57 protein-coding genes and 2 pseudogenes are annotated in these 57,040 nt (G+C 40.8%); 29 read left to right on the top strand and 30 right to left on the bottom strand.

Features of this window, described 5'->3' with window-relative positions:
* The first annotated feature begins 27 nt into the window (after nucleotides 1-27).
* The 4 genes from V7K32_RS06795 to V7K32_RS06780 all read left to right on the top strand — a co-directional run bounded on the left by V7K32_RS06795 (nucleotide 28) and on the right by V7K32_RS06780 (nucleotide 3,027).
* Nucleotides 28-285, top strand: coding sequence for a cytotoxic translational repressor of toxin-antitoxin stability system (locus tag V7K32_RS06795; protein WP_334991470.1), 258 nt, complete (start codon nucleotides 28-30; stop codon nucleotides 283-285).
* Nucleotides 286-537: 252 nt separating this feature from the next.
* Nucleotides 538-2,124 (top strand): glucose-6-phosphate isomerase, encoded by a 1,587-nt coding sequence (locus V7K32_RS06790; protein WP_334991468.1) that lies wholly within the window; start codon nucleotides 538-540, stop codon nucleotides 2,122-2,124.
* Nucleotides 2,125-2,350: 226 nt separating this feature from the next.
* Nucleotides 2,351-2,668: a hypothetical protein gene (locus V7K32_RS06785; RefSeq protein ID WP_334991466.1), complete on the top strand. Its 318-nt coding sequence runs from the start codon at nucleotides 2,351-2,353 to the stop codon at nucleotides 2,666-2,668.
* On the top strand, nucleotides 2,665-3,027 hold the full coding sequence (locus V7K32_RS06780; RefSeq protein WP_334991464.1) for an aspartyl protease: 363 nt from the start codon (nucleotides 2,665-2,667) through the stop codon (nucleotides 3,025-3,027). Before V7K32_RS06785 ends, V7K32_RS06780 begins: the two co-directional genes overlap by 4 nt.
* Before the next feature lie 106 nt (nucleotides 3,028-3,133).
* Here V7K32_RS06780 and V7K32_RS06775 read toward each other — a convergent pair whose 3' ends face one another.
* The 3 genes from V7K32_RS06775 to V7K32_RS06765 are packed head-to-tail and all read right to left on the bottom strand — an operon-like array spanning nucleotide 3,134 to nucleotide 7,303.
* Entirely contained in the window at nucleotides 3,134-4,588 is a 1,455-nt protein-coding gene (locus tag V7K32_RS06775; RefSeq protein ID WP_334991462.1) for a DUF1802 family protein, read from the bottom strand.
* 2 nt (nucleotides 4,589-4,590) lie between these two features.
* On the bottom strand, nucleotides 4,591-6,579 hold the full coding sequence (locus tag V7K32_RS06770; protein WP_334991460.1) for a P-loop NTPase fold protein: 1,989 nt from the start codon (nucleotides 6,577-6,579) through the stop codon (nucleotides 4,591-4,593).
* A gap of 46 nt (nucleotides 6,580-6,625) precedes the next feature.
* Nucleotides 6,626-7,303: a hypothetical protein gene (locus V7K32_RS06765; RefSeq protein WP_334991458.1), complete on the bottom strand. Its 678-nt coding sequence runs from the start codon at nucleotides 7,301-7,303 to the stop codon at nucleotides 6,626-6,628.
* 338 nt (nucleotides 7,304-7,641) lie between these two features.
* On the opposite strand from V7K32_RS06765, the gene V7K32_RS06760 reads away from it, so the two are divergent.
* The gene (locus V7K32_RS06760; protein WP_334991456.1) at nucleotides 7,642-8,136 is read left to right on the top strand and encodes a hypothetical protein; all 495 of its coding nucleotides are present in this window, start codon (nucleotides 7,642-7,644) and stop codon (nucleotides 8,134-8,136) included.
* Between the two features lie 94 nt (nucleotides 8,137-8,230).
* Nucleotides 8,231-8,500 carry a translation initiation factor gene (locus tag V7K32_RS06755; protein ID WP_334991454.1) on the top strand — a complete coding sequence of 90 codons (270 nt, stop codon included), beginning with the start codon at nucleotides 8,231-8,233 and terminating at the stop codon, nucleotides 8,498-8,500.
* Nucleotides 8,501-9,467: 967 nt separating this feature from the next.
* Here V7K32_RS06755 and V7K32_RS06750 read toward each other — a convergent pair.
* The 4 genes from V7K32_RS06750 to V7K32_RS06735 all read right to left on the bottom strand — a co-directional run bounded on the left by V7K32_RS06750 (nucleotide 9,468) and on the right by V7K32_RS06735 (nucleotide 12,075).
* Complete coding sequence (locus V7K32_RS06750; RefSeq protein WP_334991452.1) at nucleotides 9,468-9,683, bottom strand: NAD(P)H-quinone oxidoreductase subunit O; 216 nt, start codon at nucleotides 9,681-9,683, stop codon at nucleotides 9,468-9,470.
* Between the two features lie 130 nt (nucleotides 9,684-9,813).
* Complete coding sequence (locus V7K32_RS06745; protein WP_334991450.1) at nucleotides 9,814-10,701, bottom strand: DNA-formamidopyrimidine glycosylase; 888 nt, start codon at nucleotides 10,699-10,701, stop codon at nucleotides 9,814-9,816.
* Between the two features lie 251 nt (nucleotides 10,702-10,952).
* Complete coding sequence (locus tag V7K32_RS06740; protein ID WP_334991448.1) at nucleotides 10,953-11,168, bottom strand: photosystem I reaction center subunit IV; 216 nt, start codon at nucleotides 11,166-11,168, stop codon at nucleotides 10,953-10,955.
* Between the two features lie 322 nt (nucleotides 11,169-11,490).
* On the bottom strand, nucleotides 11,491-12,075 hold the full coding sequence (locus tag V7K32_RS06735; protein ID WP_334991446.1) for a PAP/fibrillin family protein: 585 nt from the start codon (nucleotides 12,073-12,075) through the stop codon (nucleotides 11,491-11,493).
* A gap of 242 nt (nucleotides 12,076-12,317) precedes the next feature.
* On the opposite strand from V7K32_RS06735, the gene V7K32_RS06730 reads away from it, so the two are divergent.
* Nucleotides 12,318-12,554, top strand: coding sequence for a DUF3134 domain-containing protein (locus tag V7K32_RS06730; RefSeq protein WP_334991444.1), 237 nt, complete (start codon nucleotides 12,318-12,320; stop codon nucleotides 12,552-12,554).
* Between the two features lie 80 nt (nucleotides 12,555-12,634).
* Nucleotides 12,635-13,726, top strand: a complete 1,092-nt coding sequence (gene mraY, locus V7K32_RS06725; protein ID WP_334991442.1) for a phospho-N-acetylmuramoyl-pentapeptide-transferase — start codon at nucleotides 12,635-12,637, stop codon at nucleotides 13,724-13,726.
* 275 nt (nucleotides 13,727-14,001) lie between these two features.
* Here mraY and V7K32_RS06720 read toward each other — a convergent pair whose 3' ends face one another.
* From V7K32_RS06720 to dtd, 4 genes and pseudogenes are all read right to left on the bottom strand, one after another.
* Nucleotides 14,002-15,753, bottom strand: a complete 1,752-nt coding sequence (locus V7K32_RS06720; protein ID WP_334991440.1) for a diguanylate cyclase — start codon at nucleotides 15,751-15,753, stop codon at nucleotides 14,002-14,004.
* 125 nt (nucleotides 15,754-15,878) lie between these two features.
* Nucleotides 15,879-16,385 carry a MogA/MoaB family molybdenum cofactor biosynthesis protein gene (locus V7K32_RS06715; protein ID WP_442938700.1) on the bottom strand — a complete coding sequence of 169 codons (507 nt, stop codon included), beginning with the start codon at nucleotides 16,383-16,385 and terminating at the stop codon, nucleotides 15,879-15,881.
* A gap of 117 nt (nucleotides 16,386-16,502) precedes the next feature.
* Entirely contained in the window at nucleotides 16,503-16,844 is a 342-nt protein-coding gene (gene psb28 / locus V7K32_RS06710; protein WP_334884893.1) for a photosystem II reaction center protein Psb28, read from the bottom strand.
* 104 nt (nucleotides 16,845-16,948) lie between these two features.
* A pseudogene (dtd, locus tag V7K32_RS06705) lies at nucleotides 16,949-17,294 on the bottom strand (D-aminoacyl-tRNA deacylase); the annotation flags it as partial.
* A gap of 20 nt (nucleotides 17,295-17,314) precedes the next feature.
* Here dtd and V7K32_RS06700 point away from each other — a divergent pair.
* Both V7K32_RS06700 and V7K32_RS06695 read left to right on the top strand, forming a co-directional pair.
* Nucleotides 17,315-17,527, top strand: coding sequence for a hypothetical protein (locus tag V7K32_RS06700; RefSeq protein WP_334991438.1), 213 nt, complete (start codon nucleotides 17,315-17,317; stop codon nucleotides 17,525-17,527).
* Nucleotides 17,528-17,641: 114 nt separating this feature from the next.
* The gene (locus V7K32_RS06695; protein WP_334991436.1) at nucleotides 17,642-17,836 is read left to right on the top strand and encodes a hypothetical protein; all 195 of its coding nucleotides are present in this window, start codon (nucleotides 17,642-17,644) and stop codon (nucleotides 17,834-17,836) included.
* A 172-nt stretch (nucleotides 17,837-18,008) separates the two neighbouring features.
* On the opposite strand, the gene V7K32_RS06690 is transcribed toward V7K32_RS06695, so the two are convergent.
* Nucleotides 18,009-19,124 carry a CobW family GTP-binding protein gene (locus tag V7K32_RS06690; RefSeq protein WP_334991434.1) on the bottom strand — a complete coding sequence of 372 codons (1,116 nt, stop codon included), beginning with the start codon at nucleotides 19,122-19,124 and terminating at the stop codon, nucleotides 18,009-18,011.
* Between the two features lie 248 nt (nucleotides 19,125-19,372).
* Between V7K32_RS06690 and cysS the strand changes: the two genes are divergently transcribed.
* The 4 genes from cysS to V7K32_RS06670 all read left to right on the top strand — a co-directional run bounded on the left by cysS (nucleotide 19,373) and on the right by V7K32_RS06670 (nucleotide 24,915).
* Nucleotides 19,373-20,818 carry a cysteine--tRNA ligase gene (gene cysS / locus V7K32_RS06685; RefSeq protein ID WP_334991432.1) on the top strand — a complete coding sequence of 482 codons (1,446 nt, stop codon included), beginning with the start codon at nucleotides 19,373-19,375 and terminating at the stop codon, nucleotides 20,816-20,818.
* A 181-nt stretch (nucleotides 20,819-20,999) separates the two neighbouring features.
* Complete coding sequence (locus tag V7K32_RS06680; protein ID WP_334991496.1) at nucleotides 21,000-22,439, top strand: TldD/PmbA family protein; 1,440 nt, start codon at nucleotides 21,000-21,002, stop codon at nucleotides 22,437-22,439.
* A gap of 309 nt (nucleotides 22,440-22,748) precedes the next feature.
* Nucleotides 22,749-24,095 (top strand): TldD/PmbA family protein, encoded by a 1,347-nt coding sequence (locus tag V7K32_RS06675; protein WP_334991430.1) that lies wholly within the window; start codon nucleotides 22,749-22,751, stop codon nucleotides 24,093-24,095.
* Between the two features lie 628 nt (nucleotides 24,096-24,723).
* Entirely contained in the window at nucleotides 24,724-24,915 is a 192-nt protein-coding gene (locus V7K32_RS06670) for a DUF6887 family protein (RefSeq protein ID WP_334991429.1), read from the top strand.
* Between the two features lie 104 nt (nucleotides 24,916-25,019).
* Here V7K32_RS06670 and V7K32_RS06665 read toward each other — a convergent pair whose 3' ends face one another.
* The 3 genes from V7K32_RS06665 to coaD all read right to left on the bottom strand — a co-directional run bounded on the left by V7K32_RS06665 (nucleotide 25,020) and on the right by coaD (nucleotide 26,626).
* Nucleotides 25,020-25,346 carry a Ycf66 family protein gene (locus V7K32_RS06665; RefSeq protein ID WP_334991427.1) on the bottom strand — a complete coding sequence of 109 codons (327 nt, stop codon included), beginning with the start codon at nucleotides 25,344-25,346 and terminating at the stop codon, nucleotides 25,020-25,022.
* A 150-nt stretch (nucleotides 25,347-25,496) separates the two neighbouring features.
* A complete protein-coding gene (locus tag V7K32_RS06660) occupies nucleotides 25,497-26,165 on the bottom strand; it encodes a DivIVA domain-containing protein (protein WP_334991425.1) in 669 nt (222 codons plus the stop codon).
* Nucleotides 26,075-26,626: a pantetheine-phosphate adenylyltransferase gene (gene coaD / locus V7K32_RS06655; protein ID WP_334991423.1), complete on the bottom strand. Its 552-nt coding sequence runs from the start codon at nucleotides 26,624-26,626 to the stop codon at nucleotides 26,075-26,077. Before coaD ends, V7K32_RS06660 begins: the two co-directional genes overlap by 91 nt.
* A gap of 402 nt (nucleotides 26,627-27,028) precedes the next feature.
* Here coaD and lgt point away from each other — a divergent pair, with 402 nt between their 5' ends.
* The 8 genes from lgt to V7K32_RS06615 all read left to right on the top strand — a co-directional run bounded on the left by lgt (nucleotide 27,029) and on the right by V7K32_RS06615 (nucleotide 34,373).
* The gene (lgt, locus tag V7K32_RS06650; RefSeq protein WP_334991421.1) at nucleotides 27,029-27,904 is read left to right on the top strand and encodes a prolipoprotein diacylglyceryl transferase; all 876 of its coding nucleotides are present in this window, start codon (nucleotides 27,029-27,031) and stop codon (nucleotides 27,902-27,904) included.
* Between the two features lie 190 nt (nucleotides 27,905-28,094).
* Entirely contained in the window at nucleotides 28,095-28,913 is an 819-nt protein-coding gene (cobM, locus tag V7K32_RS06645; RefSeq protein WP_334991419.1) for a precorrin-4 C(11)-methyltransferase, read from the top strand.
* Between the two features lie 22 nt (nucleotides 28,914-28,935).
* Nucleotides 28,936-29,376 (top strand): hypothetical protein, encoded by a 441-nt coding sequence (locus tag V7K32_RS06640; RefSeq protein WP_334991417.1) that lies wholly within the window; start codon nucleotides 28,936-28,938, stop codon nucleotides 29,374-29,376.
* 238 nt (nucleotides 29,377-29,614) lie between these two features.
* Complete coding sequence (locus V7K32_RS06635) at nucleotides 29,615-29,968, top strand: phenylpyruvate tautomerase MIF-related protein (protein ID WP_334991416.1); 354 nt, start codon at nucleotides 29,615-29,617, stop codon at nucleotides 29,966-29,968.
* Nucleotides 29,969-30,375: 407 nt separating this feature from the next.
* Nucleotides 30,376-30,927: a heme NO-binding domain-containing protein gene (locus tag V7K32_RS06630; protein ID WP_334991414.1), complete on the top strand. Its 552-nt coding sequence runs from the start codon at nucleotides 30,376-30,378 to the stop codon at nucleotides 30,925-30,927.
* A 7-nt stretch (nucleotides 30,928-30,934) separates the two neighbouring features.
* Nucleotides 30,935-32,359 (top strand): ATP-binding protein, encoded by a 1,425-nt coding sequence (locus V7K32_RS06625; protein WP_334991412.1) that lies wholly within the window; start codon nucleotides 30,935-30,937, stop codon nucleotides 32,357-32,359.
* A 291-nt stretch (nucleotides 32,360-32,650) separates the two neighbouring features.
* Nucleotides 32,651-33,745 (top strand): 23S rRNA (adenine(2503)-C(2))-methyltransferase RlmN, encoded by a 1,095-nt coding sequence (gene rlmN / locus V7K32_RS06620; protein WP_334991410.1) that lies wholly within the window; start codon nucleotides 32,651-32,653, stop codon nucleotides 33,743-33,745.
* A gap of 157 nt (nucleotides 33,746-33,902) precedes the next feature.
* A complete protein-coding gene (locus tag V7K32_RS06615) occupies nucleotides 33,903-34,373 on the top strand; it encodes a hypothetical protein (protein ID WP_334991408.1) in 471 nt (156 codons plus the stop codon).
* 77 nt (nucleotides 34,374-34,450) lie between these two features.
* Here V7K32_RS06615 and V7K32_RS06610 read toward each other — a convergent pair whose 3' ends face one another.
* The 5 genes from V7K32_RS06610 to V7K32_RS06590 form a co-directional block, all read right to left on the bottom strand.
* A complete protein-coding gene (locus tag V7K32_RS06610) occupies nucleotides 34,451-34,630 on the bottom strand; it encodes a replication restart DNA helicase PriA (protein WP_334991406.1) in 180 nt (59 codons plus the stop codon).
* A gap of 707 nt (nucleotides 34,631-35,337) precedes the next feature.
* Complete coding sequence (locus tag V7K32_RS06605) at nucleotides 35,338-35,781, bottom strand: hypothetical protein (RefSeq protein WP_334991404.1); 444 nt, start codon at nucleotides 35,779-35,781, stop codon at nucleotides 35,338-35,340.
* 60 nt (nucleotides 35,782-35,841) lie between these two features.
* On the bottom strand, nucleotides 35,842-36,222 hold the full coding sequence (locus V7K32_RS06600; RefSeq protein WP_334991402.1) for a hypothetical protein: 381 nt from the start codon (nucleotides 36,220-36,222) through the stop codon (nucleotides 35,842-35,844).
* A 129-nt stretch (nucleotides 36,223-36,351) separates the two neighbouring features.
* Nucleotides 36,352-36,732: a hypothetical protein gene (locus V7K32_RS06595; RefSeq protein WP_334991400.1), complete on the bottom strand. Its 381-nt coding sequence runs from the start codon at nucleotides 36,730-36,732 to the stop codon at nucleotides 36,352-36,354.
* Between the two features lie 20 nt (nucleotides 36,733-36,752).
* The gene (locus V7K32_RS06590; RefSeq protein WP_334991398.1) at nucleotides 36,753-37,370 is read right to left on the bottom strand and encodes a hypothetical protein; all 618 of its coding nucleotides are present in this window, start codon (nucleotides 37,368-37,370) and stop codon (nucleotides 36,753-36,755) included.
* A 1,084-nt stretch (nucleotides 37,371-38,454) separates the two neighbouring features.
* Between V7K32_RS06590 and V7K32_RS06585 the strand changes: the two genes are divergently transcribed.
* Nucleotides 38,455-38,853 carry a hypothetical protein gene (locus V7K32_RS06585; RefSeq protein ID WP_334991396.1) on the top strand — a complete coding sequence of 133 codons (399 nt, stop codon included), beginning with the start codon at nucleotides 38,455-38,457 and terminating at the stop codon, nucleotides 38,851-38,853.
* A 74-nt stretch (nucleotides 38,854-38,927) separates the two neighbouring features.
* Here the strand turns inward: V7K32_RS06585 and uvrC are convergent, their stop codons facing one another.
* On the bottom strand, nucleotides 38,928-40,829 hold the full coding sequence (gene uvrC / locus V7K32_RS06580) for an excinuclease ABC subunit UvrC (RefSeq protein WP_334991394.1): 1,902 nt from the start codon (nucleotides 40,827-40,829) through the stop codon (nucleotides 38,928-38,930).
* An 832-nt stretch (nucleotides 40,830-41,661) separates the two neighbouring features.
* On the opposite strand from uvrC, the gene V7K32_RS06575 reads away from it, so the two are divergent.
* Nucleotides 41,662-41,841 carry a hypothetical protein gene (locus V7K32_RS06575; protein WP_334991392.1) on the top strand — a complete coding sequence of 60 codons (180 nt, stop codon included), beginning with the start codon at nucleotides 41,662-41,664 and terminating at the stop codon, nucleotides 41,839-41,841.
* A 21-nt stretch (nucleotides 41,842-41,862) separates the two neighbouring features.
* Here the strand turns inward: V7K32_RS06575 and V7K32_RS06570 are convergent, their stop codons facing one another.
* From V7K32_RS06570 to V7K32_RS06540, 7 genes are all read right to left on the bottom strand, one after another.
* Nucleotides 41,863-42,285, bottom strand: a complete 423-nt coding sequence (locus tag V7K32_RS06570; protein ID WP_334991390.1) for a response regulator — start codon at nucleotides 42,283-42,285, stop codon at nucleotides 41,863-41,865.
* Between the two features lie 403 nt (nucleotides 42,286-42,688).
* A complete protein-coding gene (locus V7K32_RS06565) occupies nucleotides 42,689-43,579 on the bottom strand; it encodes an NF038130 family PEP-CTERM protein (protein ID WP_334991389.1) in 891 nt (296 codons plus the stop codon).
* 409 nt (nucleotides 43,580-43,988) lie between these two features.
* Nucleotides 43,989-45,248 (bottom strand): LL-diaminopimelate aminotransferase, encoded by a 1,260-nt coding sequence (locus V7K32_RS06560; RefSeq protein WP_334991387.1) that lies wholly within the window; start codon nucleotides 45,246-45,248, stop codon nucleotides 43,989-43,991.
* A gap of 144 nt (nucleotides 45,249-45,392) precedes the next feature.
* On the bottom strand, nucleotides 45,393-45,728 hold the full coding sequence (locus tag V7K32_RS06555; RefSeq protein ID WP_334991494.1) for a thioredoxin family protein: 336 nt from the start codon (nucleotides 45,726-45,728) through the stop codon (nucleotides 45,393-45,395).
* A 174-nt stretch (nucleotides 45,729-45,902) separates the two neighbouring features.
* Complete coding sequence (locus tag V7K32_RS06550; RefSeq protein WP_334991385.1) at nucleotides 45,903-46,685, bottom strand: PspA/IM30 family protein; 783 nt, start codon at nucleotides 46,683-46,685, stop codon at nucleotides 45,903-45,905.
* 162 nt (nucleotides 46,686-46,847) lie between these two features.
* Nucleotides 46,848-47,594 (bottom strand): PspA/IM30 family protein, encoded by a 747-nt coding sequence (locus V7K32_RS06545; protein WP_334991383.1) that lies wholly within the window; start codon nucleotides 47,592-47,594, stop codon nucleotides 46,848-46,850.
* A 303-nt stretch (nucleotides 47,595-47,897) separates the two neighbouring features.
* Nucleotides 47,898-49,172, bottom strand: a complete 1,275-nt coding sequence (locus tag V7K32_RS06540; RefSeq protein ID WP_334991381.1) for a hypothetical protein — start codon at nucleotides 49,170-49,172, stop codon at nucleotides 47,898-47,900.
* Between the two features lie 170 nt (nucleotides 49,173-49,342).
* On the opposite strand from V7K32_RS06540, the gene V7K32_RS06535 reads away from it, so the two are divergent.
* Both V7K32_RS06535 and V7K32_RS06530 read left to right on the top strand, forming a co-directional pair.
* Nucleotides 49,343-49,888 (top strand): DUF721 domain-containing protein, encoded by a 546-nt coding sequence (locus V7K32_RS06535; RefSeq protein ID WP_334991492.1) that lies wholly within the window; start codon nucleotides 49,343-49,345, stop codon nucleotides 49,886-49,888.
* Between the two features lie 470 nt (nucleotides 49,889-50,358).
* Nucleotides 50,359-50,670, top strand: coding sequence for a hypothetical protein (locus tag V7K32_RS06530; protein WP_334991379.1), 312 nt, complete (start codon nucleotides 50,359-50,361; stop codon nucleotides 50,668-50,670).
* Nucleotides 50,671-50,800: 130 nt separating this feature from the next.
* On the opposite strand, the gene menB is transcribed toward V7K32_RS06530, so the two are convergent.
* On the bottom strand, nucleotides 50,801-51,634 hold the full coding sequence (menB, locus tag V7K32_RS06525; RefSeq protein WP_334991377.1) for a 1,4-dihydroxy-2-naphthoyl-CoA synthase: 834 nt from the start codon (nucleotides 51,632-51,634) through the stop codon (nucleotides 50,801-50,803).
* A gap of 281 nt (nucleotides 51,635-51,915) precedes the next feature.
* On the opposite strand from menB, the pseudogene V7K32_RS06520 reads away from it, so the two are divergent.
* A pseudogene (locus tag V7K32_RS06520) lies at nucleotides 51,916-52,107 on the top strand (DUF2887 domain-containing protein); the annotation flags it as partial.
* A 326-nt stretch (nucleotides 52,108-52,433) separates the two neighbouring features.
* Here V7K32_RS06520 and menD read toward each other — a convergent pair.
* The gene (gene menD, locus V7K32_RS06515) at nucleotides 52,434-54,179 is read right to left on the bottom strand and encodes a 2-succinyl-5-enolpyruvyl-6-hydroxy-3-cyclohexene-1-carboxylic-acid synthase (protein ID WP_334991375.1); all 1,746 of its coding nucleotides are present in this window, start codon (nucleotides 54,177-54,179) and stop codon (nucleotides 52,434-52,436) included.
* A 176-nt stretch (nucleotides 54,180-54,355) separates the two neighbouring features.
* Between menD and folB the strand changes: the two genes are divergently transcribed.
* Nucleotides 54,356-54,724 (top strand): dihydroneopterin aldolase, encoded by a 369-nt coding sequence (gene folB / locus V7K32_RS06510; RefSeq protein ID WP_334991373.1) that lies wholly within the window; start codon nucleotides 54,356-54,358, stop codon nucleotides 54,722-54,724.
* A gap of 619 nt (nucleotides 54,725-55,343) precedes the next feature.
* Nucleotides 55,344-56,627, top strand: coding sequence for a GGDEF domain-containing response regulator (locus V7K32_RS06505; protein WP_334991372.1), 1,284 nt, complete (start codon nucleotides 55,344-55,346; stop codon nucleotides 56,625-56,627).
* Nucleotides 56,628-57,040 lie beyond the last annotated feature (413 nt).

Here is a 57,040-nt window from a genome sequence, read left to right as displayed (position 1 = left end):
CTCAAGTTTTGGTTAAGGTAACGCCTAGTGAGTCTGGAAATGCGCTATGCAAGGTCTTTTTTACTAGACCTGAAGAATTTAGAACCTGCCGCCTACGAGCGGGTGCATGATTTTGTGTTTATTGAGTTAGCCCAAAAGTGGCAGTTAAGCGATTTAAAAGACCTACGACAGCTTGATAGTGAAGGCATTTTTCACCGCTTTACCCTCGATAATTACTTGATTGGTATAGAAATCAGGGGTGAAATTGTGAAATTTCTACGTGTCATCCCTATGCCAGATGTTTAAAGTGAAAAGTCAATCAATTTGGGATTTTGGATTTGTTCCACCCACATTCCCTTGATCAGCACGTTGGCAGTAGCGTCTGGTAGAGAAGTGCGAGGCATAAACCGAAATAATTTTTAATTCTTTAATTCTTTAATCTAAAATTGGCACGGTCAAGGGAACACTTAAAACTGTAAACTGTATAAGGCTAGGCAGGGATCGCTATAACCTTACATTAAACTGGTTTTTGAAAAACACTTTATTTGAGATTTCCCTATGGATGCTAGGGCCCTTTGGCAACGATACCAAAACTGGTTATATTTCCACGAGGGATTGGGACTGTACTTAGACATAAGTCGAATCCGGTTCGATGATGCCTTTGTGGATTCGTTGCGGCCGAAGTTTGACAAGGCGTTTGCGGATATGGCTCAACTGGAAAAGGGTGCGATCGCTAATCCTGACGAGAATCGCATGGTTGGACACTACTGGCTGCGAAATCCTGATTTAGCGCCAACTCCAGAACTTACACAAGAAATTGTCCAAACCCTAGAACAAATCGAAGCCTTTGCGGAAAAAGTCCAAACAGGTGCTATTCATCCTCCCAGAGCAAGCCGCTTTACGGATATTATCTCCATTGGCATTGGTGGTTCGGCCCTCGGTCCCCAATTCGTCACAGAAGCCCTTGCTCCTGATTTCCCGCCCCTGAAAATTCACTTTATCGACAACAACGATCCAGCAGGTATCGATCGCGTTCTCAATCATCTACGAAATAGCCTCGCCAGCACTTTGGTTTTGGTGATCTCCAAATCTGGGGGAACACCGGAACCTCGTAACGGCATGATTGAAGTTAAAAAAGCCTACGCCGGACACAATTTGGAGTTTGCTCAATATGCGGTAGCAATTACCAGCGTTGATAGCAACCTCGATAAACTGGCCAAAGACGAAGGTTGGCTGGCGAGATTTCCCATGTATGACTGGGTAGGAGGACGCACCTCAGAAATGTCTGCTGTGGGGCTAGTACCAGCCGCATTACAGGGCATTGATGTTCGCGCCATGCTAGATGGCGCAAAAGAAATGGATGACGCTACCCGCGTCGCAGATGTGAAAAATAACCCAGCAGCCTTACTTGCTTTGTCTTGGTACTTTGCTGGTAACGGAAAGGGCGAAAAAGATATGGTTGTCCTACCTTACAAGGACAGCTTATTTTTATTCAGTCGCTATTTGCAACAGCTAGTGATGGAGTCCTTGGGCAAGGAAAAAGACTTAGACGGCAATGTTGTCCATCAAGGCATCGCCGTTTATGGCAACAAAGGCTCAACAGATCAACACGCTTACGTCCAGCAGTTGCGTGAGGGTGTAGCGAATTTCTTTGCTACCTTCATCGAAGTATTGGAAGATCGTCATGGTCCATCCACTGAAATAGATCCAGGAGTTACATCAGGCGATTATCTTTCCGGTTTTCTCCAAGGAACCCGACAAGCGCTTTATGAAAATCACCGCGATTCGATTACAGTCACGATTCCCCAAGTTAACCCCCGAATTGTAGGGGCGTTAATTGCTTTGTATGAGCGTGCTGTTGGTTTATACGCTAGCTTAGTCAACGTCAACGCCTACCATCAACCAGGCGTAGAAGCTGGCAAAAAAGCAGCCGCCTCTATTCTCGATTTGCAAACACGAGTGGTAGCAGTGCTGCAAAAAGAAAAAACTCCCATTTCTCTTGACGAACTCGCAAAAAAGGCAGGCGCATCAGAGCAAGTTGAGGCAATTTACAAGATTTTGCGTCATATCCATGCCAATCAACGAGGTGTGGTTTTGCAAGGTGATCTTCAGAAACCCGGTAGTTTAACTGTTTCTGCTAGCTAATAGCTCTAGTCTAAATTTCACCTTTTGTCTTTAATTGTTGTATTAGCAACAATTTTTTATTGTGAAGCATCCTAGATAGAAGTTTATCTTCCGTCTAGGATGCTTCACTGTATAATTCGTAATTCGTAATTAATTAAAACATATACCTGGGGTGGGTTGTGCGATCGCTCGTTATTACTTCCCATAAAATAAAGTTAAGCCAGCATCAATAAGTAGGATTAATACTATGACTGAATCAACCGCAAAACAACCTGCACGTCGAGGTAGAATCTTCCCAGAACGCACTTTACCACCAGAAGAACTTGCTAGACGCAAAGCTGAAGATGAAGTATTTTATCGGCGTTGTCGGGCAATTTTTGAGCGCGTGCGTCCCGATTTAATTAAGGAACACTATGGCTGGTATATTGCAGTGGAGCCAGATAGTGCTGATTACTTAATTGATGCGGATAAAATGCAAGCTCATAAAAAATCCCTTGAAAAATACCCAAATAGTAGACATTGTGTATTCTGTCTAAATGAAACGGGAACAACTGGCACAATATGATTCAGGGGAACTTTGGGGATAATGGGCAACTATTCTTTGAAATTGATTTGATTACATCTGATGGATTAGATTTGCCTGTGGATGCCTTGTTAGATACTGGTTTCACAGGCTTTATAGCTATTAATAAACAAGATTTAGATAGTCTTGATTGGGCTTATATAGGTGAAGAATCTCTACGAACTGCTAAGGGAGAATCAAGATTTGATATTTATTTAGGTAAGGTGATTTTAAAGGAATACGAGTATGAAATTAATGTTTATGTAGGCGATGAAATTACGGAAGTATTGTTAGGCTCAGAATGGCTAAATTTTTTGCCGTTGGTGGTGAATTATCGGGCTAGTATATTAACTTTGGGATAATTATGATGCCTACGGCTGGCTACACCTACGCACTTGATTTATTTTTAAACGAACCGCAGAGGCGCAGAGAGCGCAGAGGGAAGAAAAGAGATATATTTTACTATTTTTAGTTAATAGGTAAATCGCGGAGAAAGTAAAAGCGATCGCTATTCCAATTACTACCTTTTATTCGTCCTAAATAACCTGTTAATGGTGAAGAAAGTTCTATCATAATTTCGTATAATTCTTGATTTTTCAAAGACTTAGGTGGACTATCATAAATGTATGCTACATGAAGGGCATCCACTCCAACATTTACATCACCTGTTTTTTCTAGATGCTTTTTTACAAGCTGGATAATGTGCGATCGCAATTTAATCTCTTTCTCAGCTTTATCAATATATTCATCGATTTTATAGTCAATTTGCCCAGGTTCGAGATATTGCTGTAATTCGACTAAATTAATAGCACCTGGATATTTTGCTTTGAATTCAACGAGCTTTTGTAAAGTCATAGCATTAATAATACTTACTTCCCATTCTTTAGCGGCTTTTTGTGTATCTGTAGATGGATTACCAGGGCCAATTACTAACTTAGCTGAAGTTAATAGTTGAGTTTTACCTAAGTGCATCCCTCCAAGTTTGAGTAATTCCTCAACTGTACGACTCGGAATAAGCTTACCCGCTTTACACTCGCAAATAATAGGGTAAGGTTTGGAACAATATAAATCTAAGCCTCCAGCGCCACCTTTGTAAGCACTTTCAATTTTGAACCCTAAAAACTCCAAACTTTGACGTGCGATGTTTTCAAAATCTGTACCAGCTTGGTAGTTGCTTTTTTTGTCGTCTTGTTCGATGCTGCGATCGCCTAATTTTGCTATATCATTTATCCAAGCTAAATTTGCATCGGGTTGCTTAATTAGCTTGTCACTACTCCAACCCAAAAATACTTTGATATCGTCGTCTAATTGTTTAGCTGCTGGTTGGCTAATGCTTAAGGATGCGATCGCACTCTGCAATTCTTCTAATTCAGGATGCAGTGAGGGTTGTAGCTTTTCTAACTGGTCTTTGCGTTGGGCGAAGGTGCGATCGTTTAATACAGGGTTGACTTCAGAAACGATCAGCGAAGGGTTTAAAGGCCGAAACTGAGGATTTTGGGATTGCAAAAGAATCTCAAGTGATTGAGGCAGGAGATAAACACGTAGGTAAGCCAGAACAAGATGAGGTCGTTGCCCAAGAGTTTGCTGTAATGCTTCTTTTGTCCAAACTGTTAATTGTGACAAACTATCCAAAGATTCAGGAGGGTGCAAAATGCACCCTTCACACCTAGCCCAAGCTTTAACCACAACCTTTTCACAACCTTGCTGGGCTAAAGCTGTTTGAGCAATGGATAAAAAACTTGGGCGATAGTATTGCTCATAGGATTGTAAATTAATTGATATATCGGTTGGATAAAGGGCAAATTGCCGCCCCGGATTAATGAATATGCGAGGCATTGTGGCAATCATTCGCCCTTGTATTAACGCTTCAACCTCAGAAGCTGGTAAACATAAGGCTGTGTCAAGGACAACTGATTCACTCATGTTTAATTTAACAACTCACTCAGATCCTCTGAGTCGTCTGTATCCTCAATAATGGATGGGTTAAGGAAGTCATTTAATAATTCTTCTCCCTCAATAGTCTCGTCATCGATATGGCCAGAAGGATCACTCAAAATTTCCAGAAGCAAAGGATTTTTACGAGTAAACATCCGGGAAAATTCCATAATTTGTTCTTCAGTTAGCTGATAGCTTTCACGTTTCTGATAAACAGCATCAAAATAAATTAGCTCTCGAATTTCCTCAGTTTTTAAATCCACATGTTCTCCACCAAGTTCTTCTACAAGTTTTTTGAGATAAGTATAAGAATCCCAATTTTTTTGAATCTTATTTGCTTTAGAGCGAACTAAACAACCTCGCGTTATATCGAATGTTTGATATTCAATTAAACGCCACATTCCTGCTCCTACTGCTCTCCCATGTAAGTATGGGAGAACAGCAACACCAATTTTGAAAGTTTTCTCTTTTTCTTTGCCAATTACTTTAAAGCTTATCCAACCCTGATTTATTGACTTTGGTTCAACGTCAGTAATGTCTTCGATTGTTAATTTCTCTAGTTTTTCCCCTGTAGAAGTTTCACATTCTAATGTCTGACCTTTTAAACTCTGAAAGCCAAAACGTAAAGCATCGATAATTAGGGAGTTATTTTTTTCATCTAGATAATCACCATTATCTACCTTACTTTCTCTTTCTAAAGCCAAATAAAATCTTTGCAATGGATCTTGTGGTAATATTTCTTCCTCAACCTTAAAGTTTTCAGCACACCATTTCAAAGCTTCCCTTACGGTTAGTCCGTTCTTTCCATATTTTCTTAATTCACTTTCTTCAAAGGGGTAGAGTGGGTAATGAGGTTTTAAGTTATTTACTTCATAAAACTCTTTTAACCAAAGAGTAACTAAATCAACCATAGAATCGCCACTAAGAGTTTTTAAATCTAATGGTTTTCGTTGCGTATATTTTGAAACTCGATCAGGTGTACCACCAGGCATCAGATTCACCTTTTTTGTCCACGTATCAGGCAACATAACTGTGAGAATAACAAGACCTCGACCAAGTGGAGATGGTTCGAGAGTATCATGTAGACGTTTCACTAAATCAGCAATTACCTGTGGAGTTGTTAAGCCATCAACACTGCAATTGTTTTCTACATCTATTTCATCAAAACAGATGACGACTGGGTTATAGTAATTCACCAAATTAAGAATTTGCTGAATATTTTTGAGGGCTTCAGATTCCCTATCTTGACTAGCTTTACAGGGATTGGGTAATCCTAATTCCTCAGCATTAGAGGTTGCTAATTCATCACCAGATAACCATTTAATTGCAAAAGATGCTTGAGTTTCTGAAAGCGTCCACAAAATAGCCCTGACAATATAGGGATCTGCATTTGGTTTTGTTTTGAGAACTTCTTTGGTCAGCCTATCCATCAAATTTTTGTTTCTAGCTGACCAGCTTGAACATACTTTATCAAATCTTTCAACTAGTACCTGGGGAAAAAGACTTGGAAAATTAGAATCGATAGCTTTAAAGCCTTCATTTGCCATCGCCGCCGCCACTTCCTGCCACTGCATCACGCCTTGACTAGCAGTATTACTGAGACTATCTGCCAAAGTTTGTTGGAACTGGTATTTAACTAGGTTTAAATCTGTATAGTTGTTAACACCTGCATAAATGAACAGAGCAGTTCCATCCGCTCTCAGTTGATGGCGAATGCGACTAAGGATATGAGTTTTACCCACACCCTGTTGAGCTGTAATGGCAATTGATGTCACCTTCTCTTGAGTAGATTGGCTAGTACGCACCAGATCAATTGCCTGAAAAACTGCATTAGAAGCGTGAGCATTTAAAGTTGGTACATCGGGGAATCCCTTTCCCCAGACATCCTGTTCTTTAACTATCCCAGCGTTGATAAACGGATTATGGTTTCTGATGGCGGTGTTAAGGGCTTCTTTTGGAGAAACGGCTGAACTATCCATAGTAATTTTGTCTGAGGTAAGGAGCTACATTGAGATTCAAAGAAATTTAGGAATTTAAAAGCTTGGTGTAGTAACGCAACCCACCACCAGGAATTGTTATTGAGTCGTCACGTTTATCTGGGGTGATGTCTCGCATTTCTCCCGCCATCAGCTGCAAAACATCTTTTTCCTGCATTTCTAGTAGCCAATTGCTGAAATTGTCACGACTAACTCTCTCGCCTATTTCTCTCCTAATCCGATAAATTGGCACAAGATCATCTAGGTTGTAGTTTTGATTCAGCTTGTCGTAAACTTCCAATGTCACAGATTTAAACTCGTCGTAAGATGCGATTCCTTTGGAAAGCTTCGCGATCGCACTCTTCCCATTAACTGATACATCTGCACTACTAACCGCAACATCAATCTGACTAATCCACTTCACCAGCGCATTCGCCGCCCAAGTACCGACAATCGTCCCTTCAAATTTAAACTCGCCATTTCTCAAACCCTCACCCAACACCTCTAAACCCTTGTCAGATATCAGAGAATATCCTTTTTTGGAGATTGCGATCGCACCCTGATTCTGTAATTCTTCAAGTGAACCCTGATAATCTGCTACCTTCTGGCTTTTTGATACAATTCGCTTCGTGAGTTGACCCTTCTTAACTTCCTGCTGCGTTCCTCCCAAATCCCACAAGGCCAAAAGGAGACGAGTTCTAGTTTGGGCTGTATTTTGTGCTGTCATATTAAGTGTACTTTTTGACAAAAAGCATCATAGTAACTGTATCTTTTTAATTTATTTACCCCGAAAACATAACCGAGAAATTGCTGAATATTTCGGCGTTTTAGCTAAATAGATTAATTAAAAATCCAAAATATATTTCTTTCGGATGAATGCAGTTTCTCTCAAAGGCAGGATGGAAGACTTGAAGAAACCGATCATCATGAAAGTGAAACGCTGTAGCTGTGCAGTTATAAATTAAGTGAAATATGTTTTTTCAATCCCAGGTGAAATAACAGGATTTCTAACTTGGTTTTTGCAACAGCAAGGCTCTTAGCAAATACAGGTGATGAAGAAATCCGATGATCACAATATATAAAGAACGTAAAATAGTTTCGCGTCTATTTGCAGTGCTGCTTTCGGCATTGCTAACCGTACCCTTGCTAAGTAGCTGTGGAGGAGGTTCTAAAAACGCTTCTGCACCACCACCTGTTGATGATACCGTTGGTAGAACAGTGAGCGATCGCAAGGCTACAAGCCAAACCGAAGCTAAGAAGGGATTGGGTACAGGGCAAAAAGTGGCGCTTTTGGCAGGAGCTGCGGCACTTTACTACATGTACAACCAACATCAAAATGCTTCAAAAGAAGGAGCGCAAGGTAAGTACTATCTTTCCAAGAACGGGCGTGTATACTACCGCGATGCTGAAAAGCGCGCTCACTGGGTAACTCCACCATCAGAAGGAATTCGAGTACCAGAATCTGAAGCACAACAATATCGGCAATTCCAAGGCTATAACGGGAATACTTCAGGTCGCGATCTAACTGGCATAACTTCATCCGCAGCTCCAGCACTTTAGATAGCAAAGCGTGTGTAAATAAGAAAGCGGGTTTCCCGGAGGATAACGCCTTTCGCGCACGTCGGAAACACGAACTTAAATCAGGAGACAGATTATGGTAGATGAATTTTTCCGAAAAGCGAAGGATTTGCTCTTAGGGTCGAACGGCGATCAAGCTGAAGATGCCGAATTCCGTGATCGCAATGTCCGCCCAGCCAGCGAAGACCCCTACGGCGACCCCGCAGATCCGGCATCTTACGGCAACGTGATTCCAGCCAGTCAAGACCCCTACGGCGACCCCGCAGATCAAGGGGAATTTGGTAACGTTCGTCCAGCCAGCGAAGATCCCTACGGCGACCCCGCAGATGAGGATTACCGCCGTTAACGCGAAACTAGTGGTCTCTCCCATTAGACATCTCCGACAATGAATGTAGAGACGCGAAATTTCGCGTCTCTACAAGGGTTTCAGGTTACGCATATTTAATTTCTGGAGATGTCTATTACGAATTATTTGCTCACTTGTTGTTATCTAAAACCCACATTCCGCACTTCAAAATGTATTATCTATCTTTTCAATAAAAATTCCTAATAATGTTCAAATTATTAAGTATTAATATTGAATACCATTGGCGATTTATGTTGTTGATTTAACCATTTTTTTCCACCTATGGGAAATCTACGCATATTACACGATGAAGTGCGGAAAGTCGGCTAAAATTTGCATACTTACGGCTCAATACTTTTACGCACAGATTGAGCCGTAAGTATGCAAACCCTCTCTTTGGCGATCGGTGAGATTTAATTCCAAAATACCTTAATGCTGACTTCTAAATTAGACTTCTTGCACAAGTCACTATAGGGGTTCCCATTCATATGCGGTACAACATTATATATCGCCAGGTGTAGGGGCATGGCACTGCCATACCCCTACAGATGTACCTCACATAAACGAGAACCGCTATAAGGAACAAGAATTAAATAAATATACAATTTATATCCCTAAATTACCTCACCCTCAATCCCTCTCCGATATATTGGAGAGGGATAGTGATAATTGATGAAGTATTTGCATTTTATTTAATCCACGTTCCTAACACTCCACCCCCATCCCCTCTCGAAGATCGGTGAGGGGAGACAAAGCATAGCTTTGGCGGGGCAGGACTATTTCATTCTCATCTAGCCCGCCTCAGAATGAATTCTGAGTCTAATAGTGAAACTCGTCTAAAGACGAGTAAAAAAAGGTTATAGTCCGTTAAAACGCACTTTAGCTAAAAGCCTGTGAACTTCAGTTCTGGGCGGTTTTTGTTTAGAACGAAATAGCCCTGTTGGCGGGGTGGGGTTCTTATTTTTTATTATTTAAACTCTTCAAGCTGATCCACACGTAACCAAACATTTGGCGTTGGCACTTTCCCGAACTTAATTAGGGCGTAATCACCTTTGATATCTACAATTTCGCCCTTGCTGTCAAACAAATAAGAAGGAAAGCGAGTATCACTGGCTTTTGCTTCCAGACTGTTTTCCAGTTTCTCGCGGATAGCGCGAACCATATCTCCCTTTTTGATTGCCATGAATTCCCCTCTCAAATTTCTAGATTAGACTTATCCGCATTTTAAAAGACTTCCGAGGTAAAAACTCCCAACTCCCAACTCCCAACTCCCAACTCCCAACTCCCAACTCCTAACTCCCAACTCCCAACTCCTAACTCCTAACTCCCCGTACCCTTTGACACTGTGGGCAAAAGTGACTAGATCGCCCACCTAACCTAATCCGCATAATTGGAGTGTCACAAACTCGACAGGGTTCTCCAGCGCGGTTATAAACCCAGGCAACACCACCATAATTGCCATTGACACCCTTAACACTTAAGAAATTACTAAAAGTAGTACCGCCAGCCTCAATGCTGGTTTCTAAAACTTGAATTATGGCTGTTCGCAAACGTTCAATTTGCTTTAGCTGCAAATCTATACACAAGGTTTCAGGTAAAATTCCACTCTTAAACAGGGCTTCATCGGCATAAATATTACCTAATCCCGCCACTACAGATTGATCGAGTAGTGCAGTCTTAATCGGACGGCGGCGGTTTTGAAGTTTGAGAGCTAGATATTCAACAGTAAATTCGGGTGAAAATGGATCTGCTGCCAGTGTTGCCAAACCAGTCATAATACTTTCTACAGCAACACCAGGGGGAACCCACCAAATTTTACCGAAGGTACGCTGATCGACAAACCGTAATTCCTGGTGTTCCCCAAAGAATAATCTAACCCGCGTGTGCTTATGTAATGGTTCATCTCGATGCAGCCATAGTAGTTGACCGGTCATTCGCAGATGAACCCCTAGCCAGCCGGTTGATGAAGGGGAAGATGAGGAGGATGAGGGGGATGAGGGGGAGAGTGTGGCTAGGAGATATTTACCGCGACGATGCCAAGTAGCGATCGCACTTTTTTCAATTCCATCAACAAACTCACCAACAGAAAACGGGTAGGCGATGGTGCGATCGAGCAACACATCTCCACCCGTAATTTCTTGGTTAAGGGTCAATTGATTTAGGCCCCTTCGGACTGTTTCAACTTCAGGCAATTCAGGCATTCAAACTGATTAAGCAAGCAATTTTTATGTACTTGGGCGTTGAATAAAGAAGAGATGGAGTACTAACTTACCCATCCGTAGATGGCTCGTATTACTAACCAAGAGAAACCGTAAATACCCGCAGGGCAGCTTCTCATAGATTAGGGTAGGCTTGGCTCAAAGATGAATGAACTGAAATTTTCAGACTTCATACTTCAGACTTAAGACTATCCTTCATCATCGCATCAAACAACCCCCTTGTAGCTTTGCTGCTATTTTTTCGATGCTTTAGCCTTTGGTGCTTCAACCTCGACTAATTCATCCTGGGCAAAGTTATTGGTATTGATACCAGAGTAATTTACCTTGTCAAAGCGGACAATTACTGGGTATTTGATACCGCTTTGGTCAATGGAAGCTACAGTTCCTAAATCCTGAAACCAGTAGGATTCAGGGCGGAGAATACGTACTTTAGAACCACGTTGAACCATGATTATTTTCCCTTTTAGTTATCAATCGCCAATCTAGAGGGCTAATTGATTTCACTCTACAACCTGAAGGTAGCAGCAAGAGTCTTTGTTAAGTTATTTATCTGAATGGGGAGTCGGGAATGGGGAGTGGGGAGTGGGGAATGGGGACTGGGGACACTTTCGACTTGCTCAGTGCATCGCTGGGGAGTAGGCATTGAATATTAGTTATTGTATTCTCCCTCATCTCCCCCACTCCCCACTCCCAAAAAACGGTATAATAGCCTACTTGACAAGGCACACGTTATAGCGTACCTTCGTTCGCAAGCGTTTATTTTGTAGAAGCTTATGTTTTAGTTAAGACAAACACACTTCCCTCGTTACCTCTGCCAATCCGCAGATCGTTATCTATATAGGTGATATCTAACCAGCCTTGCTGTTTATCACTCTTGATTGCAAAATCAATTGCCGGAAATTTTCTACCTGCTTCAATTTGTTGGATAAAAGTTACCGGAGAATTGTATTCTATTAAACGTTGTAAGCCGATAATAGACCGCTCAAATTTCACTTGGACACGCCGATCTGAAACTGGCTCAAATTTAGCAGCAACGCTGACTAATCCTTCCAAATAAGGTAAGCCATAAATCTCAGCTATGTTGTAAACACTGGCAGTATCAACCCGGATACACTGATATATCTCACCCAGTTTGCACAAAGGTAGACCATCTAAATTTAAAAGAGCCTTGCTAGTGGTGTATAGTAATCGCCAATTGCCATCTAGCAAATTACCAGCTTCCACCGGACGGGGTGTAGGATTAAAATCTTCTAAATTGGCGATCGCTGCTAAGATAGCCTGTTTCTGTGCATCAGTCGCCAGTAGACCGCGATTAGTAAGTGCGATCGCATCCATGAGAGCCGCTTTTGGCATCATCGCCTGTCACCTCTAAAATCAGTCACTTTCCATCAGCATAAACAAGATATTCATCACATATATGGAGAACCATAAAAATTACTAAGAATCGCTTGACTTAAGCCGTATGCCTATTAAAGAAAAAATTTCTATCTGAATGCGGATTTATTCACCAAAGGGTTGAAAAGATAACTAAATAAATCCGTGTCAAGTGATAGACTCTAAATGTCAACTTACGTAAACCTTTTCTTGTCTTCTTTGATATGTTGAACTCTCCATTACGTGAAGAACCCCGTAACCAGCGAGCCCATGTCATCCCCCTCAAGCCAGAGTCTTCTTTATTAGATTGGTTGGAAAATAAGGGTCGAGTTATAACACGTGACGTTCAAGAACCGGATTTTCAAGATGGCGAAGAAGAAATAGACTCCCTAATGGGTGTAAAAGATGGAATTGGCTACGACCTTGATGATGATGACGATATAGGAATCGCCGAGGATTAGCCTTTTCAGGCTAGGGACTTGGTTGTATCCCTAGCTACTGATATTCAATTTTAATAAGTGTGGAGTGAAGGGAAACTTCTGTGGACGCTAAATTATCTCCTGAGCAAGGACTAAATATTTCTGGAATCGCGCTAGCTTCTTTATTAGCCGTTGGGTTAGGTACAACAGCATTTTTCTTAGATTCGATAGCTAACAGGCTCCCCTGGCAAAGTATGTCTTTAACCCTGCCACTGCTGTTGTGTGCTATGGGTTCAGGTGTGGTGGGCTTTTGGGTAATACCTTTACTTCAAGCCCTTAAAACTGGACAAATAATCCGCGAAGATGGCCCCCAAGCCCATCTCAAAAAGGCAGGTACGCCCACAATGGGGGGTATATTTTTTATCCCTGTAGGTGTGATTATTGCTTGTATATTGTCTAACTTTGCTACAGATGTCCTTGCAGTTTCGGCTTTGACACTCAGCTACGGATTAATAGGCTGGCTGGATGATTGGCAAATTCTGCGCCGGAAATCTAATAAAGGTATATCTCCCCGAACAAAACTGGCTTTACAGGTGAGTTTTGCGGCAGTGTTTTGTCTATGGCTGGCGTTTAATCAACCTTCTAATATTACAAATATTGCTTTGCCTTGGGTGAGCTTTACAGTTCCCTTAGGATTTCTATTTTGGCCAATAGCCGGTTTTGTGCTAGTTGCAGAAAGTAATGCGACTAATTTAACAGATGGTATTGATGGCTTGGCAGCAGGAACAGTAGCGATCGCACTTTTAGCATTAGGTGCTATAGTCGCACCTACAGCACCTGGGTTGATGGTTTTCTGTGCGGCTTTAAGTGGTGGTTGCTTAGGTTTCTTAGCTCATAATCGTAACCCCGCCCGCGTTTTCATGGGAGATACCGGTTCCCTGGCACTGGGAGGAGCTTTAGCTGCTGTAGCGTTATTGACAAACACCTTAGTAGCTCTGTTTATTCTCAGTGGTATCTTCTTTGTAGAAACCCTTTCGGTGATGGCACAGGTAAGTTATTACAAAGCCACGAAAGGCCCCGATGGCAAGGGCAAGCGCCTCTTTAAAATGGCACCTTTACATCATCATTTAGAACTCACTGGCTGGTCAGAATTGCAAGTGGTTGGAGTATTTTATGTCATCGCGGCTATTTTGGCTGCCATCTGCTTGGCGTAGGCGCAGCCCAACCCAGGCATCGTTCCATTCTGAATCATCTTTTGAGAAAATAGTCAAATACAAAAAAACAACTCCCACATCTTCAGGGAGTTGTTATTTATATGGGAAAATGCATTAGGGACTGACAAGAAATAAATTATCCAATCTTGTGGGGTGGGCATCTTGCCCGCCCTATTGAACTGGGCGGGCAAGATGCCCACCCCACAATAAGTAGTTGAGTATTTTTTTATTTGTCAGTCCCTTATCAATAATCTTGCATTGTTATTAATTTTGAATCAATTGTACCTATTTACATACTCAATAACCCGATTTTTCCCTGTTCGCTTTGCCTCAAGCATCGCTTGATTTGCCCGATTTAGAAAATCTTTAACCGTAATCCCTGATTCTGATACAGCTATTCCAAAAGAAGCGGTGATGCTTTGGAGGATCTGATCGCCGTCGCGCAATTGCATTTGTTCAATATCTACCCTTAATTGTTCCACTCGCTTCCTGAGCGATTCCAATGTCATATTAGGCATGACAATCACAAATTCTTCACCACCCCACCTGCAAGGAATATCAAAAGAACGAATAGATTTTAATAGCAGTTTTGCTAATTCCTGAATAACAATGTTGGCAGTCAAATGCCCATAACGTGAGTTGTAAGATTTGAAGTTATCAATATCTAGAAAAATAACACTAAGGCGTTGTCCCGATCGTTCAGCCTCCGCTAGCCTTTGTTCTAGTATAGTTTCCATATAGCTTTGATTATATAGTTGGGTCATCCCATCGCGCAAACTATCATGGGTAAGACGTTGTTTTATCGAAAGATTATTTAGTGCAAAGCCTAAAGTTCTAGCAATAATCTCAGTAATTTGTTGATCTTCTGGACTGATTTCTTCGATGGAATAAATGTGTAAAATTCCAACTACTTCGCTTTGTCCAAACAATGGAAAACACAAATGTGCGCCGCTAACAGGCTGGATTAAATGGCTGCACAACAGTCCTGAGTTCCCAGAAGATAAAAGGTTGAATTTACCTCTCCGCAATGCCCAACATTCAGATTTTGAAAATATTTCTTTACTGGTTCTTTCATCTCCCCAAAAACTATTCAGATGAACATAATTTTTAGAATTAGAAATTATATAGACACAACCACTCATATTAGGAAACAGCTTGGAACAAGTTAAAGCAACCACTTTATACACATCATCTTCAGACTCACAGCAATAAAGCATATCTGCCATATCGGAGAGATATATAAGTTCTCGTTTTTTTGCCTCTAATTCCAGTGCTTTTTCTTCTAAGTGCCGATTTAGGTCAATGAGCGATCGCTGTAGTTGTATAGATTCTGTAATATCGATGCTGATCCCACCGAGGCGGCGATCGCCTGTTGCATAATCGCTAAAGGGAAACTTAAACGATAGCCAGTAGCATGGCTGATCATTACCAGATACTTTTGCCTCTTCAATCAACTTCAACGGGTGTAGAGTCTTCAAAACGATTTGATCGTTTGCCATTACCTGCCGCGCCTCTTCTGGATCTGACAAAAATTCACTATCTGCTTTCCCCAACCATTCTTGTGGAGTTACCGAAAATCTAGACTGTGTTTCCTGGTTATAGTAGAGCATTCTAGATTGATCATCTTTGATATAGGCCATGAAAGGCCCTTGATCTAGGAATAGCTGTTGCATCTGCTGGCTGCGTTGAAGTTTCTGGGTATCTTCTTGAGATTTAGCGATCGCCTCTACAATTTGATAAGCGGTTGGCATCAGGTAGAGTAAAGCACATAAGGAAATCAACGCCATTAAGTCAAGCACACATAGGTGTAGTAGCGACACTGCCGAATGTGGCTCAAAGACTGTCAAAAGGTGATGAAATCCGCAAAATAGCACAAATCCAGATGATAAAAAAAAGGCTAGCCAAAACTTAGACGGGATAGTAGCCTTGGTTTTGACGAAAAAAACCCCTATTAATATAGGGATGCCAAAGTATGAAAGTGCAGTGATGCCGTGAGCAATTGTGCAATTCCAGTAAATAGGCTCCATTGCTGACCTGATATTAACATTTCATGCGTTTTACTATAATTCTGGGTCGTTTCAAGATGTAAGCGGAGAAAGGATGATTTCAGTACTTTATTCCTTAATTTTATGGTAGCTTCCTAAAAAGCTGCTCATTTCAACCCCTTACATTGAGTTACCAAGTGAGTAAGTTCGGGTAAAATCAATTTTTCCATCGCCAGTTGCACAGCATTACTCGAACCAGGAAGCGAGAAGATTAATTTATTTTGATAAACACCACCAACAGCGCGAGAAGCGATCGCCCGCGAACCAATTTCTTGATAACTTAAAAAACGGAATAACTCACCAAATCCCGGTAAGGTTTTCTCTAGTAACTTTTCAATGGCATCATAAGTAGTATCTCTTGGTGCAATACCTGTACCACCACTGAAAATTACAGCATTCAAATTTGAGCTTTTACCTAGATTTTCTATATGCTCTTGAATTTGTGTTGGTTCATCTTTGATAATTGTGTAGGCTCCTATAGCATGGTTAGCACCAAGGAGTAACTGCTGAATTAGCTGGCCACTTTTGTCTGTTTCAAAAGTGCGTGTATCGCTAACAGTAACCACAGCACAAGTTACCGTAATTCTAGGCGAGTCTGGGTGGGGTTGTGGCATTATAGCTCATTCATAAACTTTTGCTCATAGATAATTGGGCAGAGAAAATGGCACATTAAGTATGACAATAGTTACCGATACCCCATGCCCCATGCCCCATGCCCTATGCCCTATGCCCTATGCCTGATTTTTACTCAGTCCCAGATCGTTTTCTTCAGCATAGCGTTCCATGAAGCGCATAAAGCGATCCCATTCTTGGGGAGATTTCATCACGTAAAGTGCTTCTAATGCTTCCGGTTTGCCGTTGATAAATTTAGCTTTAACTTCACGGGTAATTATCTCTCCTTCTTGGTCAATCAGGTACATCCCGGTAATATCTTCGGTGCTACCTTGATCTAAAATCTTTGGATTGGTAAAAATAAACGTTGCTGTGCCACTGTCACCAGTGCGCGATCGCGTCAAGCGCACCTCTGGAGTTACTTCTTCGTCAAGACCTCTAGAAAACTGGATTTTTGCCATGATGACTGAATTTAAACTTTTGTAATGGTTAATTTAATATTCTCTCATCAATTAGAACACCACGGTCTAGAGGCTACTGTTATTCATCTTTTTAGTGTATGTACTTAAATTGCTTCTTTTTCAAGTAACAAAGTTACTGGGTCATCGTTTTCGATTGTAACTTGCATCATTGTACCAAATTGCCCTGTTTCCACCTGCAAACCGCTAGCTTTTAACTTGCTAACAAAACGATTATACAAATCTGCTGCTGATTGTGGAGCGGCTGAACGGTCAAAAGAAGGACGGCGACCTTTAAAGGCAGTCACCATAAAGGGTAAACTGACTGATTACTAACAAATCGCCGCCAATTTCTTGTATAGATTTTTGCCAGCGATCGTCTCCTTCCTCATCAGGAAACAGCCGTAATTCCAAGCACTTACGCACCATCCAGTCGATTTCAGCATCAGTATCGTCGGTTTAAAAGTAAGCGAATGCGTCAGGTAGTGATTTATCTGCAACAAACAAATTCAGAATTTGTGCAGCAAACCACATTTACTTTAGAAGAAACCTCTCATAGGTTCGAGGTAATTCGTCTTTGGGAGCAACCAACAAGTGTATTTTTGGAGCATCCAGGATTATTACCATTTGCGGTGTTAAGTCAGACAAATAACCGTACTGCTACGTTACAACAAGTTGCTCAATAAATTTCAGAAATTACCGATCAACGTATCCAGAATAATATTGCAGCCTCAGCCTTTATTCTGGCTGGGCTAGTATTAGAGAAGGAGATAATTCAACAATTGCTGCGGAGGGAACTTATGCAGGAGTCAGTAACTTATCAAGCTATCCTTGCTGAAGGTTTAGCTGAAGGTCGTGCTGAAGAAGTGCGGCGTGTAGCGATGAATTTGCTCAAAGAGGGAATCTCAGTGGCAATAGTGGCGAGAGTGACAGGGTTATCCGTGGAGCAGGTACAGCAGTTAGCAAGCGAAGAAGCTGGTAACTCAGGGGAGTGAGGAAGCGATGTCTACGACGGGCTATTCGGCGTCGCTATTATCTGATTATCTCATTTTCATTGCTCAAAATCGATGCCAGAGCCATTGAAAATTCATTCCCAGGTAGAACCTGGGAACGACTAGTAAACTCCTAACTCCTAACTCCTAACTCCTAACTTCTAACTCCTAACTTTTATTTGCCAAACCCTTTACCGCGATTGCTTGAAGGTAGACAAATGCAGTTTTCGAGTTGAGTAATTAAAGCCTCACGATCCAAATTTTGACCAATTAGCACGATTTGGTTTTTCAATTGACCTTTCCATTCATCATCATCTAAGGTAAAGCGTTTACCGCAAAGATGGAAAATATGACGCTTCGGACTTTCATCAAACCACATAATCCCCTTGGCTCGGAAGATATTTGAGGGTAGCTGGTTATCTAAGAAATACTGAAACTTCCTAATAGAAAAAGGCTTGTCACTTTGGAAAGAGATGGAAGTAAAACCATCATTTTCTAAATGGTCAGAATGATGATGCTCATGGTGATCGTGGTCATGGTCATGATGATCGTGACCGCATGTTGAGTGATCGTGATCATCATGATGATCGTCATGTTCATGCTCGTGATGGTCGTGTTCATCCACCACTGTGTCAAAATATTTATCAGACTCAAACAGACCAACACTGAGAATTAACGGAAGTGGCACTTGCGATCGCGTGGTACGGAGAATTCTCGCTCCTTCTTTAACTTCGTTAATTTTTGTTTCTAACTCATTCAATGTAGCTTCATCAACCAAATCAGTCTTGTTCAGTACAATTACATCACCATAAGCAATTTGGCTGTATGCCGCTTGAGAGTTAAATAAATCTAGGCTGTAGTTCGCCGCATCTACTACGGTAATAATCGAATCTAAGCGAGTTAAATCTCGCAATTCTGTGCCTAAAAATGTTAGAGCTACTGGTAGCGGATCTGCCAATCCAGTTGTTTCCACTACTAGATAATCTAGATTTTCTTGGCGTTCTAAAACTTTGTAAACTGCATCTACTAAATCATTATTAATAGTGCAGCATATACAACCATTATTTAGCTCCACCATGTTCTCACCAGTGGAAACAATTAGCTCGTTGTCGATGCCAATTTCGCCAAATTCATTCACGAGAACGGCGGTTTTCAAACCCTGTTGGTTGTTCAGGATATGATTGAGTAAAGTCGTCTTGCCACTGCCGAGGAAACCCGTAATAATTGTTACTGGCATTCCTTGTTTGGGCGTATCCATTGCGGAAGATTCGGTTGTAACTGCTGATTGCATAGCGCTGTTATCTAAATAGTCAAAAAATAGTAATGTAGCGCAGATAGTCCAGAAAACACTAGCGCCGCTATGCGGAAGTCAAAAGTCAAAAGTCAAAAGTCAAAAACCCTTGATTTCTGGGCTTTCGAGATTTTGTCCAATAGTTATGTTGATTTCCACTGTGACGTACTAGCATAGGGATGCTGGACTGTCATCCCATCTGCTTTACCCTATTATTACGTATCTTCTTATTTCAGCATTACTCTGTTATGACCCTAACCCTTTACAATACCCTCACCCGTCGTCAAGAACCGTTTGAAACTCTCGTTGCAGGCAAGGTTAAGATGTATTACTGCGGCGTGACGGTGTACGACTACTGCCATTTGGGTCATGCGAGAGCTTGCATCGTTTGGGACGTAGTGCGCCGATATCTCCAGTTTATCGGTTATGAAGTGCGATATATCCAAAATTTTACCGATATTGATGACAAGATTCTGAATCGAGCCTGTGTTGAACATTCATCGATGGAAGCTGTAGCCGATCGCTTTATCAAAGCATATTTTGAGGATATGGCGCGGCTAGGAATCAAGGAGGCTGATGAATATCCCCGTGCTACTCATACGATGAATGGCATTCAACGCTTAATTCATGAGTTGGAAAATAAGGATTTTGCTTACCCTGCTGACGGCGATGTGTATTATGCAGTGCGGCAGTTTGCTGAGTATGGCAAGCTTTCGGGACGCAAATTAGAAGATATGCAAGCCGGGAAAAGCGAGCGCGTCAACGTCGAAGATCCAGAATATCAGAAAAAGAAAGACCCCTTTGATTTTGCTTTATGGAAGGCAGCAAAACCAGGAGAGCCAGCTTGGGAATCACCGTGGGGCGCAGGTCGTCCGGGGTGGCATATAGAATGCTCGGCAATGGTGCGCGATCGCTTGGGTGATACCATCGATATTCATGCTGGTGGTGCTGACTTAATTTTTCCCCACCACGAAAACGAAATTGCCCAATCTGAGGCTGTAACAGGAAAACCCCTAGCGCGTTACTGGCTGCATAACGGCATGGTGAAAGTAGATGGTGAAAAAATGTCCAAATCTTTGGGCAACTTTACCACTATTCGAGAATTACTGGATCGAGGAGTTGACCCGATGGCGGTACGGTTGTTCGTACTGACCGCTCAATATCGTACACCAATTGATTTTACCGACGAAGCGATCGCCGCAGCAACCAACGGTTGGCACACCATTAAAGAAGGTTTACTCTTCGGCTACCAATACGCTAAAAAACTAGGTTGGGGAGTGGAAACTGCTTCACTACTTCCTGAAACTGTTGAACGCTTTCAAGAAACTGTAAATAACGACTTTAATTTTCCTGGTGGGTTAACAATTCTGTTTGAATTAGCCAAAGAACTGCGCCGTGAGGGAAATATTATTGTGCATGAAGGGAAAACTGAAACTTCCCCTGATGAGTTAAAGCGTCAATGGCAAACTCTCGTCACATTGGCTGGAGTTTTAGGTTTGGAAGCCGAGATAGAAGCGGAAGCTGACAAGAGTAATGGTTTAAGCGATGCGGAAATTGAAGCAAAAATTCAGCAAAGGCAAGAAGCACGTATTGCCAAGAATTTTGCCGAAAGCGATCGCATTCGTGACGAACTCCAAGCAGAAGGTATTACGCTAATTGATAGCCGTGATGGCACGCGCTGGCACCGGAATTAGAGAAGACATCTCCGAAAAAGAATGTAGAGACGGGAAATTTCGCGTCTCTACAAGGGTTCTGAATAACGCATATTTAATTTCTGGAGATGTCTAGAGGACTGGGAACTAAAAATTGAATTCCTCCCAATGCCCAATTCCCAATGCCCAATGCCCAATTCCCCATTCCCCATTCCCTTTAATTATGTGGATTACTCTAAAAAAAGCGATCGCTAGTTTCGATATTCCTGCTGATTGGATTGGTATTAGAGCCGTAAAGGAAACTTCTACAACCCGTTTAGTCCGTGACGGCTTACCCCAACTAAACGGCAAATCCTTCACTGTAGGAGCCATGCTGGAAGTTTTGGTAAATGGCTGTCTGGGTTATGCAGCAACTAACTCTCTAGAACTGTCTTCCTTACAAGCTGCTGCCGAAACAGCCTATAAACAGGCACTAGCAGCCAGTGAATGGTGGATACATCCCTTTCGTGAAAGTGAGCGCCCTAAAGTCGTTGGTGAATATAAATCTCCATATCTTGAGCCATTGGATGCTTTGAGTCCGGGAGAAATCAACGATTTACTGGTTCGGATTTGCCAAATCCTGAAAGTTGACGACAAGATAGTGCAAACCATAGCCAGTGCTAGCACCATTGAGAGGGAATCTTGGTTTATTAGCAGCAACGGCTCAGAAGTCTATCAAGAAATTCTATCTATAGGCACTCATTATGGAGCCACCGCCCAAGATGGTGTGGTTGTACAGCAGCGCAGTAACAATGGTTCTCACGCAAACTATTACCAAGGCGGACTAGAACTTTTAAAACAAGAAAATTTATGGCATCTGGTGCGGCAAATTGGCGAACAAGCAGTAGAACTATTGACAGCAGAGGAATGCCCAACCACTCGTACCAATTTAGTTTTAGCTCCAGACCAAATGATGCTGCAAATCCATGAAAGTGTCGGGCATCCCCTAGAAATTGACCGAATTTTGGGAGATGAGCGGAACTATGCTGGGGGCAGCTTCGTTAATAAAAGTGATTTTGGCAACCTAGTATATGGTTCGCCACTGATGAATATTACCTTTGATCCCACCGTACCTGGGGAATTTTCTAGCTATGGCTTTGATGATACTGGTGCTGTAGCAACGCGAGAGTATTTGGTTAAAGAAGGAGTACTGCAACGGGGTTTAGGCAGTCTAGAGAGTCAAGCCAGAGCAGGTGTAGCAGGAGTTGCCTGTGCGCGTGCTTCCTCATGGAATCGACCTGCGATCGATCGCATGGGAAACTTAAATTTAGAGCCTCTAAACGCTAGCTTTGAAGACATTGTTCGCGGCATAGAACACGGCGTTTACATGGAATCTAACCGCTCTTGGTCAATTGACGATCGCCGCTACAAATTCCAATTTGGTTGCGAGTACGCTAAATTAATTGAAAACGGTAAACTCACCAAAACCCTCCGCAATCCCAACTATCGCGCCACAACACCAGAGTTTTGGCACAGCTTAATCCAAGTAGGAGATGCCACAAACTGGCAAATGTATGGTACTCCTTATTGTGGTAAAGGAGAACCAAATCAGGCTATTTGGGTAGGACATGGTTCACCTGTTTGTGTATTTGCTAATGTCGAAGTTTTTGGTGGAGGAAGTTGAAAAAAGTTAGGAGTTGAAAGTTATGAGTTAGGAGTTAAAGAAGTCGGAAGTCGAAAGTACAGTTTTGTAACAGGGATTTAGCCCTGCATTGCGGTCTTGGTGTCGAACCCAAGAGAAGCAACTTTGTAAGACAAACCCCGCTCTCCACATACATCCATGCTTCTTTTGTAGCCGTGGACAAAAAAGCGCCGAAGTTTCTTAAAAAAATCTTCAACTCCTAACTCCTAACTCCTAACTCCTACCTCCTAACTCCTACCTCCTAACTCCTAACTTTCTCCCCCTCCTTATTCCCTATTAATATTAATATCTATGAAAATTGAGGAATTATCTACGTTAGAAGTCAGCTTTAATCAACTGATTGAAACTCTACTGATTAAAAAAGCCGAAAGTGAACAATTCACTGTGAAACTCAGCTGTGAAAGAAGTCAATTTACTCGTTTCAATCACGCGAGAGTGCGCCAAACTGGTTGTGTTGCTGATGGTTGGATCGAACTGACTTTGATGGCAAATCAATGCAGCAGTGTTCGGCAGTTCCCCTTTACTGGAAATTGGGATGTAGATTGGCAGTTAGCATATACTGCTTTGCAGGAACTACGTGACGAACTGATTCTATTACCCATCGATCCGTATCTAGTTTTGCCATCAGGAAATAATACCAGCCGGGAAGTACATTCTGGGAATTTATTGGCGGCGGAAGCAGTAGTACCAACTGTGCTAAAACTAGTTGCTGAATTAGATTTTACTGGTATATATGCTGGAGGAATAGTAATTAAAGCTTATGGTGATTCTAACGGTCAAAAACACTGGTTTGCTACTGATTCTTTTACATTAGATTATTCTCTATTTTCCACCTCTGGACAAGCAGTTAAGGGGACATTTGCTGGGAGTAATTGGGATATATCTGTATATATAGCCAAAATTAGCGCAGCCAAAAAGCAACTAGAACTCCTTTATCGCCCAGCTAAAGAATTGCCACGGGGACAATACAAAACTTATTTTGCACCTGCTGCTGTTGCAGATTTATTATTAATGCTCTCTTGGGGAGCAGTCAGCGAAGCTGATATCCAACAAGGAAACAGCGCTTTAGCTGCTTTATCGCGTCAAGAAAAACAACTTTCTCCAAGATTTAGTTTGAAAGAAAACTTTCAGAGAGGATTAGTACCACGATTTAATGAATTGGGAGAAATAGCAGCACTGGAGTTACCTATAATCGAAAAAGGACATTTGGTAAATACTTTGGTGAATTCTCGGACTGCTAAGGAATATCAAAAAATTGCCAACGGTGCTAATGGTTCAGAGACTTTACGTGCGCCAGAAGTGACTACTGGAAATTTAGGATTTGAGCAGATTCTTCAGAGTTTAGATACCGGATTATATGTATCTAATTTGCATTACTTGAATTGGAGCGATCGCCAAACTGGTAGAATCACAGGTATGACTCGTTATGCTTGTTTTTGGGTAGAAAAGGGAGAAATTATCGCCCCCATTGAAAACTTACGTTTTGATGAAAGTCTTTATCGCTTCTGGGGAGAAAACTTAGTAGATTTGACCACTTTTCAAGAATTCATTCCCGAAGTCGGAACTTATGAAAGTCGCCAACTAGGAGGTAGTTTAGTTCCCGGTATGTTGGTAGAAGATTTTACATATACTTTGTAATCATCTGCTGACAGGAAATTAAAAGCCAACAGATAGAAATCGGCTCTATCGCTTCCTTTATAAGCTAAAAAACATCTAATTTGCATAACCCTTATTAAATATAACTCTTGTGGGGTGGGCATCCTGCCCGCCCAGTATATGCAAGTTTTTTTGTGGAACAGCTTAGTTCCTAATATTAAATCCATACTTTTTTAAACCTGTTATTCTTATAGAGAAAAAATTTTACAGTTTTCCAACTTGGTATTTAATAGCGGAAGTCATAATAATTCGTAATTTATAATGACGCTCCTGCGTCGCTAACGCTGCGCTAACGTAATTCGTAATTATTACCCCCCGACTGAAGTCGGGGGCTTAAAAATAATGATGCTACACATTTTTATATCTCCATCTGATTTATCAATTTGCTCTGTACCTATTTAATTACGAATTACGATAAAGCTAGTCCATCCGCCATCAACGACAGTAAAATTATTGTCCTGAGCGACAAATATCGAACCGAAAGTGCTCATTATAATGCTCCTTTAATCAATCATATTGCGCGTGGTAAAACCACGTACCTATTTAGGATTCAGTTTTACTTCCGGAAACTACGCTAATTATTTACAAACCTTTACACCATAATATTTTTATGACAGATTTTAACTACCAAGCGATGACTGATGAAGAGTTGCGAGACTGGGTTCGCTACCATCCCAAAGATGTAGAAGCCTTCCACATTCTCATGTATAGATTAGAGCAACGTCCAAAAGTGTTTTGCAGCACAGATGAAGAAATTGAAGCCGAATTGCAAAAGCGAATTAACCAAACGCGATCGCAGTGAAGGATACTAGGGACTGGGGATTAAGTAATTTTTCTAGTATCCAATACCCATTTTTCTGAATTTTAAAGACTAATTTTATTAATTAAATTATCTCAATTCTAAAATTATCTATTCCTGTAAACTGCATTAATTACAATATCTTTGATAAGTAGGTAAATAATTAATAAGCTCAATAAAAGTTGCTCAAACTGAAGAATTGGATCTAATCGCCAACCTTGGAAAGTTAAAATAAACCCACACAATAACATTATAATTGGTGTAAATATCGCTTGGATAATATAAAGTGCTAAAGCCCAACTCGTAAGTCTTGCTCCATATTTGACTAGCCAAAATACCATAAAAATCAAGTAAACTACTCTTAAAAGCAAATAAATTAGTCCCAGTCTACTAGCCGAATTTCCTCCAAAGTTAACTTGAGCCAAAGTAAGCATTTTTGAAAAATCCTGTTTAATTCCAAGGCACAATTTTAAATATATGACCAGTTAGGTATAGAAAAGCAAAAGTCTTTATTTATAAAAATTGTTGGGTTAAGCAACAGCGAAACCCAACCGATAATTTTTTCCCATCTTTCGTTAGAACCTCTATTTTTTCTTACCTGGAGGTGAATTGCGCTGGGTGAGGTTATCAATTTGCAATTGTTGTCGTCCGTTGGTGATAATTCGCAACATCTGCTTGAGATCCTGTTCAATATTTTCCAGGATGCCATCAGCATAAGCATCAGCACCATCTTCAATATCTTGAGCCTGAGCGATCGCAGTTTGCCTCATTTGCTCTAACTCTTGCTGACAAGCATACCGCTTACGCTCAATTTCGGCGAGGGTTTCTTGCATTATTGCCTCACACTCTTGTTGCACTTGTCGCCGCAGTTGTTCAGCTTCTTGTTCGGCCTGTTGAATAATATCGCTTTCAGCTAAAATTTGCGCTCTTTTTGCTTGCGCGGCCTCAACAACCTGCTGTCCATACTCTTCCGCTTCCAGCAGAATTTCGTCCTTTTGGTTGAGGATAGCTGCTGCTTCTTGAAAAAGCGATGGTAAAGCCAGCCGGATGTAATCAAGCTGATCTAGCAGCTTTTCTTCATCTATGAGAGTGCGTCCCGTCAGAGGAATCCTGAAACTAGAGAGAACCATTTCCTCTAGGCGGTTGAGTTCCTCCTGAATATCTATGCTTCCCTCTCCACCGAGATGCTCTTGAGGTGGGGGATTGCTTCCGTTGAGATTGGGTTCAACATTGGAGAGTTCTGATTGTAGCATTGGTATATATCTAGGGCAATGTGTGGGGGAACGAGATGATCGATAGAGCCACCAAACCTTGCAATCTCTTTTACCACACTACTACTTAAAAAACTATACTCATTTGAGGTTGCAAGAAAAACTGTTTCTATTTGGGTAGATAGAGTTTTATTGGTGTGAGCCATTTGTAGTTCCACTTCAAAATCTGACACAGCCCGTAAACCCCGGATCAAAACTTGTGCTTGTCGCATTTGAGCATAGTTGACGGTAAGACCATCAAAGCTGTCTACTTCTATATTAGGTAGATGTTGTGTAGAAAGACTGATTTGATTTAGCCGTTGCTCCACACTAAAAAGTGGCATTTTATTAGGGTTCCGCAGTACAGCGACAATTACCCGCTCAAACAGCCGACTACCGCGCCCGATGAGGTCAAGGTGTCCCAAGGTGATGGGGTCGAAGCTACCAGGATAAATAGCAATCACAATTTTAGATATATCAAAGTTGTTTAGGTGATTATATCGAAACTCTTTTGTGTAACTTACTCAAATTTACCATCTTGCGCTCTGAGTAAGGATGTTAAACTCAATTGTTTTGCTGGTACAAGTTATGCTCAACTAGGTGTTAGAAACTATAGCGGTGCAATATAGTCGAAACCTCACCCCGGCATTTGATTAAACTTACGCTCCCCTCTCCTTGTTAAGGAGAGGGGTTGGGGGTGAGGTTGAACAAAACCGCTATAAACTCCTAAATATGGATGCTGGATTCTATTTGTGTCCCCACGAAATTGTGGAGTACTTAAGTACATTTTCAGCATTCGACACCCAAAAAACTCCGTACTTAGCAAAGTGCGCGGGTAGTTAACGAACTATTCTAGGTAATTTTTCATGGCACTGGATTTTTCCACCTTGCCCTTGGCGTTTCAATTTACTTCTCCAGGACCGATTCTGGTGAAATTAGGACCACTCAGTATTCGCTGGTATGGCTTATTGATTGCCACAGCAGTGTTAATTGGCGTAATCCTTTCCCAGGAATTGGCAAAGCGCCGTAATGTTAATCCTGAGTTGTTAGGCGATTTATTCTTTTGGTTGTTGATTGGGGCGATTCCTGGCGCACGGCTATATTACGTTTTTTTTGAGTGGTCAAAATATGCCCCAACTCCAGAAAAAATCTTTGCTATTTGGGAAGGAGGTATTGCCATTCATGGAGCAATTCTGGGTGGCGTTTTGGCTGCGTTAATCTTTGCTAAAATCAAGCAGGTTTCTTTTTGGCAACTGGCAGATTTAGTAGCGCCTTCGCTGATTTTAGGGCAAGCGATCGGACGTTGGGGCAATTTCTTTAATTCTGAAGCTTTTGGCGATCCCACAAATTTACCCTGGAAGCTGTATATTCCACCAGATCATCGTCCTCTTGAGTATGCGAGCTTCGATTACTTCCATCCCACCTTCCTCTATGAATCTCTGTGGGATTTAGGGGTGTTTGCGCTACTAATAACTTTGTTTTTCCGGTCTTTGTCCGGTAAGCCACGTTTGAAAGTAGGCACGCTGTTTCTAGTTTACTGGCCAGCCTACAGCTTAGGACGCTTGTGGATTGAAGGTTTCCGCACTGATAGCTTGATGCTAGGCCCGTTAAGGATGGCACAAGTAGTCAGTAGTCTAGGAATTTTATTTGGATTACTTGGATTAGCTTGGCTTTACTTACTCAAACGCCCTTTACCCGATGTAGTTCCTACGCCTAAAGGAGATGGGGAGATGGGGAGATGAGGGAATGAGGGAGTGGGAACTGAGGGAGTGAAGGACAAGAATTAATAACCAATGCCCAAAAAATAAAAAATGCCCCAGAGTATTCTCTAGGGCTTAACCAGGGTGCATCTACCATTACTCTCTACTAGGGAAAGAGGGTGAATCCGGAAAGATACTGAGAAAATATCAAAAAAGTTTTTGAGGGATTGCTGTGTCTTCTTCTAAAAGTGAAAATCTAAGTTATGAAAAAACACTATATCCCATAGAATCATCTGTGTACATTGTGGGAGCAGGTCCTGGAGATCCTGATTTATTGACGGTGAAGGCGCAGAAATTACTGGCTGTTGCTGATGTGATTTTATTTGCTGATTCTTTAATACCCGAACAGATTTTAGAACTTTGCCGAGAAGATGCGGAGATAATTAGAACTGCGAATCAGACTTTAGAAGAGATTTTGCCGATTATGATAGATCGGGTGCGATCGCAACACAAATCTCTAGTCCGTCTCCATTCTGGCGATCCTAGTCTCTACAGCGCCATCCACGAGCAAATGCACCTCCTCGCTGAGGCAAATATCCCTTTTGAAGTCATCCCCGGTATCAGCGCCTTTCAAGCCGCAGCTGCCAAACTCAAAGTAGAGTTGACTGTCCCCGGTTTAGTCCAAACCATTATTTTGACCCGCATCAGTGGACGTACAGAAGTCCCCGCTACTGAAGAATTAGCCACTCTTGCAGCGCATCAGGCTAGCCTTTGTTTATATCTCAGTGCGCGTCACGTCGAAAATGCCCAAGCTAAACTACTCGAACATTATCCAGCCGAAACCCCCATTGCAATTTGCTTTCGCATCGGATGGCCCGATGAAAAAATTAAGGTTGTCCCCCTGAATGAAATGGCGGAATGTACTCAGAAAGAAAAACTAATTCGCACTACACTTTATATAATCAGTCCAGCCCTTTCGACAGCCTCGACAGTAAAAAGGCGATCGCGTTTATATCATCCCGAACATAGTCATCTATTTCGCTCAGAGTAGTCCAAGAAATATAGCAACAGAGATGTCAATACCGAAAAAAGGTACAAGAAAAATAATAGTTGATGGAGAACCATTCATCTGGCTAATCCGAAGACAAGCTACCAACCTACAAGCAGACTATGCTGATGGACATCTCCATGTTGTAGTAGAACACGCTACTGAGGCTGGCTCAGTATTAGCGATTCTTACTGATAGGCTTCATCCACAAGGTTACAGCCTCATTAATAGCGAACTTGTGCCAATACAACTTCAAGATGGATCAGGAGAGGTTCGGGCTTGGAGAATTGAGCAAAGGTATGAAATAACCGCAGTCACACCAAAAGACGTAGCGTTATGGATAAAACAAGCTATGCAAATAGGATGGTTGCCTAAAAAGCCAGGTATAACCTTTAACGTTAGCGTTATTGGCAGTAGTATTAAAAAAACTCCAACTAGGGAAAAAATACGCTTAAATTCTTATTAGCAAAAGCTTTTAGAATATTAACTAAGCTGGCTGTGGAAAAAGGCCATTCCGGGTGAAAATGACCAAGATGTATCTATGATTTTCCTAATCAAATGAGTTAGATCATAGCCCCCTCCCCGCAAGCGATGAGGGGGTTGGGGGTGGGGTGTTAGGGACTTTTGCAAGAGGTCTACTCTATACCTCTGCGGTTCGGTAAACTTAACAGTGTTAATAAAATTAAAAATCTCAATTCGGTACTATGCCATTAATTAAAGTGCAAACTTCTGTATCTGCTCCTCCTCAAGCTGAAATTGAGTCGATGCTTTTAAACCTATCAGCCAAGTTAGCAAAACATTTGGGAAAACCAGAATCTTATGTAATGACTGCTTTTGAGCCAGAAGTTCCTATGACCTTTGCGGGAAATACAGACCCGGTTTGCTACATCGAAATTAAGAGTATTGGCACGATGAAGCCAGACCAAACCGCAGCAATGAGTCAGGATTTTTGCCAGCAGATTAACCAAACTCTAGGTGTACCTAAAAATCGGATTTACATCGAGTTTGCAGACTCCAAGGGTGCAATGTGGGGCTGGAACGGCTCAACTTTTGGTTAATTCGAGAGCAAAATCGCTTCATTTACCAGCAGACAAAGTTAAATAAGAGGAGTAAAAGAGAGCAACGGCGCACAGGAGAAAGAACTCTTGACTGTTGACTATTTTCCATTAAATTTTAACTTTTTACTCCTTCTCCATTCTAAATTACAGCCATTTTTAGGTGGATGGAATACACTAGGCTAAACCACTAACCCCTTTTCTCAAAACGGTTATAAACTGTCGCGCATCTAAATTCTCCTTTTTGCAGTCTGGAAGCCTTGCTGTAAGGTTTTCAGCTTGAAAAATTAAATGCGTCTTAGCTTATTGCACACAAGGGAAAACTGATATCGAACAGAGGAAGAACATTAATTTGATAACTTGACAGAATCTTATGAACATAAAATACACGATATCTATAGGACAAACTTATGTACGGTTTAATAAATAAAGCAATTCAGGATATGGTATGCGATCGCTTTGGTGAAGAAACTTGGCAGACGATTAAACAGAAAGCTGAAGTACAGATAGATGATTTCTTGAGAATGGAATCCTATCCTGATGATTTAACTCACAAACTAGTGAAGGCGACAAGTGAGGTTGTTGGTCTGTCTAGCGCAGAAATTATGCAAGCCTTTGGTGAATACTGGATACAGTATACTGGCAAAGCAGGCTATGACCTAATATTAGACATGGGGGGTAATAACCTACCCGAATTCTTGGATAATTTGGACGATCTTCATACTCGTCTGAGCGTAAATTTTCCCCAATATCGTCCCCCTTCCTTTGAGTGTGCTGAAGAGGAAGAAAATACCCTGGAATTGCACTATCATTCTAGCCGTGAAGGACTAGCTCCAATGGTTGTTGGCTTAGTAAAGGGTTTAGGGACGAGGTTTAACACAGAAGTTAACGTTACCCAAACTCAAAATCGAGAAGAGGGAGCCGAGCATGATGTTTTCTTGATTGAGTATAAACCTAATTGAAGAAGTAATGAACTCTCCTCAATTGAGTCTACCACCATATTTGTTTACTAAAGCCTTTCCATTTCATATTGTATTCAATCGGGAACTAAAAATTATACAGGTTGGAGAGGTTTTACAACGTATTCACCGAGAAGCTTTAGTAAACAGTTTAATTGAGCAGCAATTCCAGATTCTGCGTCCCAAAATTCAGATTAATTTTACTGCGATCGCCAAGCGAATTAACTCTTTGTTTTTGTTTAAATCCCTGCATAATGGCATAATTCTCAAAGGGCAAATGATGTATGTTCAAGAGCAGGATATTATGTTTTTTCTTTGCTCGATTTGGGTAAATAACACAGATACTTTAGCTAACTGCGATCTGAAGCTGACAGACTTTGCAACTCATGACCAAACTATTGACTTGATTTTTTTACTCAAAGCTAAAAACACCGCTTTGGAGGATATTCAGAACTTAACAGATGAACTGATGAAGCGACAGGTGCAGCTAAAGAATTCGTTGCAAGTTCAAGAACTTCTGGCTCACACTGCCGAAACACAAGCGCAACAGTTAGAAAACACTCTTCATGAATTACAAGAGACTCAATCTCAACTGATTCAAACTGAAAAAATGTCTAGTCTTGGTCAATTAGTTGCTGGTATTGCCCACGAAATTAATAACCCAGTAAATTTTATCTATGGCAACCTTAAATATCTTAAAGAATACACTCAGCATTTACTTAGTTTAATTCATCTTTACCAAGAGGTTTATCCTCAACGTCACCCAAAAATTGAAGCGCTCTCTAATAAGAATGACATAAACTATATTATAGAGGATATAACAAAAATTCTCTCTTCAGTACAAGTCGGAGCCACTCGAATATACGAAATTGTACTAAATTTACGCAATTTTTCACGACTTGATGAAGCTGAGATGAAATCAGTTGATATTCATCAAGGTATTGATAGCACATTATTAATTTTACAACATAGTCTTAAGGAAAAGTTAGATTATAAGTCTATTGAAATTATTAAAGAATATGGTGATTTGCCTCTTGTTGAATGTTATGCAGGTCAAATAAATCAGGTATTTATGAATATTTTAAGTAATGCGATTGATGCTATGCGCCAGCACGAAAATGAGCAAGCAAAACAAGGAATTATAAAACAATATAATTGCATTACCATCCGTACACAAGTGAAAAATCAACAGCGCGTGACGATCGCTATTAAAGATAATGGTTTAGGAATGACGGAGGAGGTAAAGGCTAAATTATTTGATCCTTTTTTTACAACTAAACCCGTAGGACAAGGCACAGGTTTAGGATTATCTATCAGCTATCAAATAGTAGTAAAAAAGCATGGTGGACAAATCCAGTGTATATCTGCACCTGGACAGGGAGCAGAGTTTATTATTGAGATTCCCCTTAGACAGATGCAATCGGTAGAAACGTAAATAAAACGAGTCAGAATTCATAAAGGACTTCCAATAAATAAATTACCCAATATTGTGGGGTGGGCGTCTCGCCCGCCCTGATTTATGGGCGGGCGAGACGCCCACCCCACAAAAAGTAGTTGAGTATTTTTTTATTTTGAAGTCCCTAATACTCTACCCATAAATTCCTATATTCGTACATAATTCATCCTGACTTATCACCGGAGGCGGCGCGGCTTAGACCTACAGAGTCAAGACCAAATTGATTTAGCAGGTGTAGGATAGAGATCCAGCATCAATTTATGATTCGTTATGTCTGCTACACCTCTTGCATCTCAGGTTGACTCACTCAACGCCAAAAAATCAGAATTAACTCCCCCTTTACTAGGTGCTTCGGTTGCCGAGTTAACTACTTGGGTGCAGCAGCAGGGACAACCTGCTTACAGAGGAAAGCAACTGCATGAATGGATTTATGATAAAGGAGTGCGATCGCTAGCTGATATTTCTGTCTTCTCTAAACAATGGCGCAAAGAAGTAGCAGAAGTCCCCATTGGGCGCTCAATTTTACATTACCGCTCTGTGGCACCCGATGGCACAGTCAAATATCTTTTACGATTAGCTGACGATCAAATTATTGAAACTGTTGGCATCCCCACCTTTGCAGAAGCCGGAGATGGGCCAAAATCCCGTTTGACAGTTTGCGTCTCTACTCAGGTGGGTTGCCCAATGGCGTGTGATTTCTGCGCTACTGGTAAGGGAGGCTACAAGCGCAACCTAGCACGGCATGAAATTATCGATCAGGTGTTAACTGTGCAAGAAGATTTTCAGCAACGGGTTAGCAATGTGGTGTTTATGGGACTAGGTGAACCGTTGTTGAATACTGAGAATGTCCTAGCAGCGCTGAAATGCCTGAATCAAGATGTTGGTATTGGGCAGCGATCGCTTACAGTATCTACAGTTGGTATCCGCGATCGCATTCGTGAGTTCGCGCAAAACAATTTGCAAATCACGCTTGCTGTTAGTCTCCACGCACCCAACCAAGCACTACGGGAAAAACTCATCCCCAGCGCCCGCGCCTATCCTCTAGAAGATTTGCTGGCTGAATGTCGAGAATATGTAGAAATTACTGGACGCCGCGTTACTTTTGAATATGTTCTCCTGGCTGGTGTCAACGATTTACCAGAACACGCATTGGAACTGTCAAAATGTATGCGAGGATTTCAAAGTCATGTGAATTTGATTCCTTATAACCCTATTCAAGAAGTAGATTACAAACGCCCCAACCGCGATCGCATTCAAGCATTTGTCAACGTCCTTAAGCAACAAAATACTGCTGTTAGTGTGCGTTATTCCCGTGGTTTAGAAGCTGATGCTGCTTGTGGACAACTCAGAGCAAGTAAGAATTAAACCTCTTGTAGTCAATTTTAAGTAAGTCTGTGGGAATAAATCAAACTATATTAAGTAATGTAAATTTATTGTAATCGAGTTTGTAGTAAGGACTTCAGTCGTTTTTTGGGTTTAGCGATCGCTAAACTCAACTTTTAACAATTGAGGAAATAACTGTATGTTGAATCGCTTATTAATGGTTAAGGCATGCCTACTATTGATTGTGCTTGCAAAAGCTTTATCAATTAATTCTCCTGCCTCTGCACAAATAATTCAGATAAATCCTCAGCAACCTGAGTCTTTTCAAGAAAGAATCAGACAACAACAAGAGGAGCAAACTCAGCAAACACAAGAGCAATTTAAGGAAACATTGCTTCGGCAACAGTTTCAGCAACCACAGCTACAACAACAACTCAGACTACAACAGCAACAATTTACACAACAACAGCAAGAACTGATCCGCCAGCAACAACTGAGACTACAACAGCAACAATTTACACAACAACAGCAAGATTTTACACGACAGCAACAACTCAGAATACAACAGCAACAATTCAGACAAGATCAACAAATTAGACAAGAACAACAATTGAGATTACAAGAACAGATCCGACAGCAACAACTCCGACAACAAAAGAACAAGCTGTGAAATGCTCAAAATTGTTGATAAGTAACTTTATTATTATAAATTAGAGAAAACTTTCTCTAATTTATAATTTTTAATTACTAGCGCTGTGCATAAATACCTGGGGCGTAAGCCTCAATCACTTTGCCAGTGCGAGTACAACTAATCATCAAATAATCACAACTAGCACATTGTGTTCGAGTTAATTGACTATCATAAATGTAATAACGTTCTGCTTGGCAGCCGCAATTTGGGCAGTAAATTTTTTGTACTGTCTGCATTTTAAAACCCCTGGTTGTAAATATTTTTTATTTGAGAAAAATGCCAGTGAAACTAGCAAAAATTTTGATTTGACCCAATTTAACAAACTGTCTTAATATTGACAGACTATTTTAAACAAAATTTCAGATTTGAAATATTTACCATATCTTTGTATATTATCCTAAAATTTAGGTTATCTTACCCTCCTACTTTAGATACATAAATTGTTTTTTAATTAAATACTGCTTAGAGATTTACTGATCCCTATAGCGAATACCTTGAGAGAGACATATTCCTAGTCACTTCAGACAAATAGAAAAAAAGCCGTTCTTGTATTCAAAAATTAAATCACGAAAAATACTGTATATTTAGTCACAAAATATCTCTCTTAAGATTTAGTTAATATTTGCTGGCAAGATTTATGAGATTAAATTGTAGTGAGCTAATTTGATTAAAACTAGTAAACTTCTAAAGCAACGGCTTTTTTCGCTCGCATTCTCTTGGTGTGCGATTTCTGCGCCATCGATTGGTTAGTAATCAAAACCTAACCCCCAACTCTTGTAGGGTTGGGGGGTTGCGTTCTTCCAGGATTACTAGGGATAAAATTGGCGACTGGATTTTGATGCAAGAAGATTTTTAGCAATGGGTCAATGGTGAACCGTTACTGAATACCATCAATCAGCGATGCGACGCCGAATAGCCCGTCGTAGACATCGCTCCTCTAAGGTTATAGGTTAAAGGATGCTTTATTGATCAGGATATCGTTTTGAAATCTAAGTGTCACACTCCAGTATAGATCGATATCTTCTCTTTGAGATTCGTAATCAGTCAAATAAACATCTTGATTGTTCCACTGATAAATCTTTTCATGGATTTGTCCATCAGCAGAATCGATATTGTTTTCATAAATCAAGATACCATCCCAGCCTAGAATAGAACGAACTTCATCATAAGACATGCCTGTAGATATAGAGTCATATAAATTTTCCCTGATTTCAGATGACAAATTTATCTGTTTAATCGGTATATTTTCATTAGTATTTTGATTAAATACTTTAAACATAGAGTTCATAAAAAAGGGAGGCATTTGATTGATATAAAAAACTCTATGAGAATAGATAAATGCAATCCATGCCAAGAAAGCAACAGCTAATAATATTGAATATTTCATAAAAAAAGAGTGGAATAACCACCCTACAATTTTCTCCAATAATATCAATTCGGGTAATAATTAACGAATCCCTGCACTACTTTCGTTGGTGCTGGTGTATGAATTCGTGATAGTATTGATCGTACCCCAAACTCTAGCTGTCGTCTCTTCAGAAAAACTACCATTTAGTTCAGTCCCAGCATTCTGAATAGTAAAATCTTTAAAAACTTTTCTGACTTTACCATTGTTGTATTCGGTTTGAACCTTACCATCAATATAAATATTATTAGACGAAGAGTTGTAATCTTGGGTGCGAGTTGAGTTGGTTACATTATCGATATTTAAACTAGTGTCTGTTCTGCTCTGCTGAATTGTCCACTGGTTCAAAACAAAAGTTTCACCTGCTTTAGCAGGGGTAGCAAACAAAGTAGCAAGAATAACTAAACCGAGAACTTTTTTCATTACTTTGTCCTCATTATAAATTAGTTAGCTTTTTCAGAAAAACTAATTTTTCCAAAGTAACTAAAAGAAATAATAGGGTGGATTAACCACCCTATAATACTTTAAAATTGCATTAAAAACTATTAATAACTAACGAACACCTGCGCTGGTTTCATGAGCATTAGTATATGAGTTAGTTAGAGTATTAATAGTTCCACCAACATTAGTCCAATTAGTTTCACTATATTTACCATATAGCTCACTACCTGCTGTATTATTGGTAAATTTATCAAAGGAAATTTCTGTACCACTAGTAGGTGGGCTGATATCAATACCACCATCGACGTAATCCTTTTCAGCCCAAGAACCATATTTTTCGTTACGTTGGGAAAAAGTCTTAGAATCAAGTGTTAAATCGGTTTTTGTTACGCTGTTACTCCATGAATTTTCGTCACGCACAAATGTTTCACCAGCAAAAGCAGGGGTAGCTAAGAAGCTAGCAAGAATAGCCAAAGCAAGAACTTTTTTCATGATTTTATCCTCATTGTGAATTAGTTATCTTTTTCAGTCTCATTTTTAGGTAATTCTTGAGACTGGAACCTGCGAAGTTTGTTAGGTTCATTTGTATTAGTTCTGTTTATAGCAACCCCTTTACAGACAGCAGAAATAGTAGGAAAGCTGTCGGGGCTTAGTTGGATACCAGCACTGATTAATTCAGCACAGGCCCGAGCATTGATAATCTCTACATCATATTGAGTCTTACGAGAAATAGTTTCAGCCATTTGCTTGCAAGTACTCTCTAAGCTTCCACCCAGAGGGAAAACTATAGCAGCATTCATAGCATAAGAGGCGTTATTAGATAAACTAATCCCGTCATAGGAACTCAAAGAAGTCCCTAATATTAAAGATGGCCGCGGACACACAACATTTATTCCAGCTACCCCTTGAATCTTATAAGTAGCCGATTCACCAAGGTTGTAAACTCCTGTTTGATTAATTGCAGCAGAGTTCCGTTGTTGATTATCAAGAGTCTGCTGTTGATTAGGCTGAGATTGAGAATTAACAGAGTTAGTGACAGATTGTGCTTGGGCTTGGAGATTTATGCTAACTACTCCGAGTAGACATAGTAAGGAATGGTTAGTAAATAGTCGTAGAGCTTTTTTAAACATTTGAAGTTTTTTAGATATTGCAAAAGAAGGATGTTAAGAGTCATGGGTTAAGTAAGTTGGCAGAATAAAACCAAACTCTGTTAAGAAAGATAAATTCAATAAAAATTGTCTTTCTTCTTGCCTCCTACCTCCTACTTCGTGCCTTATCCCAACGACAAATTTTTACGCTGGTCTACTTGGTTTACTAATTGGATGCTTTACCTCATTAAAACAATAATGAATATTATTACTATTTGTAGTATCCGTCACTGTATTTACTCTTTAAAGTGTTGAGGTTTCTGAACTTTTGCTGTTCGTTATTCATCACGAACTAATATTCTCAACGATCCACAAAAACCGCGAGGGGGGTTTTGTGGGATTAAGTGGGAAATTGTCAAAGATTAATATTTATAGAGCGAATATTGGATTGGCTCTAAAAGAGAAGAGAAAAAGCAAAAATTTTAAAGCAATGATAATAAAAGTTTAAAGTTAAAATGAAGCTTCAATAAACTTTTTTAAAAGTTAGCTAATAGAAGCGAATTATTTAAAGATAAAATAAACTTCATTATAAATTAGTTCATCCCTTGTATCATTAAAAATACTTAGATAAACAATATTTCCATCATATCGAGTTAATAAATTTTATATGACTCCTATTTGGCTTTTGAAAAAACGTCCTCCTCTACCTCTGTTCTCTTGTGTTCCCTGTCTTAATACCAGTTCTGTATGAAGGTGCGCCGAACTATATGAGGAACGAACCGCAAAGGACGCAAAGGGCAGAAAGAAAGAAATAAGAAGTAAAGGAAATTAATTTGGCGCAGCTTCACAAAGAAACGGTATAACGAGTAAATTAATAGATCAAATCAGATTGCTATATGAACTATTAACAATTCAAAATTATACCGTGCGCCTTGTTTGTCATAACCTCTCACACCACTTGCTACAAAGGGCAATACCCGACTTGTTTCCACAGCGTCTCCGACAGGAGAATAAAGTGCCGTGAGAACCCCTGTAAGGCAGTAGCTCCCTTTGGGAGAAAAGGTCTTAAACCCTTTACTTTAAGTTAATTAAGCATCTACATAAAATTCATCAGATTAGTTAACCTATGAACATCCAAGAGTTATTAACTATTGCGGATAAAGTGGTATCAAAATCATCTGGCAGACACTTGACTGATTTACAAAGTGATTTGTTAAAAGCATCTTCTGAAAATCAGACATACGAACAGTTTGCCAACGATCGCGGCTACTGCCTCGATTATATAAAGAAGGATGTCGGGTCTACGTTATGGCAATTGCTATCTCAAGCATTAGGAGAGAAAGTTACAAAAAAGAACTTTCGGCAAGCGTTAGAGCGATATCAACAGGCTGAAAAATTTGTGACTTTTGACGAAAAAGAAAAACAGCAATATTTTGGCATCTACCTGATGTTTTGGCTTTTTAAGGAAGCACAGAAGAATTCGATAACTTTTGAGAACCCATACTACAGCATAGATGCCGAGTAATACTGCTGTTTTGGAATTCAAAACTTCACTAATTGAAAATTTCAAATACTTATGTCAGATGCTTTTGGCCTATATCAAGAAGGATGAAAATAATCGTAAATTTCTTGAGCCAAACGCGGGCCGATTCCTGGAACCTCAGCAAGTTGTGTGGGTGCAGCTTGCCGGATATAATCAACTGAGCGAAAATGCCCTAGTAACTGCTTTTGTCGATGATGTCCTAAACCAGGAATTTCATCTAAACGCGATCGCTTCAATTTATCACTACGTTGCTGACGATGAAAAGTCACTGCGAACCGATGCGCTTCATCCCGCAACCGCCGCAACAACTGCACCCCTGCTTGTTCTGAATCAGTTGTTAAGGGTTTAGATTCTCCCGGTAAAAAAATCTCTTCTCGCTGCTTCGCCAGACTCACAACTCGCAAGTCTTCTAATAAATTCATCTCTTGCAAAACGGCGACAACTGATGATAATTGACCTTTACCACCATCGATCATGATTAAATCAGGCCAATCTGGATTACCCAAACGTGCTAATTGTGGATCGTCGCCATACTTACCGAACCGCCGCCCAATAACTTCAGCAAGACTAGCAAAATCATCTGAATGTCCCGCCGTCACCGTGGGATTTTTAATTTTGTAGTGGCGATAATGCTGTTTGGCGGGTAATCCGTCAATAAACACCACTTGCGAAGCTACAGCATTTGACCCTTGAATATGGGAAATATCATAACCTTCGATGCGGTGGGGTACATCTGGTAAATCGAGAATGGCGGCTAAATCTTGCATTGCTTGGTTGTTGCGATCGCCTAATTTTTGCATTCTTTGCAATTCATACTGGGCATTTCGCTCTACCATCTCAATTAATTCTGCCTTAGTTTGCCGTAAAGGAGTCAAGATTGTGACTTTTTTCCCTTTGCGTTGAGTTAAGACATCCGCCAATATCTCGCTATCTGGTAAATCATGCTGTACCAAAATTTCTAAAGGTATTTCCACTGAGTCAGCAGTTTGGTAATGTTCCTCTAAAGCTCGTTGTAAAATAGCTCCCGGTTCTGCGTGAGCATCCGCCACAAAGGCTAAACGTCCTACCAATTGTCCGGCGCGAATCTGGAATAGTTGAATGCAAGCGTATTCTTCCTTGGCTGCCAGTGCGATGCCTGACGGCAAGGCTAACGCCACCGCATCCCGCGAAACTGTATCATCTGGTAAGGAAACTTTTTGATTAGCTGTCAGCGACTTTAACCCAGAAATTTGGTCACGAATCCGCGCTGCTGACTCAAAATTCAACTTTTCAGATGCTTCGTTCATCTGTTGAGTCAAAATATCAATCAGTTCCTGAGTTCGCCCTTGGAAGACCATCGCTATTTTTTGTACAATTTTGCGATATTCTTCTGGTGAAATCATCTGTTGACACACACCCGGACAACGCCCTAAATCATAATTTAAGCAAGGACGATCTTTGAAAAGTGGTTGAGGCCGTTGTCGCTGTGGAAAGATTCGCTTACACAGGCGGACAATTTCTCGTAAAAGACCGGCATCAGTATAAGGCCCGTAAAATTTATCCTTTTCTTTGCCGAATTGACGTTTACGGGTAATAAAAATTCGCGGATAATCTTCTGACCAAGTGATGCAGAGATAGGGATATTTTTTATCATCTTTGAGCAGCACGTTAAAGTATGGCTGGTGCTGCTTGATCAAATTCGCTTCTAGTGCTAGCGCTTCGGCTTCAGTATCAGTGACGATGAATTCAATTTCTGTTACCAACTTCACCATCGTGGCGATGCGTTCACTCTTGTTGTAGCCATCGCGGAAATAGGAACGGACACGCGATCGCAACTTCCGTGATTTACCTATATATATAATGCGATCGCTACTGTCCCGCATGAAATAAACCCCCGGTTCGGGTGGAATTTCGGCGAGACGATTTTCCAGTCGTTCTGGGTCTTTAAGCAGTGGTAATATTTGAGTAGATATTGTCACAACCAAAATTAGCTAATCTTTCTCTATTTTAAGAAAAATAATTTTTTCGTGCCGATTTAGCAAAGTAATTATCAAGTAAATATAAAGTAGCTAAACTGTTCCACAAATAAAAATTGCATAAGCTGGGCGGGCAGGATGCCCACCCCACAAGAGTTATATTTAGATTATGCAAATTAGATGTTTTTTAGCTTAGTACAGGTCGGCGGAAATAAACCTACCATTTCATTACAGCCAGAAAGCCCAAAATTAAAAGACAAGGGTTTCAGGTAAAGTCCTTACCCAACGGGTTCGTTAGTCGCTCATGGGGGAAACCCCTCTGAGCGACTAACTCACTACAAACCTTTAATTATTTCCGCCGTCCTACTTACTGATAGTGGTTCATGTCATTAAATTTGATTAGTTGCTTTGTTATCAAAACCCTGTAGAGACGCATTAGCGCAGCAGTACGTTAGCGTAGCGGGGCGTTCGCTATAGCGTCTCCTAGAGAAGCCCAGCCCAATTTCGCGTCTTTTCGGAGTTGTCAGAATAAAAACTTGGCTTTTTGAATTTATAATTAGCATTTAAAAATCAACAGTTATTTTTTATTCCAAAATTATTTTTTATAAAAACTATTTTCTTTTCTTCATCTAGCTAAATTTATATTTTTTTATTAAAATTCATTAAACTTTTAAGTATTGCTTATATAAATCTTAGACAAAATTTATTCTGAAGCAAGATTTTGGGGTTTTATTTAAACTGATAATATTAAGCGATTTAACGGATTTAGTAAGTTAAATTTGCGAATATCATTAGGAATATAGCCATTACAATAATTTCAGGCAAGAGTTGAAATATGAATCTGCAAGAGTTTGAAGGACAATACCGGGAAGCTATGACTGAAACCCTCAATGATCTGCAAACAGCAGTTTTGTTGTTAGCGCAAGTACAAAATCAAATTTCAAAAATTGGCAGTTCTGTGCAACATATTAGTGAGCGGGTTGAAGAGTTCATTGCAGACCAAAAAGCTGAATAAAGGCACACCCAATACAAAAGTTTATTTGTGGGAGCAAGTCAACTCTTCTTCAATTGTAAGTATAAGCTCCTTGAGTTTTAGAGGTTTGACAAAATAGCGGCGTGCGCCCAAACTCAGAGCTAGTTCTTGATCGGCTTTAAAAGCAAAAGCTGAAACCACAATGATCGGTATTTTTGACAAATCAGGTTTTTGCTGGACTTGTTTTAAGAGCGAATAACCGTCAATATCGGGTAATTTCAAGTCTAATAACATTAAATCTGGCTGAAATTTCTCTATAGTTGAAAAAAAACTAGAGCCTTCTGATAAGCTTTTGACATCGTACCCAGAGTAAATTAGATAGTCATTCAGTAACAACCTATTGAGATAATGGTCTTCAACTAGCAAAATTCGTCTAACTTGGTGTGACCGCAATGGCTGATCTATATTGAATAATTGTGCTGTCATTGCTACCTATTATCTGATTATATTAAGTAAAAGCCAACTATTATTACTATAACCGATTCATTTTTTGCAAATATTTTTAGAAACAGTATAGCGTTTTCCAGTCTGGTGAGATACAAGAACCCCACCCCCAACCCCCTAAGAGCAAGCAAGGAGCTTGCTCTGATGTACCTCATTTGATCGCCAAAAGCTATATAACCTAGAAGACTAAATTATTAGACAAGATTGCATAAATCAAAAATTAAGAACTCCACCCCTTACTCCCCTCCCCAAAACATCGGGGAGGGGTTGGGGGTGGGCTATTAGGGACTTTTGCAAGAGGTCTATTTTATAGTTTGAAAAAATTATTCATCAAAAAAGGGAGCTAATAGCTCCCTTACTTATTTGTAGTTTTGAACCCCCAATCTTAAATAGATGTTTTTTTAAATTTGCGTTGGGTAGCAAATACACCAGCAACACCCAATAGGCCAAGTATTACTGATGGTTCTGGGACTGCTGTAGACAGCTTTTGTGACCAAGTATATTTTCCAGAGTAAGATTCCTTGTCATCGGAAGCTGTAATACCCGTATCTATTGCATCAAAACTATAAGCAAAGTAAGTTTGGACATCGCTACCAGTACCGACAGTTACTTTGGCGATTTCGCTCGCCTGTATACTAGTCATCTTACCTGCTGCGACTGTCAGCATCGCATCCCAAACTGAGTTACCTGTGCTGTAACTATTTTGTAAAATACGGGGCTTGAGGTCTTTGTGTCCAATTATATCAAGTGATAATTTACTAGTGCTAGCATCGGATGCAAAAGTGCCAATGTTAGGATCTCCAGAACTGGGAAGACCAGTAGATAGTAGAGAATTCAATAAGTAAGCCTTGCTAATTGTTGTGCTTCCAACCGTAACTTTATCCCCAATCACAGTGATACCGCGAGTACTGTGAGCCTGAAGGAAACCATCAAGCCATTGTGAACCAAATATCTTCCAATCATCTTTTGTAATACTGCTGACCGTGACGCTTTTTCCATCTACCGTTGTAGTGAAGCTAACGTTAGATGTTGGGTTTTCGTCACTATACCAAAGCTCGACGTTGGAAGTGGGGTCGTTATCAGTCAAAGCTTTGATGGCAGCGTCAGTACCACCTTGTGCATTCCCTCTAATGAAAGTACCATTTGAGCCACCAGTATAAGTGTTAATTTCTCCAGTATTATTAAAATTAAAGGATGTAGCGTGGGCTGGGGCAGTGGCAAGAGCGCTCACACCAATAGCCACTGAGCCACCAATCAAAAGTTTCTGAAAAGTCATTTTCATTTTGTCAAGTCCAATCAGTTTGGAAGTTAAGTTTTAAACTACTGCCGTTTTTAGGCTTGGGCTGCTTTGACTAGAGGCTTTTTGGCAATCCGGCTGCTTAAAAACGCAAGCTGGATTATTAGCCATACTTGGTATTTCATTGCACAAACCCAGTTTAAGAAACGGAGAGACTTGATTGGGTAAAGTTCCTGCTGATTATCAATGAAAAGATGAAAAATATTCTTATATTTTTGTACGTTTAATCACTGGTTATAATTATATTTATTAGTTAAAATACTTACTTGTTAAGGCTTTTAAGTTCAGTAAAATACTTAGTAGGGACACAAAAATGTGCGTCCCTACCGCGTGTTCTATTCGTAGACTTTGCCGCCAAAAATCCTTAGCGTTTAGCTTGAGAAGAAATTCAATGAAGGAACTGGGCAATTCTTTCTACAGCAGTTTCTAACAAAAGTGGCTCATGCACCAAAGCAAATCGGACATACCCTTCGCCTGATTTACCAAAGCCAGCACCTGGGGAAGCGGCTACACCAGTTTTTTTGACTAGCTGCGTACAAAATTCGATGGAGTTTTGACTCCAATGTGAGGGCAATTTTGCCCAGATGTACATTGTGGCTTGGGGAGTAGGAACATTCCAGCCAATGCGGTGTAAAGCAGTGATGAAAGCATCACGGCGCTGCTGGAAGGTAGCAACAGCAGATTTTACCCCAACTTGAGGGCCAGTTAGGGCAGCGATCGCACCATTCAAAATCCCCCGATACTGATTAAAATCAACTGCGGCTTTTACCTGGCGTAAGGCGTTAATTAACTGGGCATTCCCGATGGCGTAGCCAATGCGGAAGCCGCCCATATTGTAGGACTTGGAAAGGGTGAAAAATTCAATCGAGACGCTTTTGTTTGGATCGGCTTGCAGAATTGAAGGGGCTAGGGATCGGGTATTAGGGATTAGGGATTGGGAAAGATTTTTTCTATTTCCTAATTCCCAGTCCCCAGTCCCCAATCCCCAGTCCCCACTCTCGGCAAATACTAAATCTACGTAGGGGAAATCGTGAACTAGCACGAGATTGTGTTGCTGACAGAAGGCGACAGCTTCTTGGAAGAATGATAATGGAGCGATCGCAGCAGTAGGATTGTGAGGATAACTTAATACCATCATCCGCGACTGAGCCAAGACTGGGGCAGGAATCTCAGCAAACACTGGTAAAAAATCGTTTTCTGCTCGTAGTGGCATCGGGTAGATTTGACCACTGGCTAGGTAGACTCCCCCCGCATGGGAGGGATAACCTGGATCGAGCAATAAGGCGAAATCTCCTGGATTGAGTATTGCTAGGGGTAAATGGGCTGTGCCTTCTTGAGAACCAATTAGAGGTAGTACCTCAGTTTGGGGATCGACTTTGAGTCCAAATTTTTGTTCGTACCAGTTGGCTGCTGCTTCACGAAACCCAAGAGTCCCGTTAAACAACAGATAGCCGTGGGTACTGCGATCGCCAAGAGACTGGGCGATCGCCTCAATGACATGTGCTTCAGCCGGTAAATCAGAAGACCCCAACGACAAATCAATTACCTCTCGTCCAGCCGCCAAAGCGATCGCCTTAGCTGTGTCCATATCAGCAAATACATTAGATTGCAGGGGTTGTAAACGCTTTGCAAATTGCATGTTAGTCATTTGTCATTTGTCATTTGTCATTTGTCCTTTGTCCTTTGTCATTTGACCAATACAACTCTTGCAGAGGCTGCGCCCGAAGCGTAGCTATGCCGCAGGCTTGACGGCAACGCTCAGTACAAGTGACCAATGACTAATGACCAATGACTAATTACTATTTAAGTGCGTATCTAAGAGTTCGAGTAATTTATCTTTGCCGATGACTCCCTCAGTAGATATCAAAACTTCCTGACCAAGAAATAGTCTAATGGCGGGTACACCTTCCACTTGATACTGCTTAACAGTGAGTGGGTTGGGGTCAATTTCCATTTTAACGACTTTGAGGCGATCGCTATATTTGGTAGCAGCAGAGTTAATCGCGGGCGACATCAGTTGACAAGGCCCACACCAGGAAGCCCAAAAGTAAACTAATACAGGCTGTTCAGCTTTTAATACTTCTGTTTCAAACTCAGCATCAGTTATGGTGATTACAGCCTTACTCATTGCAGTCTCCATCAGGGGGCGATCAAACTTGGCACACACAATACTTTATCCCAAAGTAGTCAATAGTTTATAGTCAATAATTCATACTTTTTTTGACTGTTAACTATTGACTAGTGATATAAAATCCCACAGCCAACAGGTGTGGGACTAGCTCAAATAAGTTTTCTACCAATTTTACAATTGATCCAATTGCTTGCGTAGAGAATCCAACTCGGCATCAACCACTTCATTAGATTTAGGATTAGGGGCAGTAGTTTCTTGTTGCGGTGGCAGTTGGGGTTGATTTTGTGGAGTAGCTGGTGGTAAAATTTGCGCTTTTAAAGCTGCCAATTCATCATCAACATCGCTACTACCTTCCAACCGGGCAAATTGGCTTTCTAAATCGGCACCTGCTAACTCTTGTCCTGCCTGGGCCCGTGCTTCTTGCATCAAGACTTTTTCTTCCATTCGCTCAAAGGCAGACATTGCACTGCTGGTATTCATCCCACGCACCATGCCTTCGAGTTGCTCTTGGGCTTTGGCAGTGGTGATTCTAGCTTTGAGCATTTCTTTCTTGGTCTTAGCCTCAGAAATTTTGCTTTCCAGCTGGATTAAGTTACGTTTGAGGCTTTCAACTTGAGTGCTTTGGGTATCTAAACTAGTTTTGAGGGATGCGCTGCTGTCAGTATAAGTTTTTTTGCGCTCTAGAGCTTGTCGTGCTAGGTTCTCATCACCTTTTTGCAGCGCCAGTTGGGCATTGCGTTGCCACTTATTGATTTCATTTTGGGCATCATTATACTGTTTTTCACTGCGTTTTTGGGAGGCGATCGCCTGGGCTACTCCCTGACGCAGCTGCACCAAGTCTTCCTGCATTTCCAGGATGGCTTGTTCTAGCATTTTTTCGGGGTCTTCGGCTTTGTTAACTAGGTCGTTGAGGTTAGAACTAACTACTCGCCTAATGCGATCGAATAATCCCATAACTTTGTTTTTCCTTGTTTGGTTTACGCTTTTTGTTGAATAGTTAGCTTTTTTATTTTTTAATAGCTACCTATTTCAATGTAATCTTTCCGGTTTGAATCAGTATCTTCTAACAACTCTTAATTTTTAAGATATCTCCAAAGTGGGATAATTAGCAGAACTTCAATCCTGAGTTTTGGGTTCCTGTTGGGGAGGCTGCGTTTTCTGGCTCTCGTGGGTGAGGAGATTTTTGTGCTGTGTGTTTTCTGCCCCGTTTAAAACCTGCATCTTCATCGCTGCCAATTCGGCATCTACATTATTAGTAGATTCCAAGGAAGTAAATTGTGTTTCCAAGTCGTCGCTACTGAGTTGAGCTATTGCTTCTGATTTTGCTTCTATCTGCGAAACTTTTTCTTCCATGCGCTCAAAAGCACTCAGACTGCTGGTGGCAGAAACTCCACCGAGCATTTCCTGGAGGCGATAAGAGGCTTCGGCAGAACGGGCGCGAGCAATATACATATCTTTTTTTGTTTTCGCCTCGGAAATTTTTAACTCTAGCGATCGCATATCCTTTTTTAGCCTAGCGACTATCTCGTTTTGCTGCTCTATTTGGGAAAAGAGGGCTGTAGCGGTTTCTTTATAGGCTTGGCGCTTAGTCAAAGCTTCCCGTGCTAGAGGTTCGCTGCCTTGTTGCAAAGCCAATTGGGCGCGGTGATACCATTCTTCTGTTTGAGATTGAGCGGCCGCGGCCTGCCGTTCGGTGCGTTTTTGGGTTGCGATCGCTTGTGCTACACCAGAACGCAACTGCACCAGATTTTCCTGCATTTCCAAGACAGTTTGCTCCAGAATCTTTTCTGGATCTTCTGTACCACCGATCGAACTATTGACATTAGCGCGAATCACCCGCAGGATACGCTTGATTAATTCCATGTCGGCTCTCCATTCACGAAACCCAGTAATGAGTGCTGAGTAATGAATTAGTTATAGAGTGCTGAGTGCCTAGTTAAAGTCCTAAGTATAATATTATTTTTTGTCATAAGGTAGTTAATGAGTGCTGAGTACCTAGTTAAAGTTTTGAGTATAATATTTTTTGTTATTGGGTCGTAAACAAACAATATTTTGTTTCTATCACTTAGCACTTATCACTTATCACTCATTAACTCAGCACTCATTAACTCAGCACTCATTAACTCAAGACTGTTCTCTCATGGTATCGTAGATTTTTGCAACTTATCACTGCTGAACCCGTGCCTTGATTCCCCTTGCCTGTAACAATTTCAGATGTTGTTGTACTTGCTCTTTAGTCTTAAAAGCACCCAAATAAACTAATTCTTTGTTGGATGATAAATAAGCATCGGGAATTACTTGCCGTGCTGAGGCAAAAGCTGTTCCTTTATTATCTATTACTACATGATAGAACCCATCTGTTGCTGGTTTGATTTCTGCATCCGGCTGGGGCGAGGTTTTCGGCGTTGAAGTGGGAGGCAAATTCAGGGGAGGCAAGGGCTGTACTGTCGGTACTGGTGCTAAAGCGATCGGATTTTTTGGTTTTAGGGCTGTGCTGGGTTCAGCCAATGCCGCTTGAGGATTTGCTCTTTTGTCGGGAACGACTGGATTAGGCACTACTGCGAGGGTTGGTTGGACTTTGGGTTTTAAGCCAACTACATCATTGGCGTCTCTCACCTCAGGAAACTCTTGGGCAGCTAGATTAGGATACTTGGGTATAGATGTGCTTGGTGGCTCGATCTGAGGTTGGACATTACTTCCGACTTCTTGAGTATTTTCTGGTGCAGGAGACGAGTTGCCGTTAAACAACTTGCCTAAATTCCATTGTGGCAAGCTTTTGGGATTGAAGACTACATAACCCAAGGTAAGACTCGCTACCAATAGCAACAACATCGAGCCGATACCCAAAGGTGATAGCAGACTCTCGCTAGAATTGTTTGGTTTCTTGGTTTTTGGTTGTTCTTCTGTCAGACTTCGCAGCAGTGCTTCACTAGATTCCAAATAGTCATCTGGGTGCTTAGGGGTGTCATTTGGCGGCAAAAGGTTTTCGCTCTTAGTATCTTTAATAATTGCTGGCACGATGCTGCTACTAAAGTTGGGCGGCGGCGGCGGAAGTTGAGTTTGTGTTTTAGCAGAATCTGAGGTAGACGACACATTGAGATTATTTAATTCTTCAATTTTTGCCATAGCTGACGCTGGGTTCTTTTGAGGATTCACAGCTACAAAAGATGTCGGTGGTACGTTCGTTTTAATTTCCGTTACTGATGACTGAGTTGTACCTAATGTTGTAGGGATGGCAGTTAACGGCTGAGATTGACTGCTCATGTAAGTTGCAACACGAGGCTGCTTTGATGCCACCAAACCAGTTCGCGTGCGTCGGTATCGAGCTAACTCTTGCTCTAGGGACACCTCTAAACTCGCTAATGCTGCTGCTAGTGCTGGTTTCAACCCAGGTGTTTTAGACGATTGAGTACCGGAATCATTCAGGGGGTTTTGAGTCATTGCCTCTGTGCCTCAAACGTAGATTGTTGGAATTAACTTTAGATATATTTGTGACAATAGTAGCGAAAATTATCTAAATAGATAGATTGGGAATTGGGCATTGGGCATTAGTTATTCTTTCTCCCCCATCTCCCCCATCTCCCCCATGTCCCCCACTCCCCACTTGAATGATGTCGTTGAAATCAATTAATTATATTTTGGGCGTTCTAGAAAAGCAGGCTAAATGGCAAGAGCAACCATTTCAACGCCTGCTCAAGTTTTGGCCAGAAGTTGTTGGCCCAGTGGTTGCTGCACATACTCGACCATTGTCGATTCAGCGTGATGTTTTGTCGGTAGCAACTTCTAGTGCTGCTTGGGCGCAAAACCTGACTTTTGGTCGCTCGTCTCTGCTTTTAAAGTTAAATAAAAACCTGCCAACGCCTTTGGTTGATATTCGCTTCTCTACTGCTAATTGGCAAAATCGATCTGTGGAGAGAAAACAGCAACAAACGGTTTCGCCCCATGAGCATCCCAGTTACCTTGGTGACGAGATTAGCCGCCCTGATGTTACACCCACTAAGGATGTAAATGCTGCTTTTGGGCATTGGACGAAGATCATGCGATCGCGATCGCATGGCTTACCTCTTTGTCCCCAGTGTCAATCTCCCACCCCACCCGGCGAACTCCAGCGCTGGGAAGTCTGTTCTGTCTGTGCTGCTAAACAGTTTTCCACCTAATCAGGACTGACCTAAATTGAAAACAAAATAGTTTACGATTATTCTTTTAGCAAAATTTAGTCGCCAGTAACTTGCTGCTACTACATAAAATATTTCTGATTCTTAAGAAAAAAGATATTTTACTGCGATCATCTGCCAAATATGGTAGTACAAGCAGACTATTTCTCTAAAATTATCTTTTTATTCTTAATCTATCCTTAACCAAAAACTTAAAATAAATCCTGGAGAAATCCAAAGCTTTAATTTTAATCTTGATCCCTAATGAGTTTTAGCCAAAATCTATAGGCAACAACCCTAAGGATTATTGAAAAATATAACAAGATTATAAAAATATCCTAAAGTTTATATTTTCCTTGGGATCGCTGAAACATAGATAGAATAATGATTTTTTGGCTTTTATGCGTATATATATCTAGAAGCAAAATATAAAGGTGAAATTCAACTTAAAACCTCACTAAAGATGAATCCAAATGAAACCCATTAAATTTTTAGCATCTGCCTGTAAATATTGCCGTTATTACCAACCAGAGGGTCGCCGTGGCGGAACGTGTCAGCAATTGGGAGCACCAGTTCAAGCAACTTGGAAGGCTTGCTCTTTAGCGCTTCCACCTTTTGCACCATCTTGGGAAACCTTGGAAGATGCTTGGATTTTGCCAGACGCAGCTCCAGTTTTAACATCTTCTCATTCCTTAGCCTCAGATTTAGACAATGCTGTTGCCCCTGTAGAGCAAATAGCTGCCTCTATATCTGAACAGCTAAAGGCTAAAGCAGTTGTTATTTAGTCATCCATTATTACTTAACTGATTTTGTAGTTTGCTTAAGATAAGATTTTTTTTAAGATTTTTAGTGCTTTAAATGTTGATATGTACAAAAATCGCACCTCATCAATAAAGGGTGCGATTTTTGGCAGTTTTAAGGTAACCAAGGAAAAGAGCGGAAATCTGGTGGCCGCTTTTCCAGAAATGCTTGTTTGCCCTCAGACCCCTCTTCTGTCATGTAATAGAGTAGGGTGGCATTACCAGCAAGTTCTTGTAAACCAGCTTGTCCGTCACAATCAGCGTTGAAGGCGGCTTTGAGACACCGAATTGCGATCGGACTTTTTTCTAAAATCTCCTGCGCCCATTTAATACCTTCTGCTTCTAGTTGTTCGACTGGGACGACACAATTAATTAAGCCCATTTCTAGCGCTTGTTGTGCATCATATTGGCGGCAGAGAAACCAAATTTCTCTAGCTTTTTTTTGTCCGACAACGCGGGCGAGATAGCTGGCTCCAAAACCACCGTCGAAACTGCCAACTTTCGGGCCAGTCTGTCCGAAAATGGCATTATCGGCAGCGATGGTAAGGTCGCAAATTAAGTGTAGGACATGTCCACCACCGATCGCATATCCAGCTACTAAAGCAATCACAACTTTCGGCATGGAACGAATCAGGCGTTGTAAGTCCAGCACATTCAAGCGGGGAATGCCAGTATGGTCTACATAACCTGCATGTCCCCGCACACTTTGATCGCCACCAGAACAGAAGGCATATTTGCCATCAGTGTGTGGCCCATATCCAGTAAAGAGGACGACACCAATAGTAGTATCTTCACGAGCATTACAGAAAGCGTCGTACAGTTCAAAGACTGTTTCAGGACGAAAAGCATTGCGTTTATGGGGACGGTTGATGGTGATTTTCGCAATGCCATCAGTTTTTTGATACAGAATATCTTCGTAGGTTTTGGCAGTTTGCCAGTTAATTTGCATTGGTATAGAGTGCGCTGTTGTTTGAAAATTTTATCGCGGACGTAGGGACATGCGATACCTGGGGTGGGCTACGCCTACGCTAAAATTGTTGTCTCAAGCCTTTACAATCTGGTAAGCTAAAAAACATTTAAGTAAGTGGGGGCAAATAATCATCACTGGCTCGTAGTTGCGCTAAAGCGCAAGAGGGCGCAACTACGAGCCAAATACAGAGATTTTACTTTTCGTTACATAGTTTGGTTTTATCTTGCCTACCTACTTAATTTGCATAATCGAATTAGACGCGGTTTTTGCTACAACTTGCACAGCAACAATCGGAGCAAGCGATAATTGATTTAGTGATGACGATTATCGTCTACAAGTTTTCTAACCTTAGTCGAGAGGAGATTCAAGCGATGTTCGGACTGAATTTGGAAGAACCACGGGCTATTCGGGAAGCAGAGGAAGAAGGAGAAAGAAACGTCGTTTTACGACTATATATCCAAGACCTTAACAATAAAATTAAATCTGGACGTAATCCTTTATTTATGGGCGATCTATAAGCAATATACTAGTAAAAAATTTTTGTACTCCAAGTAAATTTTTTATATGCAATCCCCAATACCATAAAAGGCTATTGGTTGATATATTCCTTTTATATTATGAAATTTTACTAAACTATCTCCACCGTTCCCTGCTCTAGTAAAGTTTTCACAATTACACTTTAAATGTTTGTAGTATAGCCATTTTGAATTTGATATCATAAGCATTTAACCTAATTGCTATCTTTCATACTGCTATTTATTCAACCCTAATGACATTACTAAATCGCAATATCCGCCGCAAACTTACTTAAATTATGCTGTCGCCACTTGGCATCAGCTTTGCGATTTGTCTGCAACTCTAAAACCCGAATTCCTCTAGTTGGGAGCGGGTTTAATCTTTGCTGCAACTGTTGCCAAGAAGTAATCAATTCATGCTGCACATTATAAGTAGCGCATAACTGAGCAAAATCAATATCTTGGGGAGTCCCAAAAAACTCTTCAAATGGTGGCTCAAATTTGGCAATGGGTAACATTTCAAAAATTCCACCGCCATTGTTGTTGATTAACACAATCGTCAGATGTCCGACAAACTTATTGCGGATTAAAAAACCATTTGTGTCATGCAACAGCGATAAATCTCCCGTTAACATCACACTACTTTGCTGGCGATGGGCAATTCCTAAAGCTGTGGATAATGTGCCATCTATACCATTTGCACCCCGGTTAAAGTGCGATCGCACTCCTAAATTATTCGGTTTCCAGAAATATTCCACATCCCGCACAGGCATACTATTGGCAATAAACAGTGGCGTTCCTGGTGGTAAAATCTGAGAAATTAACCAAGCTGCTTTACTCTCAATGACCTCATCTATTTTCCCCATCGTCTGATCAACAACTAACCTGACCTTAGTTTCTGCATCACACCATTGCTTTCCATAGTCTGAGGAGAAAGATAAATTTCCCTCCTCTATCTTTATGTCTTCTACAGATATCCGTAAATGCGTCGTTCTCCCATGCAAAGGATCGAGGTTTTGGTCGCTCTTATGAATTACCCAGCGTCGCGGTTGGGTTGCATCTATCCAGTTACGCAGTTCTTTACTCGTAGGCATTTCACCCACCTGAATCAGTATTTCGGGTGCTAGCTGCTTTGCTAGTTGCTGATTTCGCAAAATTAGGTCATAGGTGGAAATCAAATAAGGATTGAGTTCGGCGTAATTTCTGACTGGGGAGAGTCCCTCAGCTAGCACGGGCCATTTGAGAGTTTGGGAAAGGTGCGCGATCGCCTTACAATACTCTTCTGGTTGCGACGGTTGGGCAACACCTGCGATAATAATGCCGCGATCGCATTCTTTCCATTGTTGGAGGATGGGGAGTTGGGAATGGGGAATAGGGAATGGGGTAGTGTTTGTTATTCCTGCGAAGAAGTCTTCTGGGTGGAACTGGGACTGTAAATAACTCAAGTCACTTCCATCAGGAACAGGTGCTAAAGGATCGCTAAAGGGAATATTCAAATGTACTGGCCCCTTTGTCGGAGTTTGCGATCTTTCCCAGCTATGAATTACCGTTTGTCGCAGATAGGCTAACATTCCCATATCAACAGAGGGTAAGGCTAACTCTGTTTGCCAATTTGGGTAGTTTCCATATAATCTCAACTGATCTACAGTTTGACCAGAGTGACAATCTCGCAATTCTGGGGGTCTATCGGTGGTTAATAGCAACAGTGGGATGCGACTATATGAGGCTTCGATTACTGCTGAATAAAAATTTGCTCCTGCTGTACCAGAGGTGCAAACTAATACTACAGGTCGTCCGGTTGCTTTAGCTTGTCCCAAGGCAAAAAAGGCAGCGGAACGTTCATCGAGAATCGAAATCGCTTCAATCTCAGGTGCTTGTTGAGCAAAGGCGATCGCTAAGGGTGTAGAACGCGATCCCGGACAAATAATAGCACAAGTCAATCCCAATCGCTTTAGCGTCTCTGTTAAAATATAAGCCCAAACTTGATTAACATTCCTAAAATCAAACATAGCTATAAATTAAATTTTAGATTTTATCTAGGGATCAATTTAAAATCAAAATCCATCTGGGATTTGACAAATGCAAAAATGGAATCCAACACCCCCATGCGAGTTTGTGGTCAGGAAAATCTCCAAGCAAACTTACTCTAGTTTCTACAAAATGCACAATTTGCTCTCAAACATTTATGGACTGCATTCATTTAACGGGAATTCGCTGCTATGGCTACACTGGGTATCTACCAGAAGAACAGGTGTTAGGACAATGGTTTGAGGTGGATGTGAGGTTATGGTTGGATCTCTCCACAGCGGCCAAGACTGACGCCATCGAAGACACTTTAGATTATCGCAGCGTCATTAGCTTGATACAACATCTGGTCAAAACGTCTAACTTTGCTTTACTGGAGAAATTGGTAACAACGATCGCAGATTCTATTCTCCGAGAATGCGCTCGTGTAACACAAGTTCATGTCATTCTGAGCAAACCTGCTGCACCTATTCCAGACTTTGGTGGCAAAATTAGCATTGAACTGACTAAAACTAAGTCCAATCTCTAAAGCATAAAAGCTGTTCTTTTCTCAATATCTATTCTTGATGACTAAATACACCTAACAATCTTTAGTCTACTTGAGTAGACTTTAGCTATTAGCCTGGAACTTTAGTTCCAGGCGGGTGAATAAGCCAACAATTAAGCTATTTCTAGTTTAAAATTTTTAATTCCAGATAAGGATTAATTTTTAGTAATATTATAGTGAGTCGTTACTATTATATTAATAATAACACACGATATTATTTTCACTTCCAGAAAAGTACTATAGTGTTATTTGATAATTTTTTTCTTGATTAATTTTTATATAAATACTATAGTTAATAATTATTTTATAAAAAATTATTAACTAAGTCATAAAGATAGCTTCTTGATTGCTAGTAATTACATAGAAAATTATGTTTAATGTTACTAAATTGACATTAGCCGCATGAAATAATCAGAATTAGCTTTGACAATTACAGAAATTATGGGAGCTTAATAACATGATGTTATTTGATCGTTACTCAGTATTTATATCAAGCAAGAAGACAGAATAGCTAAAGATTGTTTATGATAGAATAATGAAATTTTACATGAGTTGATACTCATAACAAAAATCTTAACCTTAGCAAACAGGTTATTTTAACATGTTCGCCCGGAAAATCCTAGTTGTTGAGGATGAGAAAATCCTAGCCTCAAATATTAGAAATAGTTTAGAAAAATTAGGTTATTCAGTTTCCGAAATAATTAAGTCTGGTGAAGAGGCAATAAAAAAGGTAGCAGAAACTGATCCACATTTAGTATTAATTGATATCTGCCTAGCTGGGGAAATTGACGGTGTACATGTAGCGGATATTATCCAGAATCAGTTTAATGTCCCTGTAGTATATTTAACAAAGTGTTCGGAATATAAAACATTACCAAAAAATCAGCTAAGTGAGCCTTTTAGTTACATAGTTAAACCATTTATTGAAAGTGATTTATATTTAGCGATTGAAATGGCTCTGTACAAACATCAGAGCAAAAAGATATTATACGAAGAAAAACAGAGGCTGACGGCAATTATTAACAGCATGGGCTGTGCAGTGATTGTGACTTATGCAAATGGTTCTATTCAAATGATGAATCGTAAAGCAGAACTAATCACTGGCTGGAAGCAAAGTGAAGCATTGGAGAAAAATTTAGAAGAAGTCGTTAGTTTAGTTGACAAAGATGTAGGAGAAAGAATTGAAAATTTAGCTAAATATGTAATCGAATCAGGCGAAATTTTCAATTTACCAGAAAACTGTACATTGATTAGCAAAGATGGCAAAGAAATAGCGATTGGGGATAATATTGCACCAATTCGGGATCAAAATGGCAATATTACTGGCGCAGTTTTAGTTTTTCAAGACATTACCAAACGCAAGCAGACAGAGGCGCAACTGATCCGCAATGCCTTTTATGATGGGCTTACAGAATTACCGAATCGGGTTTTATTTTTAGATCGGCTCAGACAAACAATTGAACGTAGCAAACGCAGAAAAAATTATTATTTTGCAGTTTTATTTTTAGATTTAGATGGCTTCAAGGAGATTAACGATCGCTTTGGGCATGGAATAGGGGATTATTTTTTAGTAGCGATCGCTAGACGTTTAGAGTTGTGCTTACGCGGTGGCGATACTGTAGCACGATTTGGTGGTGATGAGTTTACAGTTCTTTTGGAGGATATTAAAGATATTACCGATGCTACCAATGTTGCTAATCGGATTCAAGACTCCTTAAGATTGCCAGTTAACCTGAATGGATATCAATTATCTACTACAGCTAGCATTGGTATTACTTGGAATTTTAGTAATTATGAGGAGCCTGCAACTCTGCTGCGAGATGCTGATATTGCTATGTACCGAGCTAAAAGGCAGGGAAAAGCTACTTATACCATATTTAGTTAATTAGTCCTTTGTGTTAAGTAGGCAGGCATAATTAAACAGAAAATAAAATCCTAGTTCGTAGTGAGCGATTTATCGCTCAAAACAAGGATTATCAGGACTAAAGTTCTTACCCAACGGCTTCGTTAGCGCTCTTCTATGACTCTGGAGAGAGAATAATCCAAGCGATTATAAATCGCGGCTACACAAAGCAAAGTCCGCCTGCGCGGACTAACGCCAAAATAGGGTTTAAAATTTAATCTGACGAGAGTAATAAAAGAGTGCTAATGACTAATGAGAAATAACTCTCGCGTTGCGCGTTGCGGTTCGATTTCAGGGCTAGTCAACAATCCCCTCAGCCGCATTGGCAAGACCAATCTAGCGCTGAGGGGATGCGTTTTATCAATACAATATCTCCAAAATCTCACACCACGGCA

The organism is Nostoc sp., from assembly GCF_036917635.1.
Taxonomy (GTDB): domain Bacteria; phylum Cyanobacteriota; class Cyanobacteriia; order Cyanobacteriales; family Nostocaceae; genus Nostoc.
This window is presented reverse-complemented; position numbering and strand designations above follow the sequence as displayed.

Bases quoted from the DNA above. Each gene is read 5' to 3' on its own strand.
- V7K32_RS06670 (WP_334991429.1), top strand. From the start codon at position 24,724: ATGACAGATTTTAACTACCAAGCGATGACTGATGAAGAGTTGCGAGAC.
- V7K32_RS06665 (WP_334991427.1), bottom strand. From the start codon at position 25,346: ATGCTTACTTTGGCTCAAGTTAACTTTGGAGGAAATTCGGCTAGTAGA.
- V7K32_RS06660 (WP_334991425.1), bottom strand. From the start codon at position 26,165: ATGCTACAATCAGAACTCTCCAATGTTGAACCCAATCTCAACGGAAGC.
- V7K32_RS06505 (WP_334991372.1), top strand. From the start codon at position 55,344: ATGTTCGCCCGGAAAATCCTAGTTGTTGAGGATGAGAAAATCCTAGCC.
- V7K32_RS06765 (WP_334991458.1), bottom strand. From the start codon at position 7,303: ATGACAGCACAAAATACAGCCCAAACTAGAACTCGTCTCCTTTTGGCC.
- menD (WP_334991375.1), bottom strand. From the start codon at position 54,179: ATGTTTGATTTTAGGAATGTTAATCAAGTTTGGGCTTATATTTTAACA.
- V7K32_RS06570 (WP_334991390.1), bottom strand. From the start codon at position 42,285: ATGACAGCACAATTATTCAATATAGATCAGCCATTGCGGTCACACCAA.
- V7K32_RS06755 (WP_334991454.1), top strand. From the start codon at position 8,231: ATGGTAGATGAATTTTTCCGAAAAGCGAAGGATTTGCTCTTAGGGTCG.
- cysS (WP_334991432.1), top strand. From the start codon at position 19,373: ATGACCCTAACCCTTTACAATACCCTCACCCGTCGTCAAGAACCGTTT.
- V7K32_RS06610 (WP_334991406.1), bottom strand. From the start codon at position 34,630: ATGCAGACAGTACAAAAAATTTACTGCCCAAATTGCGGCTGCCAAGCA.
- V7K32_RS06785 (WP_334991466.1), top strand. From the start codon at position 2,351: ATGACTGAATCAACCGCAAAACAACCTGCACGTCGAGGTAGAATCTTC.
- V7K32_RS06700 (WP_334991438.1), top strand. From the start codon at position 17,315: ATGCGTCAGGTAGTGATTTATCTGCAACAAACAAATTCAGAATTTGTG.
- V7K32_RS06770 (WP_334991460.1), bottom strand. From the start codon at position 6,579: ATGGATAGTTCAGCCGTTTCTCCAAAAGAAGCCCTTAACACCGCCATC.
- V7K32_RS06760 (WP_334991456.1), top strand. From the start codon at position 7,642: ATGATCACAATATATAAAGAACGTAAAATAGTTTCGCGTCTATTTGCA.
- V7K32_RS06615 (WP_334991408.1), top strand. From the start codon at position 33,903: ATGTTGAATCGCTTATTAATGGTTAAGGCATGCCTACTATTGATTGTG.
- V7K32_RS06745 (WP_334991450.1), bottom strand. From the start codon at position 10,701: ATGCCTGAATTGCCTGAAGTTGAAACAGTCCGAAGGGGCCTAAATCAA.
- V7K32_RS06640 (WP_334991417.1), top strand. From the start codon at position 28,936: ATGTCAATACCGAAAAAAGGTACAAGAAAAATAATAGTTGATGGAGAA.
- V7K32_RS06575 (WP_334991392.1), top strand. From the start codon at position 41,662: ATGAATCTGCAAGAGTTTGAAGGACAATACCGGGAAGCTATGACTGAA.
- V7K32_RS06750 (WP_334991452.1), bottom strand. From the start codon at position 9,683: ATGGCAATCAAAAAGGGAGATATGGTTCGCGCTATCCGCGAGAAACTG.
- V7K32_RS06675 (WP_334991430.1), top strand. From the start codon at position 22,749: ATGAAAATTGAGGAATTATCTACGTTAGAAGTCAGCTTTAATCAACTG.
- V7K32_RS06695 (WP_334991436.1), top strand. From the start codon at position 17,642: ATGCAGGAGTCAGTAACTTATCAAGCTATCCTTGCTGAAGGTTTAGCT.
- V7K32_RS06680 (WP_334991496.1), top strand. From the start codon at position 21,000: ATGTGGATTACTCTAAAAAAAGCGATCGCTAGTTTCGATATTCCTGCT.
- V7K32_RS06715 (WP_442938700.1), bottom strand. From the start codon at position 16,385: ATGCCACAACCCCACCCAGACTCGCCTAGAATTACGGTAACTTGTGCT.
- V7K32_RS06595 (WP_334991400.1), bottom strand. From the start codon at position 36,732: ATGAAAAAAGTTCTTGCTTTGGCTATTCTTGCTAGCTTCTTAGCTACC.
- V7K32_RS06535 (WP_334991492.1), top strand. From the start codon at position 49,343: ATGTCGTTGAAATCAATTAATTATATTTTGGGCGTTCTAGAAAAGCAG.
- V7K32_RS06630 (WP_334991414.1), top strand. From the start codon at position 30,376: ATGTACGGTTTAATAAATAAAGCAATTCAGGATATGGTATGCGATCGC.
- V7K32_RS06585 (WP_334991396.1), top strand. From the start codon at position 38,455: ATGAACATCCAAGAGTTATTAACTATTGCGGATAAAGTGGTATCAAAA.
- V7K32_RS06530 (WP_334991379.1), top strand. From the start codon at position 50,359: ATGAAACCCATTAAATTTTTAGCATCTGCCTGTAAATATTGCCGTTAT.
- V7K32_RS06775 (WP_334991462.1), bottom strand. From the start codon at position 4,588: ATGAGTGAATCAGTTGTCCTTGACACAGCCTTATGTTTACCAGCTTCT.
- V7K32_RS06720 (WP_334991440.1), bottom strand. From the start codon at position 15,753: ATGGAGCCTATTTACTGGAATTGCACAATTGCTCACGGCATCACTGCA.
- V7K32_RS06780 (WP_334991464.1), top strand. From the start codon at position 2,665: ATGATTCAGGGGAACTTTGGGGATAATGGGCAACTATTCTTTGAAATT.
- V7K32_RS06560 (WP_334991387.1), bottom strand. From the start codon at position 45,248: ATGACTAACATGCAATTTGCAAAGCGTTTACAACCCCTGCAATCTAAT.
- V7K32_RS06635 (WP_334991416.1), top strand. From the start codon at position 29,615: ATGCCATTAATTAAAGTGCAAACTTCTGTATCTGCTCCTCCTCAAGCT.
- V7K32_RS06540 (WP_334991381.1), bottom strand. From the start codon at position 49,172: ATGACTCAAAACCCCCTGAATGATTCCGGTACTCAATCGTCTAAAACA.
- V7K32_RS06600 (WP_334991402.1), bottom strand. From the start codon at position 36,222: ATGAAAAAAGTTCTCGGTTTAGTTATTCTTGCTACTTTGTTTGCTACC.
- V7K32_RS06605 (WP_334991404.1), bottom strand. From the start codon at position 35,781: ATGAAATATTCAATATTATTAGCTGTTGCTTTCTTGGCATGGATTGCA.
- V7K32_RS06590 (WP_334991398.1), bottom strand. From the start codon at position 37,370: ATGTTTAAAAAAGCTCTACGACTATTTACTAACCATTCCTTACTATGT.
- psb28 (WP_334884893.1), bottom strand. From the start codon at position 16,844: ATGGCAAAAATCCAGTTTTCTAGAGGTCTTGACGAAGAAGTAACTCCA.
- menB (WP_334991377.1), bottom strand. From the start codon at position 51,634: ATGCAAATTAACTGGCAAACTGCCAAAACCTACGAAGATATTCTGTAT.
- V7K32_RS06735 (WP_334991446.1), bottom strand. From the start codon at position 12,075: ATGATGCCAAAAGCGGCTCTCATGGATGCGATCGCACTTACTAATCGC.
- V7K32_RS06740 (WP_334991448.1), bottom strand. From the start codon at position 11,168: ATGGTTCAACGTGGTTCTAAAGTACGTATTCTCCGCCCTGAATCCTAC.
- V7K32_RS06555 (WP_334991494.1), bottom strand. From the start codon at position 45,728: ATGAGTAAGGCTGTAATCACCATAACTGATGCTGAGTTTGAAACAGAA.
- V7K32_RS06790 (WP_334991468.1), top strand. From the start codon at position 538: ATGGATGCTAGGGCCCTTTGGCAACGATACCAAAACTGGTTATATTTC.
- folB (WP_334991373.1), top strand. From the start codon at position 54,356: ATGGACTGCATTCATTTAACGGGAATTCGCTGCTATGGCTACACTGGG.
- V7K32_RS06625 (WP_334991412.1), top strand. From the start codon at position 30,935: ATGAACTCTCCTCAATTGAGTCTACCACCATATTTGTTTACTAAAGCC.
- V7K32_RS06730 (WP_334991444.1), top strand. From the start codon at position 12,318: ATGTTGAACTCTCCATTACGTGAAGAACCCCGTAACCAGCGAGCCCAT.
- V7K32_RS06690 (WP_334991434.1), bottom strand. From the start codon at position 19,124: ATGCAATCAGCAGTTACAACCGAATCTTCCGCAATGGATACGCCCAAA.
- rlmN (WP_334991410.1), top strand. From the start codon at position 32,651: ATGTCTGCTACACCTCTTGCATCTCAGGTTGACTCACTCAACGCCAAA.
- V7K32_RS06565 (WP_334991389.1), bottom strand. From the start codon at position 43,579: ATGACTTTTCAGAAACTTTTGATTGGTGGCTCAGTGGCTATTGGTGTG.
- V7K32_RS06550 (WP_334991385.1), bottom strand. From the start codon at position 46,685: ATGGGATTATTCGATCGCATTAGGCGAGTAGTTAGTTCTAACCTCAAC.
- V7K32_RS06545 (WP_334991383.1), bottom strand. From the start codon at position 47,594: ATGGAATTAATCAAGCGTATCCTGCGGGTGATTCGCGCTAATGTCAAT.
- lgt (WP_334991421.1), top strand. From the start codon at position 27,029: ATGGCACTGGATTTTTCCACCTTGCCCTTGGCGTTTCAATTTACTTCT.